Genomic DNA, 57671 nt, shown 5'->3' with positions numbered 1-57671 from the left:
GTGACGATGCGGTCGTCGGGGAAGAGGAGGTAGACCTCGGTGACCTTGGAGCCCTTGTTCTCGATGGCGAGCTCGACGTGCCCGGCCGGGAACTCCTTCGTCGACACCTCGCACTTGCTGTCGGTGGCGGTCACGTTGATCACCCGATCACTGCTCGCGTCGCCGCCCTTCTCGGTGCATCCGGTGAGGGCGGTCAGAGCCGCCACGGTGGCGGTGGCGGTGACGGCGGACAGACGGACGGCTCGCATGCAGGCTCCCGTGGGTGGCTATGGGTGGCCGAAAAATCACGTGACAGCGCTCACACGGATTGGTGAGGCTGCCCTAACTTAACCGAGGCTTACCTGCGTGATACCCGGCCGGGCCGTGATTCACCTCTCATAGGCGCTGTAAGGGCACGAGCCGATCACGGTGACCTAAACCGGACGCCAAGGAATCGTCAAGGGAAGCTCAAAGGGGTCTCACAGATTCCAGGCCGGGGGGAACTGGTCCCCATGAACAGGGGGCACAGAGAACTGCTGGGGCCGGGACGGCTGGTACTGACCACGCACGGTCGCCCCGGCCCGGCCGCGTTGCGCTGGGAACGGGCGGACGGTCGCCGGTTGTTGCTGCGGCAGGGCGAACAGCCTCTGCTGCTGGGGAGGTCGGTGGGTGCGGGCTGCTGTCCGGATTCCACCTCCACCGGCTCGAGGGCTACCGCTCCCCGGTGCCGTCCCTGCGGTCGGCCGACCAGCGCTCGCCGCTCGACTGGACGCATCAGTACACGCGTTGGCTGGAAGAGGCGGACGGAACGCCGTTGCGGGACGGCCGCTGGGAGCTGGCCCTGCGGACCGGGTTCCCGCCCTACGTCTGGACCGCGGACTTCGTACGGGACTGGCCGGGCGGGCGCCTGGAGCTGTACTGCGGGGGCGGCTGGAACGGCGTTCTGCCGCTGCGGCGGCTCTCCGCACCGGACGCCGGGCGGGTGAAGGCGTACCGCAAGCACGCCCGCGAGGGCACCCTCGCGCCCGTCCTGCTGTGGTGGGTGACCTTCCTCGACGGTTTCGTCATCCTCGACGGGCACGACCGGGCCGTGGCGGCGCTCGCGGAGGACCGGACCCCGCAGTCCGTGGTGCTCAGCCAGGTGCCCGACGACAAGGTCTGGCGCGCGGCGGCCGAGCGGTTCACGCACGACCGCGAGCACCGCATGGGCGACCTCGCGACCCGCCCGGCACGGCAACGGGCCGCCCTGGAACGCGGATACGCCGAGACGATCGCCTCGCTCCCGTACGCCGTCGAGCCCACGACCGTACAAGCCCTCCCCGGCGGAGCCGCCACCTGGGAAGCCCTCGCCGCCCGCGCAATGTTTCAATGCCCCCGTGACTGACTACGACGTCCTCCGCGTCTTCTGTGCGCCCAACGGCGGCTACGGCAACGAACTCGGCGTCGTCCGTGAGGGCTCCGTGATGCCCGGCAGGGACGAACGCCAGGCGTTCGCGGGCAAGCTCGGCTTCAGCGAGACCGTGTTCGTCGACGACCCCGAGCGCGGCGTCGTCGACATCTACACCCCCACCCTGCGGCTGCCCTTCGCCGGGCACCCCTGCGTCGGCACGGCCTGGCTGCTGGACGTACCGGAACTGGTCACGCCCGCGGGGCCCGTCGGCGCCCGGCTGGACGGGGAGTTCAGCTGGATCGAGGCGCGGGCGGAGTGGGTGCCGCCGAGGACGCTCCGCCAGTACGCCTCCGCCGCGGAGGTCGACGATCTCCCCGTACCGCCCAAGGGGGAGTGGATCTACGCCTGGGCCTGGGAGGACGAGCCCGCCGGCCGGGTCAGGGCGCGTGCCTTCCCCGGCCGGGACGACGGCATCGACGAGGACGAGGCGACGGGCGCCGCGGCGATCCTGCTCACCGACCTGCTCGGCCGCGCCCTGAACATCACCCAGGGCGCGGGCTCCCAGATCCTCACCGCCCCGCAGCCCTACGGCTGGGTGGAGATCGGCGGCCGGGTGGTGCTGGAGCGCGAGCCGGAGCGGTAGGCGGGTCCAGGGCCGATCTCAGGCGCTCAGCGGGAATTCGTCCCCCAGCGCCCGGAACACCGCCGTGTTCAGCGCGAACGCCCGCTTGCACTCCGCCACGATCCGCTGCTTCTCCAGGTCGTCCGCCCGGACCGCGTCCAGCAGTTCGCGGTAACCCCGCTTGAACGCGGCCGGGTTGGCGATCCCCTCGAACACGTAGAACCGCACGCCGTCGCCCTTGCGCGCGAAGCCCCACGTCCGCTCCGCCTTGTCGCGGATGAGCTGGCCGCCGGACAGGTCGCCGAGGTAGCGCGTGTAGTGGTGGGCGATGTATCCGGCGGGCCAGCGCTCGGCGCACTCGCGCACCCGGTCCGCGTACGCCCGGGTGGCGGGCAGCGCCGACAGTCCCGTACGCCATCCCGGGCCCCGCAGATGCTCCAGGTCCCGCTCCAGCGCGCCCAGCCGGTACAGCTCCGGCTGGATGAAGGACCCGGCCACCGGGTCCGACGCCAGCCGGTCCGCGCCGGACTCCAGTGCCTCGTACACGAACCACAGCTGCTCGGTGTAGCGCGCGTACGCGTCGACGCCCAGCCGGCCGCCGAGCAGGTCGCTCATGAACGACGAGGTCTCCGCCTCGACGTGCTGTTCGTGGGACGCGGTGCGGATGACTGTCGAGAAGGAGTCCATGCGCCATATCCTCAAGGTAAGGCTTACCTAAGTCAATAGGTTTGCCGACAGCCTGTCGGTAAAACCGTACAAGAAAAAACCCGCCCCCAGCAGGGGGACGGGTCCCGGCGGGCTACGGCAGCGTCAGGATCTCGGCGCCGCTCTCCGTCACCACCAGCGTGTGCTCGAACTGCGCCGTCCGCTTGCGGTCCTTCGTGACGACCGTCCAGCCGTCGTCCCACATGTCGTAGTCGTGGGTGCCCAGCGTCAGCATCGGCTCGATCGTGAACGTCATGCCGGGCTGGATGACCGTCGTCGCGTGCGGGCTGTCGTAGTGCGGGATGATCAGGCCGCTGTGGAAGGACGAGTTGATGCCGTGTCCGGTGAAGTCACGGACCACGCCGTAGCCGAAGCGCTTGGCGTACGACTCGATGACCCGGCCGATGATGTTGATCTGGCGGCCCGGCTTGACCGCCTTGATCGCCCGGTCGAGGGACTCGCGGGTGCGCTCCACCAGCAGGCGGCTCTCCTCGTCGACCTCCCCGACCAGGTAGGTGGCGTTGTTGTCACCGTGCACCCCGCCGATGTACGCCGTCACGTCGAGGTTGACGATGTCCCCGTCCTGGAGGACCGTCGAGTCCGGAATGCCGTGGCAGATCACCTCGTTGACGCTCGTGCACAGCGACTTGGGGAAGCCGCGGTAGCCGAGCGTCGAGGGGTAGGCGCCGTGGTCGCACATGTACTCGTGCGCCACCTTGTCCAGTTCGTCGGTCGTGACGCCCGGCGCGATCTTCTTGGCCGCCTCGGCCATCGCCCGGGCCGCGATACGGCCGGCGATCCGCATCGCCTCGATCGTCTCGGGCGTCTGCACCTCCGGACCGGTGTACGGCGTCGGCGCGGGCTTGCCGACGTACTCGGGGCGACGGATGTTTCCGGGCACGGAACGGGTGGGGGACAGTTCCCCTGGGACGAGCAGCGACTGGCCAGACATGCCAGCGAGTCTAACGAGCCGCGGTGGGGGAACATGTCCCTGGCGAGAGGAGCAGGTCATGGCCTTGTTCAAGAAGCGCACGGTCGGCAAGCCGGGCGAGTGGTACTACTGCCTGGAGCACAAGAAGGTCGAGGAGGGGCCGGACTGCCCCGCCAAGGACCGCTTCGGCCCGTACGCCTCCCGGCAGGAGGCCGAACACGCGATGGAGACCGCCCGTGAGCGCAATCTCCAGTGGGAGAACGACCCGAAGTGGCATGACGCCGCGAAGGGCGCGGACGAGGACTGATCAGGTCAGGCCTCGGCCGGGCTCGCCTGCGCCGCCTGGCGCTGGGCCCGTACCCGTGCCGCGTGGTCGTCCGTGCGGGCGTCGTACGTCATCAGCTTCGGCAGGCACAGGGCCAGCAGCCCCACCGCGCCCGCGCACAGCAGCCCGCCCGACCACACCGACGCCCGCACCCCCCACCAGGCGGCGAAACCGCCCGACCTGACCTGGCCGAGGGTCGGGCCGACCGAGTAGGACAGCAGCTCGATCCCGGCGAGCCGGCCCCGCAGCTCGTCCGGGATCGTCTGGTTCCACATCACCCCGCGGAAGATCCCGCTGACCATGTCGCAGCCCCCGGCCACGGTCAGGAACAGCAGCACCAGCCACACGTTCCCCACGACCCCGGCCGCCGCGATCGCCACGCCCCACAGCGCCGCCGACAGCACGACCATCCGGCCGTGCCGGTGGACGCGCGCGGTCCAGCCGCTCGTCACGCTCACCAGCATCGCGCCCAGCGGCACCGTCGCGTACATCAGGCCCAGCGACCACTCGGCGTCCAGCTCGTCCGCGAGGAACGGCAGCACGGCCAGCGGCATCGCCAGCAGCATCGCGACCACGTCGACGGCGTAGGTGCCGAGGAGCTCCTTGCGGCCCCACGCGTACCGGGCGCCTTCGGCGATCGCCTTCAGCGACGGCTTCGCCGCCTCGTGCGCGGCCGGGGAGGCCGCGATCGGGATCATCAGGGCCACCGAGACCACGAAGGTCGCCAGGTCGGCGGCGTAGGCCCAGCCGAGGCCCGCGTACGCGACGACCACACCCGCCAGCGCCGGGCCCGCGACCCCGCCGACCGTCCAGCGGAAGGTGTTGAGGGAGGCCGCGGCCGGCAGCTGGTCGTGCGCCACGATCCGTGGCCACAGCGAGTCGAGCGCGGGCCGCTGCACCGACGTCAGCGCCGAGGAGACGGCGGCCACGACATACAGCGGCCACACGGCCGGCCGCGGCAGCAGCGCGTTGAGCAGCAGCACCGCGCTCAGCAGGCCCTGCCCGGCCTCCGTCCAGATGATCAGGCCGCGCTTGTCGAGCGCGTCGGCGAGGGCACCGCCGTACAGCCCGAACACGATCAGCGGGACGAGTTCCACCGCGCCGATGGCCCCCACGGCCGCCGTCGACCCCGTCAGCTCCTTGATCTGCACCGGCAGCGCGACGAACGTCAGGAAGCTGCCGAAGTACGAGACCAGCCCCGACACCCACAGCCGCCGGAAGTCGGCGGAGGCCCGCCAGGGCGCGAGGTCGGGGAGGACGGAGCGCAGGCGGGAGGGCGCCGGATCGGCGTCGGCGTCGGTGGCGGTCACGAGCCGCCATGCTCCGGCGGGACGCCCACCCCGGCAACCGAATTTCCCGCTACCAGCGCGCCGGCGGCGGTGCCGTCAGCTGTTCCGTCAGCCGGGAGAGCCGGTCCCAAAAGCGGCGCGGGCCGCGCGGCGCGGGCAGGGCGTTCTCCCCGGCCGCCGCGCTCACCAGATGCTGCACGGTGTCCAGATCGAGGTCCGTGCCCTCCGGCACCGCCAGCGACTCGTGCGCCATCGCCGCCAGTCCGCCCTCGCCGGGGCCGAGGGCGAGGACGGTCGCCCCGGCCCGCCGGGCGTCGTGCACCCGCTCCAGCAGCGGGGCGCCCGGCTCCTCCGGCGCCACCACCAGCAGCGTCTCGCCGCGCCGCGCCGCCGCCAACCGGCCGGGGCCGACGGCCAGATGGGCCGGATCGGAGGGCCGCGCGTCATGCCGTACGAGGGTGGGGGCCAGCTCCGGAGTGCCGGACCAGGCCGCCTCGTCCACCAGATGCGCCGCGAGATGCCAGGGCTCGTACTCCGGGGTGCCGACCAGCAGCAGCCCGCCCCCGTGCGAGACCACCGACCCGCGCAGCACCCCCGCGAACCGCCGGGTCGTCCCCAGCCACTCGGTCCCGGCGAGCACTTCGCGCAGCAACGCGACCCGTACGGCGTCCATGCGACCGCATCCTGCCGCAACCTGCCGCCCGTGACCCCGGGTTCCCTTCGAATTCGCCCGTATCGGTCCGGGGGAGCGGGCCCCCGCGCTCACCTGATCGGCCGGGGTGCGGGAGGCGCACGTAAAGTCAGCCCATGACCTCTACCGACAGTGCTGCACAGACCCCCGCGAAGGCGCCCGCCAAGGACCCCTGGGACCTCCCCGACGTCTCCGGCCTCGTCGTCGGCGTGCTCGGCGGGACCGGCCCGCAGGGCAAGGGCCTCGCCTACCGGCTCGCCAAGGCCGGCCAGAAGGTGATCATCGGCTCGCGGGCCGCCGACCGCGCGCAGGCCGCCGCCGCCGAGCTCGGGCACGGGGTCGAGGGCGCCGACAACGCCGAGACCGCGCGGCGCAGCGACATCGTGATCGTCGCCGTGCCGTGGGACGGGCACGGCAAGACGCTGGAGTCGCTGCGCGAGGAACTCACCGGGAAGCTGGTCGTCGACTGCGTCAACCCGCTCGGCTTCGACAAGAAGGGCGCCTACGCCCTCAAGCCGGAGGAGGGCAGCGCCGCCGAGCAGGCCGCCGCCCTGCTGCCCGACTCCCGGGTCGCCGCCGCCTTCCACCACCTGTCGGCCGTCCTGCTCCAGGACCCGGAGATCGACGAGATCGACACCGACGTCATGGTGCTGGGCGAGGAGCGCGCCGACGTCGAGATCGTCCAGGCCCTCGCCGGCCGCATCCCCGGCATGCGCGGCGTCTTCGCGGGCCGGCTGCGCAACGCCCACCAGGTGGAGTCGCTGGTCGCCAACCTGATCTCCGTGAACCGCCGCTACAAGGCACACGCGGGGCTGCGCGTCACGGACGTGTGAGGGGATGGGGGACACTGGATGCCCGTGGCGCAGCAGTGTCGCTGCAGCGCGGCAGTGTCCCCCGACCGGTCTCGACAGGAGAATCGCCCCCATGCCCCGCCTCGCCGTCTACGCCCTGATCGTCTGCCTGCTCGCCGTCGCCGCGGCGGTCGTCTCGTTCGCGCAGGGCAGCTTCCTCGGGATCATCTGGGTGCTGCTCGCGGGGCTGTCCAGCAACATGTGCTGGTACTACGTGAAGCGGCGCAAGGTCACGAGCTGACCGAGCAGAAGTCGCTGGTCTGCCAGAACCGGTACAGGTCCTGGCCGCAGTAGGTCTCGAAGTCGCTGATCCCGAGGCCCGCCAGGATCGAGTCGATCAGGTCGAAGAACGCGTGGTTGACCGACGGCACCCACAGCAGCGCGAAGACGAACAGCAGGCCGAACGGCGCGAACGGCTCCACCTGGCGCTTGATGTTGTACGACAGCCAGGGCTCGATGACGCCGTAGCCGTCCAGGCCCGGGACCGGCAGGAAGTTCAGGATCGCCGCCGTCACCTGGAGCAGGGCGAGGAAGGCGAGCGCGAACCGGAAGTCGGCCGGCACGCCGTCCAGGGCGTCGAGCCAGAACGGGGCGGTGCACACGGCCGCGAACAGCACGTTGGTCAGCGGCCCGGCCGCCGAGATCAGGCTGTGCTTCCACCGCCCCCGGATCCGCCCGCGCTCGATGAACACCGCGCCACCCGGCAGCCCGATCCCGCCCATGATGACGAAGAGCACGGGCAGGACGATGCTGAGCAGGGCGTGGGTGTACTTCAGCGGGTTCAGGGTCAGATAGCCCTTCGAGCCGACCGAGATGTCACCGCTGTGCAGGGCGGTACGCGCGTGTGCGTACTCGTGCAGACACAGGGAGACGATCCACGCGGCCGTCACGAACAGGAACACCGCCACCCCGGGCTGCTCCGCGAACCCGGTCCAGGTCGCCCACCCGGTCACCGCCGTCACGGCGAGGATCCCCGCGAAGACGGGGCTGATCCGCCGGTCGCTGCGGCGGGCGGCAGTGGCTGTCATGGGGTTCCCCCGACTCTCGTACGCGCTGTGGGACTGCCCGACCGTACCGGGCGTACGAGGAAAACGTCTCGCGGGCGGCCATCGGTTCCGTAGAAGGTGGGGGACGAGGTGAGCCGGCCGCGGCGGGCCGCCTTCGTGACCCGGTGACCGGCCCTCGAACTACCAGAGACAATGGACCCCGTGCGCTATCGCATCCTCGGCACCACCCAGGCACTCCGTTCCGACGGCACCCCCCTTCCGGTCGGCGGGACGCGGCTGCGTGCCCTGTTGACCGTGCTGGCGCTGCGGCCCGGCCGCACCGTGACCGTGGGGCTGCTGGTCGCCGAGGTGTGGGGCGGCGACCCGCCCGCCGACGCGCCTGCCGCCCTCCAGGCGCTGGTGGGGCGGCTGCGCAGGGCCCTCGGCGCGGACGCCGTCGCCTCCGTGGACGGCGGCTACCGGCTCGTCGCCGCCCCCGACGAGATCGACCTGCACCGCTTCGACCGGCTCACCGGCGAGGGCGCCCGCGCGCTGGCCGACGGCGACGCGACCAAGGCGGCCGGCGTCCTCGACGACGCCCTGGCCCTGTGGCGCGGCCCGGCCCTCGCCGACCTGCCCGACCGCACCGCCGAGTCGGCCCGTTGGGAGGCCCGGCGCCTGGACGCCCTGCGGGCCCGCCACACCGCCGCGCTCGCCCTCGGCCACGCCGAACAGTCCCTCCCCGAACTGACGGCTCTCTGCGACAGCCACCCCCTCGACGAGCCCCTCCAGTCCCTCCGCCTACGCGCCCTGCGCGACGCGGGCCGCACGGCGGAGGCCCTGGCCGCCTACGAGAACGTGCGCCGACTGCTGGCGGACCGGTTGGGAGCAGACCCCGGGCCGGAACTGCGAGCACTGCACGGGGAGTTGCTGGCCAACGGGTCGGCGGGACGGGGCCCGGCCGCGAGGCGGGGACCGATTGCGGGGCAAGGGTCGCCAGTTGGGCGCGGGGCCGTGGTGGACGCGGGGCCGACGGCGGGTTGGAGCTCGGCGGCGGGTTGGGGCCCGGCGGCCGACCAGGACCCGGCGGCCGACCAGCGCCCGGCGGTAGACCAGGGCTCGGCGGCGGGTTGGGGCCCGGCGGTAGACCACGGGCCGGCGGCGGGTTGGGGCCCGACGGCCGACCAAGGCCCGGCGGCCGACCAGCGCCCGATGGCCGACCAGCGCCCGACGGCCGACCGGCGCCCGATGGCCGACCGCGGGGCGGCCGCAGGCCAGTGGCCCGCGGCACCTCAGGACGCGGTCGCGTCGTCGCCGTCCGTCGCCTCGGCCGACGCGTCCGGGCGCACCGCGGGAGGCCTCCCCACCTCTGGCAACCTCCGCGCCCGTCTCACCTCCTTCGTAGGCCGCGAGGCCGACATCGAGGCCATCCGGGGGGATCTCGTCGCCGCTCGGCTCGTCACCTTGCTCGGGCCTGGCGGCGCCGGGAAGACGCGGTTGTCTCAGGAGGCGGCCGAGACCGTGCGGGGCGCGGCGCCGGACGGGGTGTGGCTGGTCGAGCTCGCTCCCGTCGACGACCCCGACGACGTGCCGCAGGCCGTGCTCACCGCCGTCGGCGCCCGCGACACCGTGCTGTACGGGGCCGGCGCCGAGGCGATGCGGGCCGGGAACGAGCGGCACGACGACCCGGTCGAGCGGCTCGTCGAGCACTGCGGCAGGCGGCGGATGCTGCTGATCCTCGACAACTGCGAGCACGTCGTCGAGGCCGCCGCCCGGCTGACGGAGGCGCTCCTGGAGCGGTGCCCGCAGCTGACGGTGCTGGCCACCAGCCGTGAACCCCTCGGCGTACCGGGGGAGTTGCTGCGGCCGGTCGACCCGCTGCCCGAGCCCGTCGCGCTGCGGCTGCTCGCCGACCGCGGGGCCGCCGCCCGGCCCGGCTTCCGGGTCGAGGCCGACGAGGAGACCGCCGCGGCCTGCGCCGAGATCTGCCGACGCCTCGACGGACTCCCGCTCGGCATCGAGCTCGCGGCCGCCCGGCTAAGGATGTTGACGCCGCGTCAGATCGCCGACCGGCTCGACGACCGGTTCCGGCTGCTCACCTCCGGCAGCCGCACCCTGCTGCCCCGCCAGCAGACCCTGCGCGCCGTCGTCGACTGGTCCTGGGAGCTGCTGGACGAGGCAGAACGGGACGTGCTGCGGCGGCTGTCGGTGTTCGCCGGCGGCTGCGACCTCGCCGCCGCCGAGGCCGTGTGCGGTCCGGCCGCTCTGGACGCGCTCGGCTCGCTCGTCGACAAGTCCCTCGTGGTGGCCGCCCCTTCGGAGCGCGGGGAGATGCGCTACCGGCTCCTGGAGACCGTCGCCGAGTACGCGAGTGAGCGCCTCGACGAGAGCGGCCGGCGGGCCGAGGCCGGGCGCGCGCACCTCACGTACTACCGCGAACTCGCCCGCACCACCGACCAGTTGCTCCGCGGCCCGGGCCAGCTCGCCGCCATCGGCCTGCTGGAGCGCGAGTACGAGAACCTGCGCACCGCCCTGCGGCTCGCCGTCGCCGAACACGACGAGCAGGAAGGGCTCTGCCTGGTCCTGTCGCTGGGCTGGTACTGGCAGATGCGCGATCTGAAGATCGAGGCCCGCAACTGGTCCCGGGAGATCATGGGCCTCGGCCCCGACCCGTTCCCCGAGCCCGTCCGCCCCGCGCAGCCGGTCTGGCAGCGCTGCACGGACACGCCGCCGCCCTGGACCGGAGAGGTGCTCGAGGAGGCCCGGCGCGGTCTGCATCTGACCCATCTCGCCTGCATGGACACCGAGTTGGAGGCCTGGCAGACCGAGGCGGCGCAGGTGAAACTCCGGTCCATCGCCCAGACGTACGAGCCCGGGATGCCGCAGACCTGCCGCATCCCCGGCTCCCTGTGGCTCTTCGCCGTCATGCTCACCGGGGACATGGAGCGGCTGCGGCTGATCCTCGACGAGACCGTGCGCACCTCCCGCGAGACCCCCGGATACGACTGGGAGCTCGCCGCGAGCCTGCAATGGCGGGCCAACCTGTTCGCCCACCGCATCGACTGGGAGGGAGACGCCATCGCGGACGCCGACGAGGCACTGGCGATCTACGAGCGCCTCGGCGACCTGTGGGGCACCGCCGAGGCGCTCGCCGCGCGGGCCGAGTCCCATGAGCGCAAGGGCCGTTGGGGCGAGGCCGCGGCCGACTACGAGGCCGGCATCGACCTCGCCGCCCGGCTCGGCGCCCGCGCCCAGCAGGCCGTGCTCAAGGCCCGGCTCGGCAGCGTCCTGATGGAGTCGGAGCCCGAGCGGGGAGAGCTGCTGCTGCGCGAGGTGCTCGCCTCCAACGACAACGGCCACAATGAGGCGCTGCCCGCCGCCCGGCTCTTCCTCTCCGCCCGGCTCGCCCAGACCGGCCGGGTGGCCGAGGCGCGCGAGCAGGTCCGGCTGCTGCGCGAGGAGTTCGGCATCTCCCACTTCATCATCTTCGACGCCTTCATCCTCGGCGCGGAGTCCCACGTGGAAGCGGCCGCCGGCTCCTTCGAAGCCTGCCTCGACAAGGTCCGCCAGGCGCTGGGCAGGGCCGAGGACCCGCTGTCCCAGGCCATCGCCCCGCACATGCGCGCCCAGTACCTGCACATCGCCGCGCTCGGCCTGGCAGGCGTCGGCCGCGCCGCGGACGGGGCCCGCTGCCTCGCGGCCGGCGACGCGCTGCTGCCGGCCGGCCGCGTCATGCCGGCCTACGAACGGGAGCCCCGCGAGCGGGCCGAGCGGCAACTGCGTGCGCTGCTCGGCGACGCGGCCTACACCACGGCGTACGACGAGGGCGCCGGTCTCTCCCCCGGGGAGGCCGCCGCCCTCGTCTGAACCGCGCCACCGGCCGACGTCAGCTCTTCGTACGGAACTTGTGGATCGCCACCGGCGCCATCACCGCGGTGATCGCCACCGACCAGCCGATCGTCACCCACAGGTCGTGGGCGACGGGACCGCCCACCATCAGTCCGCGCGCGGCGTCCGCCAGCGTGGACAGCGGGTTGTAGTCGGTGAAGGTCTGCAGCCAGCCCGGCATCGAGGTCGTGGGCGCGAAGATCGACGAGCCGAACTGGAGCGGGAACAGCACCAGGAAGCCCATCGCCTGCACGGACTGCGCGCTCTTCATGACCACGCCCAGGGTGAGGAACACCCACATGATCGACGAGGCGAACGCGGTGGCCAGCGCGACGGTCGCGAACAGGCCGGGCCAGTTGGTGATGTCGAAGCCGACGGCGACCGAGACCAGCATCAGCACGGTCGTCGCGAACAGCATCCGCATCAGCTCGACGGAGATCTTCGCGAACAGCACCGAGCCGCGCCCGATCGGCAGCGACCGGAACCGGTCCATGACACCGGAGTTGAAGTCCTGGCTGAACCCGGTGCCGACGCCCTGGGAGAGCGTCATGCTCATCATCGCGATCATGCCGGGGATGACGTACTGGACGTATTGGTCCTGACCGCCGCCCAGCGCCTGCCCGATCGAGCCGCCGAAGACGAACACGAACAGCAGGGTGAAGATGACCGGCATCAGCAGCGCGTCGGCCATCGACTCGGGGTCCTGGCGGATCCACAGCAGGTTGCGGCGGATCAGGGCGCCGGTGTGCCGCAGATGCCCGCGCAGCGGGATACGGACGTCGTCGACGGACTTGGCGGCGCTGTCGGCGGTAAGGGTGGCGGCGCTCATACGGCGACCTCCTCGCGGGTCTCGGTGGGCACGGTGTCCTGCGGGGCACTGGCGCGGTGGCCGGTGAGGGACAGGAACACCTCGTCCAGGCTGGGCAGTTCGGTGGTGATGCTGGAGACCGTGATGCCGCGCGCGGTGACCGCGCCGACCACGGCGGTGAGCTGTTCGTCGCTCAGGATCGGCACCAGCAGGGAGCCGGACCCCGGGTCGACGGTGGTGGTGGCCAGGCCGGTGATGCCGAGCGCGTCGAGGTGCCCGGCGAGCGGGCGCAGCTGCAGCGGATCGGCGGGGCGCACCCGCAGGGTCCGGCCGCCGACCTTCGCCTTCAGCTCCTCGATGCCGCCGCCCGCGATGACCTTGCCGCGGTCCACGACGGTCAGCTCGGAGGCGAGCTGCTCGGCCTCCTCCATGTACTGGGTGGTGAGCAGGACGGTGACCCCGTCGCCGACCATCCGCTTGACCTCGTCCCACACCTCGTTGCGGGTGCGCGGGTCGAGGCCGGTGGTCGGCTCGTCGAGGAAGAGCACCGCCGGGTGCCCGATCATGGAGGCGGCCAGGTCGAGACGGCGGCGCATACCGCCCGAGTAGGTGCTCGCCGGGCGCTTGGCGGCGTCGGTGAGCGAGAACCGCTCCAGCAGCTCGTCGGCCCGCCGGCGGGCCTCCTTGCGGGGCAGGTCCAGCAGCCGGCCGATCATGTAGAGGTTCTCCCAGCCGGGGAGCTTCTCGTCGACCGAGGCGTACTGGCCGGTGAGCCCGATCACCCGGCGCAGCTGCCGCGGCTGCCGGACGACGTCGTACCCGGCGACCGTCGCGAGGCCGGAGTCGGGGGAGAGAAGGGTGGACAGGATCCGTACGAGGGTGGTCTTGCCGGCGCCGTTCGGCCCGAGCACACCCATCACGGTGCCCTCGCGCACGTCCAGGTCGACGCCGTCCAGCGCCTTGGTCTCGCCGTAGTGCTTGACCAGTCCCCGCACGGAGACGGCGATGTCGGCGCCGCTGCGGTTGTTGTCGATTCGCGTCATGCCGAGAACGGTGCCAGGGCCCACCGACAAACGACCGACAGCCCACCGACAGCGCCGACAGACCGCCGACACCACAGATTTTTGTCCCGCCGACGGCCGCAAAACGCGCAGCAGCCCGCCGATGGGGGAAGTCGGCGGGCTGCCTCTGTGCCGCAGTGGCTCTAGTGGACGCTGTGCTCTTCCTGCGGGAACGTCCCGCCGACCACGTCCTCCGCGAACGCCTTCACCGCGTCGCCCATGACCGCGCGGAGGTCGGCGTACTGCTTCACGAACTTCGGCACCCGCCCGCCGGTGAGGCCGAGCATGTCGGTCCACACCAGGACCTGCGCGTCCGTCTCCGCACCCGCGCCGATGCCGACGGTCGGGATGTGCAGCGTGCGCGTGACCTCGGCCGCGAGCTCCGCCGGGACCAGCTCCAGGACGACCGCGAAGGCACCGGCGTCCTGCACGGCCTTGGCGTCGCGCAGCAGCTGCGCCGCCGCCTCCTCGCCGCGGCCCTGGACGCGGTAGCCCATGGCGTTGACGGACTGCGGGGTGAGGCCGATGTGGGCCATCACCGGGATGCCGGACTCGACGAGGAGCCGGATCTGGTCGTACGACCGCTCACCGCCCTCCAGCTTGACCGCGCCGACCCCGGCCTCCTTGACCATCCGGGTCGCCGAGCGCAGCGCCTGCACCGGGCCCTCCTGGTAGGTGCCGAAGGGCAGGTCGCCGACGATGAGCGCGCGGGACGTACCGCGGACGACGGCGGCCGAGAGCATGGTCATCTCGTCGAGGGTGACCGGCACGGTCGACTCGTAGCCGAGGTGGGTGTTGCCCGCGGAGTCCCCGACGAGCAGGACCGGGATGCCGGCCTCGTCGAAGACGGCCGCCGTGGACGAGTCGTAGGCGGTGAGCATGGGCCACTTCTCGCCGCGTTCCTTGGCGAGGGCGATGTCGCGGACGGTGATGCGGCGGGTGCCCTTCCCCCCGTACAGCGCTTTGCTGCCGTCGGAGGGCTTCGTCGGGGCAGCCGAAAGCTGCGTCATGGCAACGGCTCCTTCAGTCATCTCGAGGCGCCCTGACGGCGTCCCCGGATCACCTCCATGGTGGCACCTCGTGTCACGCGCGGCCAGACCGGGTGAGGGGACGTGGGTCACGCGTCGAGCGGGGCACGGCTCGTTCTTAAGGTCTCCGTAAAGAATTCCGATACGAGACGGTGCCGTATCGGAATGGGTCTAGTCTCGACCGTATGACTTCTCCTGCCGACCCCGCCTTGACCGGCTCCCGTATTCCCGAGGCCGTGCACCGGCGCCGCTGGGCGATCCTCGGCGTGCTGATGCTGAGCCTGCTGATCGTGGTGCTCGACAACTCGATCCTGAACGTCGCGATCAAGACGATCTCGACCCCCGCCCCGACCGGCCTGGGCGCCACCCAGAGCGAGCTGGAATGGGCGATCAACGCCTACACCCTCGTCTTCGCTGGCCTGCTGTTCAGCGCCGGGCTCCTCGGGGACCGGCTCGGCCGCAAGCGGGTGCTGCTCGGCGGGCTCGCCGTGTTCGGCATCGGCTCCGCCCTCGCCGCCTCCTCCGGGTCGCCGGAGCAGCTCATCGCCTTCCGCGCGGTGATGGGGCTCGGCGCCGCCTTCGTGATGCCCGCCACGCTCGCCGTCCTCATGAACGTCTTCGAGCGCGAGGAGCAGCCCAAGGCGATCGGCATCTGGGCCGGCGGCGTCGGCCTCGCGATCGCCATCGGGCCGATCACCGGCGGTGTGCTCCTCGACCACTTCTGGTGGGGCTCGGTCTTCCTCATCAACGTACCGATCGTGGTGCTCGCGCTCGGGCTGATGCTGTGGCTGGTTCCGGACTCCCGCGACCCCAACCCGGGGCGCGTCGACCCCGTGGGCGTCGTCCTGTCGGTGGTCGGCCTGGTCCTGCTCGTCTACGGCATCATCAAGGGCGGCCAGCTCGCCGACTTCACGGACCCGAAGGTGCTGTCGACCATCGGCGCCGGTCTCGTCGTGCTCGTCGCGTTCGTGGTGTTCGAGAAGCGCAGCGACCACCCCTCCATCGACGTCACCTACTTCAAGAACAAGGTCTTCTCGGCCGCGATCGGCGCCATCGCGCTGGTCTTCTTCGCGCTGATGGGCGTGACGTTCTTCTCCGTCTTCTACACCCAGAGCGTGCGCGGGTACTCGCCGCTGCAGACCGGTCTGCTGATGCTGCCGCTCGCCGCCGCGCAGATGATCTTCGCGCCGCGGGCCCGGCTGGTGGTCGACCGGTTCGGCAACAGGGCCACCACCACCGCCGGGCTGCTGGTCATCGCCGCGACCCTCGCCGCGTTCGCGGCGTTCGAGGCGGACACCCCGATCTGGCTCCTGGAGGTCGTGTTCTTCCTCATGGGTGCCGGCATGGCGCACATCATGACCCCGGTCAGCGTCGTCATCATGCAGGCGCTGCCGCGCGAGAAGGCCGGTTCCGCGTCCGCGCTGAGCAACACCTTCCGGCAGCTCGGCGGCGCCCTCGGCATCGCCGTCCTCGGCTCGGTCCTCTCCACGGCCTACCGCAACGGCATCGAGGACAAGCTCGGCCTGCTCCCGGCCGGCGCCCGGCACACCGCGGGCGAGTCCATCGAGGCCACCCTCGGCGTCGCCGAGAAGCTCGGCCCCCGGGGCGAGGCGCTCATCGCCCCGGCCCACGACGCCTTCCTGCACGCCATGCACGTCACCGCGCTGTGGGGCGCGGGCGTCGCGGTGCTCGGCGCGGTCGTGTGCGCCGTGTTCCTGCCGGGCCGGCCGCCGGCCGACGAGAAGGACGAGCAGGGGCGGGAGTTGGTGACGGCGACGGAGTAGCCGGGCGCCCGTGTCAGTGGGGGGACAATCACCTCGGACCACAGAAGGGACGCAGCGACGTGACCAGCCTCGCCGAAGCCGGAGGCACCCTCCGCCCCACCGCCCCCGCCCGCGGGCGTCCCCGCAGCGAAGCCGTCGAGCGGGCCATCGTCGAAGGGGTGATGAAGCTGCTGGAGGACGGCGTCCCGCTCGCGGAGCTGTCCATCGAGCGGATCGCCCGTACCGCAGGCGTCGGCAAGGCCGCCATCTACCGGCGGTGGAGCGGCAAGGAGGAGCTCTTCGTCGACGTCGTCCGGACCGCCGAGCCGCCGGACCCGCCGCTGCCCGGCACCTCCATGCGCGACGACATCGTCGTCCTGCTGGAGTCGTTGCGGCAGCGCGGGCTGATCACCCGTACCTCGGCGATCCTGCACAACGTCTACGCCCAGATGAAGCAGAGCCCGAAGATCTGGGCCGCCTATCACGACGCCGTCGTCGCCCCCCGGCGTCGTGTCGGCCTCGACGTCCTGCGCCGCGGCCGGGACAACGGCGAACTCCGCGCCGACATCGACCTGGAACTCGTCAACGACCTGTTCGTCGGCCCGATGCTGGTGCGCGCCATCATGCGCCCGGACGCCGACCTGCCCGAGGGGCTCTCCGAGCAGATCGTCGACGCCGTCCTGGAAGGTCTACGGCCCGTCAGCTCATCGTCCGTCAGTTCGCCGACCCCGTAACCCCGATGTGCGCGTTTCGTCACAGACGGCGCTTTCCACGGCCGTGTCCGGAACTCCGAACGGCGACTTGTACGTCCTCGTGCGGGTACGGCCGTCATGGGACGGCAGGATCGGAACCGATCATCCCCTAGGGTCTTGAGTTACGTCGGGGGACGGACGGATGCACGGCAGGCAGTGAGGCGACGCGGTATGGCGCAGCAGGCGTACATGGAGGAGACGGACAACGGCGGCTCGGGACCCGAGCGCCGGGGCTCCAGGTTCCGACGCCTGCTGGACAGACTGACCGGCCCCTGGCGCGGCGACCCGCGGATCTGGCGGCGCGGTCTCGTCCTCGCCGCCCTGGCCCTGGTCCTCGCGCTGATCATGCTGATGCACTCCCGCATCCCCAACGCCATCGGCAACCTCGGCAGCCTCACGGAGACCTTCCTGCCCTGGCTGGGCCTGTTGGTCCCGGTGCTGCTGGTCCTCGCCTTCGTACGGAAGTCGGCGACCGCCCTGATCGCGGTGATCCTCCCGGCGGCCGTCTGGCTCAACCTCTTCGGCGGGCTGCTCACCGACAAGGCGGGCGCCGGCGGCGAGCTCACGGTGGCCACGCACAACGTGAACGCCGACAATCCCGACCCGTCCGAGACCGCCCGTGGCGTGGCGGCCTCCGGCGCGGACGTCGTCGCCCTGGAGGAGCTGACCTCCGCGGCGGTGCCGACGTACGAGAAGGCACTGGCGGGGACGTACAAGTACCACTCGGTGCAGGGCACCGTCGGGCTGTGGAGCAAGTACCCGCTGAGCGGGGTCAAGCCGGTCGACATCAAGCTGGGCTGGACCCGCGCCATGCGGGCCACGGTGACCACGCCCGAGGGGCAGGTCGCCTTCTACGTCGCCCACCTGCCCTCGGTCCGCGTGAAGATGGAGGCCGGTTTCACCGCCCGGCAGCGCGACAAGAGCGCCGACGCGCTGGGCGAGGCCATCGCCGACGAGCCGCTGGAGCGGGTCGTGCTGCTGGGCGACCTCAACGGCACCATGAACGACCGCGCCCTCAACGCCGTCACCTCCCAGCTGCGCTCCACGCAGGGCGCGGCCGGAAGTGGGTTCGGGTTCAGCTGGCCGGCCTCGTTCCCGATGGCGCGGATCGACCAGATCCTGGTCAAGGGCGTCGAGCCGGAGAGCTCGTGGACGCTGCCGGAGACGGGCAGCGACCACCTCCCCGTGGCCGCCCGCCTGACGGTGGACACGTCGTCGTAACCGTCTGGAATACTGGGCCTGCCAGGCTTTGTTCCGAAGGTGAACATAAGCACCCCGGAACAACCCCGAAAGGCCCTTCATGCCCCTCGCCCTGCTCGCCCTCGCCGTGGGCGCATTCGGCATCGGCACCACCGAGTTCGTCATGATGGGCCTGCTGCCCGAGGTCGCGGACGACCTGCACGTCTCCCTCCCCACCGCCGGCCACCTGGTCTCGGCGTACGCGCTCGGCGTCGTCATCGGCGCCCCGCTGCTCGCCGCGGTCACCGCGCGCATGTCCCGTCGTACGGTCCTCATCGCGCTGATGGCGCTGTTCGTAGCCGGCAACGCGGCCTCCGCCTTCGCGCCGGACCACCACTGGCTGCTGGTTGCCCGCTTCCTCAGCGGCCTGCCGCACGGCGCCTTCTTCGGCGTCGGCGCGGTCGTCGCCACGACCATGGTCGCGCCCGAGCGCAAGGCCCGGTCGGTGTCGCTGATGTTCCTCGGGCTGACCGTCGCCAACATCGCCGGTGTGCCGGTCGCCACGCTCATGGGCCAGCACCTGGGCTGGCGGGCCACGTTCCTCGGGGTGAGCGCCATCGGCCTCGCCGCGATCGCGGCCCTGGCCGCGCTGATCCCGCACGACCGCGTGGCCCCCGCGCACGGCGGCCTGCGCGGCGAGCTCGCGGCCCTGAAGTCCCTCCCGGTCTGGCTCGCCCTCGGCACGACCGTCGCCGGGTTCGGCGCGCTCTTCGCCGCGTACAGCTACATCACGCCGATGCTCACCGACTCCGCCGGGTACGCCGACACCAGCGTCACGCTGCTGCTCGCGCTGTTCGGCGTGGGCGCGACGGTCGGCAACCTGGTCGGCGGCCGGCTGGCCGACCACGCGATGCGGGCGACCCTGTTCGGCGGCCTGGTCTCGCTGGTCGTGGTCCTCGGCGCGTTCCCGCTGCTGATGAGCACGCCGGTGAGCGCGGCCTTGGCGGTGGTCCTGCTCGGCGTCGCCGCCTTCGTCACCGGCTCACCGCTCCAGCTGATGGTCATGGAGAAGGCCGCCTCGGCCCCCTCACTGGCCTCCTCCGCCAACCAGGCCGCCTTCAACCTGGCGAACGCCGGGGGCGCGTGGATCGGCGGCCTGGCGCTGGCCGCGGGCTTCGGGGCCACCTCCCCGGCCCTGGCGGGGGCGGCACTCGCCGTGCTCGGCCTCGGCATGGCGGCTACGGCGGCCCTGGTGGACCGGCGCCGGGCGACGGCACCGGTGTCGGCACGGGAACGCGTCATCGCCTCGCACGTCCCTGACGCGCCGGCCGTGGGCGTCGCTCGCTGAGCCGGGGCCACTCACACTCGCAGCGGCTGAATCCGGCCCGCGTGTGCGGCGGCGCGCGACCGTGCCGGTGTTGCACGGGAACGCGTCATCGCCTCGCACGTCCCTGACGCGCCGGCCGTGGGCGTCACCCGCTGAGCCGGGGCCACTCACACTCGCAGCGGCCGAATCCGGCCCGCGTGTGCGGCGGCCGAATCCGACCCACCCTCGTAGCGGCCGCCCCCGCCCCCCCCCACGCCGCAGCGGCCGTACCGGACCCCGAGTCCGAGCGGCCGCACCGGCCCTAGGACGACACCGGCTCTACGACGAGGCGGCCGCACCGGCCCTAGGACGACACCGGCTCTACGACGAGGCGGCCGCACCGGCCCTAGGACGACACCGGCTCTACGACGAGGCGGCCGCACCGGCCCTACGGCGACACCGGCTCTACGACGAGGCGGCCGTACCCGCCCTACGAAGACGCCGCCGTGCGCAGTTCCTCGAACCGTTCCAGATCGCGCAGCCATGCCCGTGCCGAGCTGTCCGACGGGGCGCGCCAGTCGCCGCGGGGGGACAGGGAGCCGCCTGCCGACACCTTCGGGCCGTTCGGCATGGCCGAGCGCTTGAACTGGGCGAAGCCGAAGTAGCGGCGGCAGAAGACGCCCAGCCACTCGGCGATCTCCGGCAGGTCGTACGCCACCCGCTTGGCCTCCGGGAACCCCGGCGGCCACGCGCCGGCCTCCGCGTCCCGCCAGGCGTGCCAGGCGAGGAAGGCGATCTTCGACGGGCGGAAGCCGTACCGCAGGACGTGGAAGAGCGTGAAGTCGTGCAGCGCGTACGGGCCGATCTTCGACTCCGTCGACTGCATCTCCTCGCCCGGCACCAGCTCCGGGCTGATCTCCGTGTCGAGGATCGCGGTGAGCGTCTTGCCGGTCTCGTCGCCGAACTGGCCGCTGCTGACGACCCACCGGATGAGGTGCTGGATCAGGGTCTTCGGGACGCCGCCGTTGACGTTGTAGTGGCTCATCTGGTCGCCCACGCCGTACGTCGACCAGCCGAGCGCCAGCTCGGAGAGGTCACCGGTGCCGAGCACGATGCCACCGCGCTGGTTGGCCAGCCGGAAGAGGTAGTCGGTGCGCAGGCCCGCCTGGACGTTCTCGAAGGTGACGTCGTACACCGGCTCGCCGGACGCGAACGGGTGCCCCATCTCCGCCAGCATCAGCCGCGCGGTCGGCGTGATGTCCAGCTCCGCCGCGGTGACGCCGAGGGAGCGCATGAGGGCGTGCGCGTTGTCCTTGGTGTGGTCGCTGGTGGCGAAGCCGGGCAGCGTCCAGGCGAGGATGTCGCTGCGCGGACGCCCGGCGCGGTCCATCGCGCGGGCGGCGACGATGAGCGCGTGGGTGGAGTCGAGGCCGCCGGAGACACCGATGACGACCTTCGCCCCGCCGATCGAGGCGAGCCGCTGCTGGAGGCCCTGGACCTGGATGTTGTACGCCTCGAAGCAGTCCTGGGCGAGCCGCTCCGCGTCGGCCGGCACGAACGGGAAGCGCTCCAGACGCCGCCGCAGCCCGAGGTCGGTGAGCGGCGGGTCCAGCTCGAAGCCGACCGTACGGAAGTCGCGCGTGCGGGCCGCGTGCGTACGGCGGTTGTCGTCGAACGTGCCCATCCGCAGCCGCTCCTGCCGCAGCAGGTCGAGGTCGATGTCGGCGACCGCGTACTCGTCACCGAGCGGGAAGCGTTCGGTCTCCGCGAGCAGTACACCGTTCTCGTAGATCATCGTCTGGCCGTCCCAGGACAGGTCCGTGGTCGACTCGCCCAGACCGGCCGCCGCGTAGACGTACGCCGCGAGACAGCGTGAGGACGCCGAACGGCACAGCAGCTTGCGGTCCTCGGCCCGCCCGACCGTGATCGGGCTGCCGGACAGGTTGACCAGCACGGTCGCCCCGGCGAGGGCCGCCTCCGCGCTGGGCGGCACCGGCACCCACATGTCCTCGCAGATCTCGGCGTGCAGGACCAGACCGGGGACGTCGGACGCCTCGAAGAGCAGATCCACGCCGAACGGGACCTCGAAGCCGCCGACCCGGATCGAGCCGCCGCGCTCGTCGGCGCCGTCGCCGATCTGCCGGCGCTCGTAGAACTCGCGGTAGTTCGGCGGGTACGACTTCGGTACGACCCCGAGGACGCGGCCGCGGTGCACGATCACCGCGCAGTTGTAGACCCGGTTGCGATGCCGCAGCGGGGCGCCGACCACCAGGATCGGCAGCAGGTCCGCGGACCCGGCCACCACCGTCGCGAGCGCCGCCTCGACCTCGTCGAGCAGCGCGTCCTGGAGCAGCAGGTCCTCGATCGAGTATCCGCACAGCACCATCTCGGGAAAGACCGCGACCGCGACCCCTTCGTCCGAGCAGCGCCGCGCATGCCGCAGGACCGCTTCGGCGTTGGCGGGCGGGTCGGCGATGACGGTGTGGCCCGTACAGGCGGCGACACGCGCGAAGCCGTGCTGATAGATGGACCAGAAGTTCGGCTGGAGCACGGGGCCAGTGTAATCGTCAGGGCGACGCGATGGGGGGGGGTGGATCGAACCCGCGGTTTCGATGCCCGACCTTTGGCGTGATCATGGCGAAGCGTTATGCTGAATCCTGCGGATTTGCTGGCCAGTCGCAAGCAGGAGGCGCTGTGGAACGCGAGGCCGTCACTGTGCGAAACGATCATGCGTCGGAGTGGGGCTGGTTCCTGGCATGGCTCGCGGTCGGAGGGTGCGTCGCGCTCGGATTGGCCGCATTGCTGTCTGTGGGCCTGGTCTTGATCCCCCTGGGAGCCCTGGCCGCCGTGTTCCTGCTTCGGAAGGGGCACCGGAACGCCGTCGTCGGGGGCCTCGCCGGTCTGTCTCTTCCTCTCTTCTACCTCGCCTACCTCAACCGGGGCGGGCCGGGGAACGTGTGTCACGCGACGGCCGGCGGGGAGACCTGCACCGACGAGTACGCCCCGTTGCCGTTCCTTGTCGCCGGTGCGCTGTTCTTCGCTGCCGGATTCCTGGTTTTTCTGATTCTTGACCGTCGGCACAAGGGAACTCGCTGATTCACGGACATCGTCCGGTTTTCTGGCCGTCGACAGACTTGCCGGAAAACCGGACGAGGAGTGTCCCATCGGCGATGCGACTTCTTCGTGCCCAGTTCTACTTGCTTGGGGAGGGGCTGGCTGCGGCACTCCCCGAGGATGTCGAAGCAGAGCCATTATGTACGGCTTCGTCAAACTTCGGAAAGCATACGTACCATTCTCCGGAGTTCTTGCACACCGCAACCTTGAACGCGGGGTCCGAGCTGTCTTTCCGGTGGTTCTCGACGCATTTCTCGTTCGTGTGCGGTGCGACTGTCGCACCCTTGGGTATGACCGGGGAGCTGCACATCTTCCCGGTCAGAACGACGGTCCCGGAATCGTCTTTCGTGTGCACCGACCCGACTCCGAGGTTCTGGGACCGGACCGAGGAACCGGTCATGCCGGTGAAGAGAACCTTCAGCACCCCGCGCTCTCGCGGTAGAACCAGCGATGACGCCTCGGCGAACCGGCCGGAGAAGAGGTCCGTGGAGTACTGCACGGCCACCGTGCCGGGTTCCGTCGGCCGTGAACCGGCGGCGGAGCCGGGGGTGCCCGGCGTGCCGGTGGCGCCGGTCGAGCATCCCGTGGCTGCCAGCAGTAGAGCTGTCAGGAGCGGGGCTGCGCCCCACGCGCCCGTCCGCAGAGGACGGGGCGCGCGGGACGACTGCCCGGTGAGCCGGATCATGCTCAGGAGGTCCATCCGTAGCCGTTCGAGGTGCGGTGGTGCACCAGGTTCGAGCATCCGCCCGCCTTGCTGTCGCTCCACGTGGACTTGCGAGCCCCGCTGCGGTAGCCGTAGACGTGCACGTTGTGCTTGAAGACGGCGGTGTCCGTGCTGAAGCCGCAGGCGGCCCAGCCGGACGGGCCCAGCAGGAGCAGCACGACGTCCTCGAAGTCGTTGTTCTTGAAGGTCTCGGCGCCGCCGGTGCCCCAGCCACCGCTCACGGAGCTGATCGACGGCCTCGGTGTGCCGGAGGTCGACCAGCCGTCGTACTTGAACTTGTAGGCGTTGTTCCGAGCGGTGAGCGTGCCCCCGGCGCCGTACAGCGGCCAGCGCAGGTTCGTGGTGAGTGACGTGATGGTGATGTTGACCGGGTCGATCCACGCCGTCTTGGTGTGGGCGTTGCTGTACGAGGTGCTGGCGGCAGCCTCGGCCGCTCCGGTGTCGTTGAACGGCGTCGTGGCCGCACCGACGGCTGCACTGGAGTCGCCTGTGGAGGAGGTGCTTTGCGGCACCTCGGCGACGGTGTTGGTGTCCGCCCCGGAGGCCAGGCTGGCTTCCTGGGTGGGAGTGATCGTGCCGGTGAGGATCCGGTCCTGGCAGGTCGTCGGGTTGTATCCGACTTCCTGCTGGTAGGTCGTGGACGACGACGAACCGCTGTCGGAGGAGTCGAACTGGCAGGTGCCGTCGCTCAGGACCGTGCCGTTGACGGTGGTCACGGTGCCGGTGACACCGAACTGTCTCGTGGCGTCGTCCGAGTAGGTGATCCACCCGTCATCCCCGACCGTCACTCCGGGTACGCCGGTGGAGGAGGCGGAGGGGGAGGGCGACGCGGTCGGAGTCGGCGTCGAACCGCCGCAGCCAGGGCTGACGGTGTTCGTCGAGACGGGCCCGTCGGCGAACGCGGACACCGCGTCCGTGCAGCCGGCGGGCGCCGCGTTCGCGATGCTCACCGGTCCCCCCACGGCGAGGAGTGAGGCGGACAGGGCGAGCGTGACCACGGACCGTGGCCGGAATCGAGACATGACGCTCCTTTGGTGCGGAATTGAATTCAGCGCAAAGTCCGTGTGAATGGTTCAGAACGGACAGCGCCCCCCGTTTTTGCAGCGTGACCGCCCTGGGTTGCATTGACCCTACGAGTGAAGAACTGTGAAGATCAAGTGCGGATTCCCCCATTCCTGCAAAGGAACCTTTTCCGATTCATGCTTATTGTTTTGCCGTTTAGGGTTGTTGATTTCGTGGTGAATTTACTTTCTGGTGCGCTCGGCGTCGGGAACGCCGCCGGCAAACGAAAGCGCCCGCCCCTCGGAATGAGGAGCGGGCGCAAAGCGCTCAAATGAGGTCAGTGGCGACGGTACGACCGGACGTAGTCGTACGCCGGCGAACCCACGCCGGTCACGTCGTCATAGCCCTTCACCGCGGAAAGTGAGCTGTCCTTGCCGAGGCTGCGGACCGAGGTCGTGAGACCGTCGGAGGCGTCGAAGGAGTTGACGAAGTCGGTGCGGGCCACCGCCAGGTCGGAGCCTGTCGGCTTGTCCGTGACGTCGTGGAAGACACCCTTCTCGCCGTACTTGCAGTAGATCAGCGGGTTGGCGAAGCCGATCGCCTTTCCGTGGCGCGCCTCCTGGGCCAGGGCCTGGACCGCAGCGATCACCGGGGCGGCGAGGGAGGTGCCGCCGAAGCGGGACTCGCTGTACTGCTGCGTGCCGTCGGGGAAGGTCTGGGTCTGGCCGACCAGGAAGCCGGTGTTCGGGTCGGCGACCGCCGCGATGTCCGGGACGACGCGGTTACCGGTGGCGCTGTTGGCCGTGGCGAGCGCGTTCGGGACGATGTCCTTCTGGTAGAAGGGCTCGGCGACCGTCTTGCTGGTGCCGCCGCCCGCACCCGAGGTGAACGCGCCGGGGAAGTCCTTCCAGCTCTTGCCGTCCGCGGACAGCACGGCCTTCTCGGTACCCCAGCCGGTTTCCCACTGGTACTTGTCGCCCTTGCCGACGGCCAGCGAGGTACCGCCGACCGCGGTCACCCACGCCGAGTTGGCCGGGGAGTCAACCTGCTTCGTATCGGTGTTGGCGACCTCGTCGCCGTTGTCACCGGAGGAGAAGTAGAAGCCGATGCCCTCGACCGCGCCCAGTTGGAAGACCTGGTCGTAGGCGGCCGCGCGGTCTGGCGTCTGGCTTGCCTCAGTGTCGCCCCATGAGTTGGAGACGATGTCGGCCAGGTGGTGGTCCACGACCTTGCTGAGCGAGTCCAGCAGGTCGTCGTCGTGGCAGGAAGCGGCACCCACGTAGGTGACGTCGGCGTTCGGCGCAACGGCGTGCACGGCCTCGACGTCGAGCGTCTCCTCGCCGTACCAGCCCGCCGCCTGGCACTCCTCCGTGTTGGTGTAGTCCTTCGGCAGCACCTGGTGCAGTTGGCCGGCCTTCCAGGCGGCGTCACCGTTCTTACCCGCGTAGACAGCTGCGTCGGAGGCGATGGTGGGCGAGGCGTAGGCGTCCGTGATGGCGATCCGGGAGCCCCTGCCGGTGTAGTGGCCGGCGCCGTAGGCGGAGCGCAACTGCTTGCCCGTGTAGCCCTTGATCGCGTACGGGATCTTGCCGCCGTACGCGTCCGGGAGCGTGGTCGCGATGTTCGAGCCATAATACGAGGAGAATGGCCCGGAGTTCTTGAACACGGCATCCGGCGGGGGCAGTTGGTCGTCGTGCCTCGCCGTGTGCGGGGCGTTGTCCAGGCCGGTGACGGTCAGGACGGCGCCGTTCAGGCTCTCCGGCGCGGAGGCCGCCTTCGACGGGGCGCGGTAAGTCTTCGTGCCCTTGGTGTAGTTGTGCAGCTGGGTGCCGAACGCCTTCTCGGCGGCGGCCACGTCACCGGTGACGGAGACGTAGTGCTGCGTCACACCGGTGACCTTCAGACCGGCCGACGCCAGCCAGGACTTCACGGCGGCGACCTGGGCCTTCGTCGCGCCGAAGCGGGACTGGGCCTGGCCGGCGCTGAGGTACTTGCCGTACGACGCCGAGGACGGGTCGGACACCGACTTCGCGTACTCGGCGAGGCCGACCGCGTCCTTGCCCGCCAGGTAGACACGGGCCGAGACCCGCGAACTGTCGGCGGCGGCGCCCTTGTCGGCCTTCGCGGTGGCCCACGCGGGCTTGGTCCCGGCCAGCGGGTCACGGGCCGGGGAGTCCGAGGCGTGCGCCGCGGGTATGCCGAGCGCCAGCGCGCCGGCGATCATGGGCAGTGTCGCTGCCATGCTCACTCCGGCGCGCGTTCTGGCGCGGTTGGATCTCATGGAACCCCCTGGTTGCGGTTCGTCGCGAGTAGATCACTCGCCGGGCAACTCTTTCGACGAACCGTTCATGCCAGGGGAATGCAAAACCCAAGAAGACCCCAATTAACCTAATGCCAAGGCCATTTGAGGGTGAACGCGCTATGAGGACCGAGGGGAAACCCTCTATGGACCGCAGCGGTTGCCTGGGAACTCCCTACGAACTCCCTAGGAACGCGGTTTCGCGCCCCGCTCCTTGAGCATGTCCGTCATCAGCTCGATCTCGGACTCCTGCGCGTTCACCATGCCCTGCGCGATGTCCTTCTCCACCTTCACCGTGCAGCGCGCCACACAGCCCTCGGCCATGTGGATGCCGCCCTTGTGGTGGTCGGTCATCAGCTGCAGATAGAGGATCTCGGCCTGCTTGCCGCTGAGCTTGCGGAGTCTGTCCAGCTCGGTGTTGGTGGCCATGCCCGGCATCAGCGCGCCGTCCTTGCCGTCGGCCATGCCGCCCATGTCCATCCAGGTCATCGGCGGCTGCGACGACACCTTCGGCAGCCCCCACAGATCGAGCCAGCCCAGCAGCATGCCGCGCTGGTTGGCCTGCGTCTGCGCGATGTCGAAGGCGAGCCGGCGCACGTCCTCGTCCTTGGTGCGGTCGCGCACGATGAACGACATCTCCACCGCCTGCTGGTGGTGCACCGCCATGTCCCGCGCGAAGCCCGCGTCCGCGGAGTCGGCGGTGGGCGTGGCCGCGCTGTCGTCGCCGTCCGCGACCGCGTAGGTGACCGCGCCGGCCGCGACGAGCACTGCCGCCGCGGTCCCCGCGATCCAGCCGACCTGCCTCACTGCGCCTTACCGCCCGTGCACACCGCGCCCTTCTCAGGCGTCTGCTCGCCCTGGACGTACTTCTCGAAGAACTTCGCCACGTTCGGGTCCTTCGCGCCGGTGACCGTCCGCTGGTGGCCCCACGCCGTCAGCATGATCGGGTCCGCCTGGCCCTCGTACGGGCTCATCAGCGTGTACGGCGTCGCCTTCACCTTCGCCGCGAGCGCGTCCACGTCGGACTTCTTGGCCTTGCTGGTGTACGTCACCCAGACCGCGCCGTGCTCCAGCGAGTGCACCGCGTTCATGTCGTCGAGGGCCTTGGTGTAGACGTCGCCGTTGCAGTTCTGCCAGACCGCGTTGTGGTCACCGCCGGCCGGGGGCGTCATCGGGTACTTCACCCTCTTGGTGACGTGGGTCTGGCTGAGCTTGGCCGACCACGTCTTCACGCCGTCCTTGCCGGTGGTCCAGTGGCCCGGGTTCTTCGAGTCGGCGGCGGTGCTGCTGTCGTCGCCCTGCGACTGGACGAGCACGACGGCGCCGACGACGAGGGCGGCCACGACCGCCACGCTCGCACCGATCGTGAGGATCCGGTTGCGGCGCTCGCGAGCCTGCTCGGCACGCCGCATCTCGGCTATGCGCGCCTTCCGCTCAGCGGATTCCTTCTTCTTGGCGGAGCCCATGCGGTTGTGTCCTTCTGGGGAATGGGGGCCGGTCGGGTCCGCTGATCGTAATGGGGAAGGCGTGGTCTCTCGTAGGGCGGGCACAGGAATGGCCGAAGATCGGGTTCCGCCGGCGGCCGGGGGCGTGGCAGCTCACGGCCTGCCCGGCATTACGTATACGGGTCCGAGCAGGCAAGATGGGCGGCAGAACAGTACACCTGTCGGACGTGAGGCGTTCAACCGGGCGTCGGCCTGCCGATCATGGTCCGCAACACGGATGAAATGGTGTTGTGGTGGGATGCTCAGGTGCCCGACCGTCTCTCTCGGGACTGGAGGCAGGCGGCCTGACCAGCAAGGATGGGGAAGCTAGATGGACAAGCAGCAGGAGTTCGTGCTCCGGACGTTGGAGGAGCGCGACATCCGGTTCGTACGCCTGTGGTTCACGGACGTGCTGGGCTTCCTCAAGTCCGTCGCCGTGGCCCCGGCCGAGCTGGAGCAGGCCTTCGACGAGGGCATCGGCTTCGACGGCTCCGCGATCGAGGGCTTCGCCCGGGTCTACGAGTCCGACATGATCGCCAAGCCGGACCCGTCGACGTTCCAGATCCTGCCCTGGCGCGCCGAGGCCCCCGGCACGGCCCGGATGTTCTGCGACATCCTGATGCCGGACGGCTCCCCGTCCTTCGCGGACCCGCGCTACGTCCTCAAGCGCGCCCTGGCCCGCACCTCCGACCTGGGCTTCACGTTCTACACGCACCCCGAGATCGAGTTCTTCCTCCTGAAGGACAAGCCGCTCGACGGCTCGCGCCCCACCCCGGCCGACAACTCCGGCTACTTCGACCACACCCCGCAGAACATCGGCATGGACTTCCGCCGCCAGGCGATCACCATGCTGGAGTCGATGGGCATCTCGGTCGAGTTCTCCCACCACGAGGGCGCCCCGGGCCAGCAGGAGATCGACCTGCGGTACGCCGACGCGCTCTCCACGGCCGACAACATCATGACGTTCCGCCTGGTCATGAAGCAGGTGGCGCTGGAGCAGGGCGTGCAGGCGACGTTCATGCCGAAGCCGTTCTCGGAGCACCCCGGCAGCGGCATGCACACCCACCTCTCCCTCTTCGAGGGCGACCGCAACGCGTTCTACGAGTCGGGCGCCGAGTACCAGCTCTCCAAGGTCGGCCGCTCCTTCATCGCGGGCCTGCTGAAGCACTCGGCCGAGATCTCCGCGGTCACCAACCAGTGGGTGAACTCGTACAAGCGCATCTGGGGCGGCTCCGAGCGCACGGCCGGCGCGGGCGGCGAGGCCCCCTCGTACATCTGCTGGGGCCACAACAACCGCAGCGCCCTGGTCCGCGTCCCGATGTACAAGCCCGGCAAGACCGGCTCGGCCCGTATCGAGGTCCGCTCGATCGACTCCGGCGCCAACCCCTACCTGGCCTACGCCGTCCTGCTGGCGGCCGGCCTCAAGGGCATCGAGGAGGGCTACGAGCTCCCGCCGGGCGCCGAGGACGACGTCTGGGCCCTCTCGGACGCCGAGCGCCGCGCGATGGGCATCGAGCCCCTCCCGCAGAACCTCGGCGAGGCCCTGACCCTGATGGAGCGCAGCGACCTGGTCGCGGAGACGCTCGGCGAGCACGTCTTCGACTTCTTCCTGCGCAACAAGCGCCAGGAGTGGGAGGAGTACCGCTCCGAGGTGACGGCCTTCGAGCTGCGCAAGAACCTCCCGGTTCTCTAGTTCACCTGCCGGTTCTCTGGTTCACGTACGCGGGGGACACAGCCGCGGTGCTGATGCGCCGCGGCTTTCCCGTGCCGTCCGCCGGGACGGTGTACAGGTCCGCCCCGTAGTCGCCCGGCAGCGCGTACACCAGGGTGCGGGAGTCCTTCCACACCGCCTGGTCGTCGACGCTGCGGGACTCGGCCAGCGGTGTCTCGCGCATCGTGCGCAGATCGAGGACGTACAGCCGCCAGGGCGCGTCCTTCGGCAGGCCCGGCACCCGCTTCTTGTACGCGATGCGGGTGCCGTCGGGGGAGAGGGACGGGCACTCGACGTTGGTGTGGAGCGTGGTGAGGGTGTGGGTCCGCAGGCCGCCCCTGACCAGGTAGGTCTTCCCCTTCGTGGCCAGCGTCGCGTAGAACGTGCGGTCGTCCGCCGCGAAGGTCACGCCCCAGAAGTTGACGTCCGCCGCGTGGTAGGCGCGGCCGTCCTTCACGATCCGGAACGCCTCCAGGGACGGGATCAGCTTCCCCGTGCGCACGTCCACGATCGCCGCGCGCGTCGAGAAGTTCGTGCCCGCGTACGAGTCGCCGCCGACGAACGCCGTCCAGGCGGCGAAGTGGCCGGTGGGCGAGACACGGGCGCGGGAGGGGATGCCGGGGACGTCGTAGCGGGCCTTCGTGCGCAGCCGTGCGTCCAGGATCAGGGCCCGGTAGGAGTCCGAGACCGTGCCGTGCACCGCCTGCAGGCACACCCCCGTGCCCGAGGCGGCGTAGAAGCGCAGGCACTTGACGCCCGAGGCGGTGCGCGGGCCCGCCGGGTCCGACGCCGGTACGGTCGTCAGCTCGTCGCGGTGCGGGCCCCACGCCATGTTGCGGAAGACCATGCGGCCGGGGGCGGTGAGGGTGACCGTTCCCGAGGTCACCCGGGGGCCGCCCGGCTGGGTCTGGTTCCTGCGCTCCGCGCGCGCCGACGCGTGCAACACCGACGTCACCGCCACCGCCGCGAGGGCGGCCAGGGCGGCCAGCAGGATCAGGATGCGGTTGCGGACACTCACGCGGCGGCCTCCCGGGCAGCGGGACGCAGGGTCGTCAGGGACACGGTCGCGCACAGGGCCAGCGCCGCCGTCGACGCCAGCAGCGCCGTACGGTCGCCCCACAGCGACCACGCGGCGCCGAAGCCGAGCGAGCAGGCGAACCGGGCCAGCGCCTGGCCCGTCTGCACCACCGCCAGCCCCGACGAGCGCAGCTCCTCCGGCACGCTGTCGGAGGCCGCCGCCATCAGCACGCCGTCGGTGGCCGCGTAGAAGCAGCCGTGCAGAAGCAGCACGGCGTAGGGGAGCGCCGGGCCGTGCCACGAGGTCAGCAGGAGGGCGTACGCCGTCAGCAGCGCCCCGTGGCCGGCCAGGAAGACGCGCCAGCGCCCCACCCGGTCCGCGAGCCTTCCCAGCGGCACCGCCAGCAGCAGGAACGCCGCCGCCGTGCCCAGCGGGAGCAGCGCGAACCAGCGGTCGGGGACGCCCTGGCGACGCTGGAGGAGCAGATAGACGAAGGAGTCGCTGACCGTCGCCAGGCCCAGCAGCAGGGCGCAGACCGTGACGCGCCGCAGATCGCGGCGGGCCAGCAGGGCGAGGGCGGCGCGCAGGGTGGGCCGGACGGTCGTCGCCACCGCCGGCGCCGCGGACGAACCCGGCACGAACAGCACCAGGACCAGCACCCCGGCCACCGCCACGCAGAAGCTCACCGTGAAGACGGCGTCGTAGCCGTCCACCGTCTCCCGCAGGATCCAGAACGCCACCAGCGGGCCGAGCAGCGCGCCCGCCGTGTCCATGGCGCGGTGCACGCCGAAGGCGCGGCCCCGGGTGTCCGGCGTCGACGCCAGGGAGATCAGCGCGTCGCGCGGGGCCGTGCGCAGGCCCTTGCCGGTGCGGTCGGCGGCCAGGACCAGGCCGATCGGCGTGAGCGACTGCGCGAGCAGCAGCAGCGGCTTGCAGGCGGCCGAGATGCCGTACCCGATGCCCGCCACCCACTTGTGGCGGCCGCCGCCGCGGTCGGCGAGATGGCCGCCGGCCAGGCGTACGAGGGCCGAGAAGCCGTTGTAGACACCGTCCAGGAGGCCGAAGCCCAGCGGGGACAGGCCCAGGCCCGTCACCAGGTACAGGGGGAGCACCGCCGTCACCATCTCCGACGACACGTCGGTGATCAGGCTGACCGTGCCGAGCGCGAGGACCGTGGGGGCGACCGCGGTGCGGTACCGCCCGGCGGCGAAGCGCCGGGCGGTACCTTCCGCGGACGCCTGCGCGGCGGGTGTGCCGGCGCGGCTGTCCGCTACGTACATGTCAGGAGGCCCAGATCCCCGTGATGTCGGTCGCGGAGGCCGCGTTGCCCGCGTGGCTCGTCAGGCCCTGCGAGTCCTCCAGGGTGCGCAGCAGGTTGTAGTGGTTGTAGGTGGTGGAGCTGCTGGAGCCCGCCGCCACCGGCTGCCCGTACAGCACCGTCGGGATGCGGTTGCCGGCCAGCCGGTTGTCCTCGTCGAAGGTGACGACGAGCAGGCTGTTGTGGGTCTTGGCCCAGGTGGCGTAGGCGCCGAGGTTGTTCTTCAGCCAGGTGTCGCCGGTCGACACCGAGCAGTCGTGCATGTCGCTGCACAGGTTGGGCACGACGAAGGACACGTCGGGGAGGGTGGAGTAGTCGGTCGGGAACTGCCCGAAGGTCTTGGCGGACGAGGTCGGCACGTTGCTGAAGCCGAACCACGGGTTGTGCTTGCGCGCGTAGTTGCCGCTGCTGCACGTCGTGGAGCCCTGGCTGGGCAGCGTCTCGTTGTAGCTGGCCCAGGTGCGGCCCGCCGCGATCAGCTCGGAGGCCAGGTTGGCGGCCGAGGAGAAGCCGGGGGTGTAGCAGCTGTCGTCGGTGATGCCCTGGGTGGAGCCGGAGAACAGCGCGAAGTAGTTGGGCTGGCTCGGGTGGGTCTCGCCGTACGACTGGCTGAGGTTGGCGCCGCCGGTCTTGAGCGAGTTGATGTACGGGGCGCTGGAGGAGCCGATGACCTGGCTGTAGGCGTGGTTCTCGAAGACCACGACGACCACGTGGTCCGGGGTGGGCACGCCGGACGCGGCGGCCGAGGAGCCGCCGAGGCCGGTCCACAGGCCGACGGCGGCCGCGGTGAAGGCGAGCGCGGACGCCATGGCCGTACGGCCGCGGCGCAACACCGAACTGGCAGAACTGCCGGACACATCAACCTCCGGAGGGGGGAAAGGACGGGGGCGGCGGTGCGGACAGAGCATGCACACGCCAAGATGCCCCCGCCGCACGCCGCCCAACCCGAAGGGTGAAGATCGGATGAACTACTGCCGGGGAGTCGTTGCCGGCTCAACCACTACTGGCGGGCGGCCAGTTCGGCCAGCACCTGGTGCAGCGGCTCGGTCGCCCGGCGGCGGTACTCCTGCACCGCCCAGCCGTTTCCGTCCGGATCCTTGAAGTACATGAACGTGGCCCCGTCCTGCGGAGCGAACTGCACCGGCTCGCTGATCTCCAGACCGCGCGCGGTCAGCTCCTCGTACGCCGCCTTCGCGTCCGTCACGCACAGCTGCATGCCGTGATACGTGCCCGGCTGCGGAGTGCCCGTGGGGACCTGGAGGCCGTCGACGAGCGCGATCGAACAGCCCGAGCCCGGCGGGGTCAGCTGGACGATCCGAACGCCCGGCATCACCTCCCCGTCGAGGTCCACGTGGAAGCCGACCTTGTCCCGGTAGAACTCCTTGGCCCGGTCCACGTCGGAGACCGGCATCAGGATCACTTCGAGGCTCATGTCCATGGCGTGACTCCCTCGTCTACGTCTGTCCACGTCGTCAGAACCGCCATCGGGTCTGGCTGAACGGCTCCCCCTTACCGAAGCCGAAAACGGTGCCCGGCGCCACCGAAAAGACCAGAGCGCTTCCCCCACCGTGGTGGAAGCTGCCGTCGCGCACCTCGAAGTGCCAGAACTCGCCGTACTTCGCCTCCCACGCGGCCGCCAGCGCGCGCAGCCGGGCGTCGTCGCAGACGCGCACCGCCTCGCCCTCCACGACCAGGTCGTACCCCTTGTCCCAGGTGTTCGTCCCGGTCGTCAGCACCACCTGCGGGTTCGCCGCGAGGTTCAGCGCCTTGCGCTCCTCGGGGCCGGTGCAGAAGTGCAGGGCACCCTCCGACCAGACCGTGGGCAGCGGGGTCACATGCGGCCGCCCGTCCGGCCGTACCGTCGAGATCCAGAACAGCTCGGCCGACTCCAGCAGCTCCACGGCCCGCGGCCACGGCACCGCCGTCGCGGTCGGGTCGCTGTAGCGCTCGTCCAGCCGGGTCTCGGGTTCGTCGTGAGTCATACAGGGCAGACCCCGTCCCGGCCCGGAACTCATCGGCGCTTCCCGAAGGCTCTGCGGTTAGGCTCGATCGCGGTAGATCACGTAGATCACGTAGATCACGCAGATCACGCGGGTCGCGTACGACCTTGATCCGACGGGAGGGCCGGGGATGACGGCGCCGGGGCGCAGGAGCAGTACGTTCAGCAGGCTGCTGCGGCACGGGTTCACCGATCCCTCCGCCGCCGAGCGGCTCCTGGACGGGCCGGAGCTGAGCGGCGTACGCAATGACCCGGTGCTCCTGGAGGCCCTCGGGGCCACCGCCGACCCCGATCTCGCGCTGCACGGTCTCGTCCGGCTCCTGGAGGCGCAGACCGACCGCGAGCTCCTCGACACGGTCATAGCGGCCAAGCCGCTGCGCGACCGTCTCCTCGGGGTGCTCGGCGCCTCCGCCGCGCTCGGCGAGCACCTCGCCCGGCACGCCGGGGACTGGCAGGCGCTCGTCATGTACGAGCCGCGCGATCTGCACCCCGGGGTGGAGGAGTTCGAGCGCGGGCTCGCCGGGGCCGACGACCCCGTCTCCCTGCGCGTCGCCTACCGCCGCTGCCTGCTGTCCATCGCCGCCCGTGACGTGTGCGGCACCACCGACGTCGCCGAGACCGCCGCCGAGCTCGCCGACCTCGCCACCGCGACCCTGCGCGCCGCCCTCGCGATCGCCCGCGCCGCCGCCCCCGAGGACGCCGCCCTGTGCCGGCTCGCCGTCATCGCGATGGGCAAGTGCGGTGGCCACGAGCTGAATTACGTCTCCGACGTCGACGTCATCTTCGTGGGCGAGGCGGTCGACGGCGCCGACGAGGGCAAGGCCCTGCGCGCCGCCACCAAGCTCGCCTCGCACATGATGCGGGTCTGCTCCGAGACCACCGTCGAGGGCTCCATCTGGCCCGTCGACGCCAACCTCCGCCCCGAGGGCAGAAACGGTCCGCTGGTCCGCACGCTCTCCTCCCACCTCGCCTACTACCAGCGCTGGGCCAAGACCTGGGAGTTCCAGGCCCTCCTCAAGGCCCGCCCGGTCGCCGGGGACACCGAGCTCGGCGAGGAGTACGTCGCCGCCCTCGAACCCCTCGTCTGGAAGGCCGCCGAGCGCGAGAACTTCGTCGCCGACGTGCAGAAGATGCGCCGCAGGGTCGTCGAGAACATTCCCGTGGCGGAGGTCGAGCGGGAGCTGAAGCTCGGCCCCGGCGGCCTGCGTGACGTCGAATTCGCCGTCCAGCTCCTTCAGTTGGTGCACGGCCGCATCGACCCCGCGCTGCGCAGCGGCACCACCCTCGACGCCCTCCAGGCCCTCGCCGCCGGCGGCTACGTCGGCCGCGACGACGCCGTCCAGCTCGACGACGCCTACCGCTTCCTGCGCTCCATGGAACACCGCATCCAGCTGTTCCGGCTGCGCCGCACCCACCTCGTCCCCGAGGACGAGGCCGACCTGCGCCGCATCGGCCGCTCCCTGGGCCTGCGCACCGACCCGGTCGCCGAGCTGAACCGCGAATGGAAGCGGCACACCAGCGTCGTACGACGCCTCCACGAGAAGCTCTTCTACCGTCCGCTCCTCGACGCCGTCGCCCAACTCGCCCCCGGCGAGACCCGGTTGAGCCCCGAGGCGGCCCGGGAGCGACTGGTGGCGCTGGGGTACGCCGACCCCGCCTCCGCCCTGCGTCACCTGGAGGCCCTCGCCTCCGGCGTCACCCGCAAGGCCGCCATCCAGCGCACCCTCCTGCCCGTGCTGCTGGGTTGGTTCGCCGACTCCGCCGACCCGGACGCCGGACTGCTCAACTTCCGCAAGGTGTCGGACGCGTTGGGCAAGACCCCTTGGTATCTGCGGCTGTTGCGCGACGAGGGCGCCGCCGCCGAGAACCTCGCCCGGGTCCTGTCCGCCGGCCGCCTCGCCCCCGACCTGCTGATGCGCGCCCCCGAGGCGGTCGCGCTCCTCGGCGACGAGGAAGGGCTCGCGCCCCGCGACCGGGCCTCGCTGGAACCGGAGGTCCTCGCCGCCGTCAGCCGCGCGGACAGCGCCGAGCAGGCCGTCGCCGCGGCCCGTGGCGTACGCCGCCGCGAGCTGTTCCGCACCACCGCCGCCGACATCATCGGCTCCTACGGCACCGAGACCCAGTCCGTCGAGGCCGACCAGGGCGCCCTCGTCGACCGCGTCGGCGGCGCCGTCTCCGACCTCACCGCCGCGACCCTCGCGGGCACGCTCCGCGCGGTCGTCCGCGCCACCTGGGGCGACACCCTGCCCACCCGGTTCGCCGTCATCGGCATGGGCCGCTTCGGCGGCCACGAACTCGGCTACGGCTCCGACGCGGACGTCCTCTTCGTCCACGAGCCGCGCAACGGCGTCCCCGAGCAGTCCGCCGCCGAGGCTGCCAACAAGGTCGTCTCCGAGATGCGCCGCCTGCTCCAGCTCCCGAGCGCCGACCCGCCGCTGCTGATCGACGCGGATCTCCGTCCGGAGGGCAAGTCCGGGCCGCTGGTACGGACGTTGAAGTCGTACGAGGCGTACTACCGCCGGTGGTCCCTGGTCTGGGAGTCGCAGGCCCTGCTGCGGGCCGAAGTCGTCGCCGGTGACGAGGACTTGGGGCGGCGCTTCATCGAGCTGATCGATCCGCTGCGGTACCCGGCGGAGGGGCTCGGGGAGGACGCCGTACGGGAGATCCGGCGGCTGAAAGCGCGGATGGAGTCGGAGCGGTTGCCTCGCGGCGCGGACCCGAAGCTGCACACGAAGCTCGGGCCGGGGGGTCTGTCCGACGTCGAATGGACCGTGCAGTTGCTTCAGTTGCAGCACGGGTGGGCCGAGCCGGGGTTGCGGACCACTCGGACGCGGAGTGCCCTGGCGGCGGCCTGTGCGGCTGAGCTCATCTCCGGTGAGGATGCGGAGACCCTCGACGAGGCTTGGGTGCTGGCAACGCGGGTCCGTAATGCCGTGATGCTGGTGCGTGGGCGGGCCGGGGACACGTTTCCTTCAGACCCCCGTGAACTTGCCGCTGTGGGGCGGTACTTGGGGTACGGACCTGGGCATGTCGGGGACATGCTGGACGACTACCGGCGTACGGCGCGCAGGGCGCGGAGTGTTGTGGAGACGTTGTTCTACGGGGCGTAGGCCTTCTTCGTCGGGTGCGGGTTCGTCGTGGTTGCTCGCGCAGTTCCCCGCGCCCCTTTCAGGCGCGTCAGAGCCACGCCCGCCAAAACCACTGCCATACCTGTCAGCACCCTCACCCCTACCTGCTCGTTCAGCAGTACCGCTCCCAGCGCGACCGAGACGACCGGAAGCAAATAGCCCACCGTCGCCGCCGTCGTCGGGCCCTCGTCGGCTATCAGGCGGTAGTTGAGGTAGAAGGTGATACCTGTTCCCAGGACGCCCAGTGCCGTGACCGCGCCCAGTGCCACCAGGTCCGCCTCCACCGGGCCCGCGACCGGTAGCGACAGCGTCGCCCAGCCCGTCGCCATCAGCATCTGCGCCGCCGACATCGCCATCGGCGCCCTCTTGTCGGTCAGCTTGCGGGCCATGTACGCGAAGGCCACCGCGTAACTCGCCGCCGCCCCCAGCAGGGCCAGCGCGGCCCAGCTCAGCAGGCCGGAGCGCTGCCAGGGCGCGAAGATCAGAACCGTACCGGCGAAGCCGAGGAGCAGGCCGGTCAGGCGCAGCGGAGGCAGGTCGCGGTCGGTGCCGAGCAGGATGCCGATCAGGAGTGACCACAGGGGAGTCGTGGCGTTCAGGACGCCCGCGATGCCCGAGTCGAGGTGCTGCTCGCCCACCGCGAACAGGGCGAACGGGATCGCGTTGCAGAACAGCGCGGCGATCACCAGGTGCCCCCAGGTGGCGCGGGAGCGGGGGAGGCGCTGGCCGGCCGAGCGAGCCAGCGCCAGCAGGGTCGCCGTGCCCAGCGCGCAGCGGACGATCGTGATCTGGGCGGGGGAGAGGCCGTGGTCCAGGGCCAGCTTGATCCAGAGGAACCCCGAGCCCCACAGGAGGGCTAGGGCGGCCATGCGGAGCGTGGAGGCGGGAGACATGCCTCTACGGTCGGGGAGCAGACGCGTGAGGACAAGTGAAGAGTTCTGGATGAGTTGTTAAGCTGTGCTACATGCTGGATGTGCGTCGGATGCAGGTGCTGCGGGCCGTGGTGAGCAGCGGGTCGGTGACGGGGGCGGCGGCGGTCCTCGGGTACACGCCGTCCGCCGTGAGTCAGCAGATCGCCGCGCTGGAGAAGGAGGCGCGGACCGAGCTGCTGGAGCGGGTCGGGCGCGGGGTGCGGCCGACGGCCGCCGGGCTGCTGCTGACCGAGTACGCCGACACCATCAGCCGCCAGGTCGCCGAGGCGGAGACGGCGCTGGCGGATCTGCTGGCGGGACGGACGGGACGGCTGGCGGTGCGGTACTTCGCGACCGCCGGTGGCTCACTCGTCGCCCCGGCGGTGGCGCGGCTGCGGGAGGAACACCCCGGTGTGCAGGTCGAGCTGAAGCTGATCGACCCCGAGGACCCGCTGCCGGACGTCCGGGAGGGGCGGGCGGACCTGGCGCTGGTGGTGGGGCCGCGGACGCCCGCCCACGACGGCGTACGGCTGCTGCATCTGCTGGACGATCCGTACCTGGCCGTGCTGCCCGCCGGGCACCGGCTCGCGGACGTCCCCGACCTGGCGCTGTCCGACCTCGCGGACGAGGCCTGGGTCGGCAGCGAATGGCCCGGCCCCTGCCTCGACGCCCAGCTGGCCGCCTGCGAGACCGCCGGCTTCCGGCCGAGGTTCGTCGTCGAGAGCGAGGACTACGTCACCGCGCAGGGGTTCGTCGCGGCGGGGCTGGGGGTGAGCCTGATCCCGAGGCTGGGGCTGGGAGTCGGGGTCCGGCCCGGCGTGGTCGTACGTGAGCTGCGCGGCCCGGAGCCTTCGCGCTCGATCCACGCGGCCGTACGCGAGACCGCGCCACCGCAGCCCGCGCTCCGGGCGTTCATCGCGGCGATGCGGGCTGCGGCGGCGGTTGGGATGCCGGTGGGCCAATAAGGCGGTTGGGGCAAGGCGGTTGGGGCGCGGGGTGACCAGGGAACGGTCGGTGTCAGGCTGACCCGCCGGACCGGGCCTGCGCCGGACCGGCCCGCAGCACCCGGGCGTGGGCGAGATACCCCGCCAGGCCCACCTCGAACGCCCGGTCCGCCCGTCCCTCGCCCACCGCCGCCAGCGCCTCCGCCAGTCGGGGTGTCGGGGCCGCTTCGGTCAGCTCCCACATGGTCTCCGGGGCCGCCAGGTCCAGTGCCGAGCCCAGCACCAGGTTCTCCAGGGCGATGAGCAGCGGCATCACCTCGGCCGGCGCGAAGCCCGCGTCGAGCAGCAGCGTCACCACCCGCTCGTACTGCTCCAGCACGCGCGGCGCCCGTACGGGTGAAGTCATCAGCAGCGGCACCGCCTTCGGATGCGCGGCGAACGCGGCCCGGTACGAGCGCGCCCACGCGTCGAGGGCCGCGTCCCACGGCGTCACGTCCAGCGTCCCCGGATCGATCGCGACCGCGACCCGCTCGCGCAGCAGCTCCACGATGCCGTCCCGGCCGTCCACATGGTGATACACCGAGCCGGTCTGCGCCCCGAGCCGCTTGGCGATCTGCGGCACGCTGAAGTCGCCCTGCTCGTCGACGAGTTGCAGCGCGGTCTCCGTGATGCGCTCACGGTCGAGGAGCGGTGTGCGCGGCCGTCCCATGCGTGTGGTCCCCCTGGAGGTGCGGGATGGGGCTTCCCGGATGCCCATGAGGAGGCTACATTGCCGAAACCGAAAGCCTTTAGATTTACGGGCCCGGGGCGCCGCGCACCTTCACGTGCCCCCGGGAACGCCGGCCTCCCGCACGCCCGGAACCCTCCCCGTCCGCCGCGCTCGAAGGGCTTCGCCCATGTCCGTCACCACCCCCGATGCCTCCGAGGAGAGCACGCCGCCCGCCGCGGCGACCCTCCGCTCCGGCTCCCTCGGCACCGCCGACATCGCCTTCTTCGTGGTGTCCGCCGCCGCCCCGCTCACCGTCATGGCCGGCGTCGCCCCGCTCGCGATCCTGCTCGGCGGCATCGGCGCCCCGGCCGGCTATCTCATCGCCGGCATCACCCTGGCCGTCTTCGCCATCGGCTTCACCACGATGAGCCGGCACATCAAGAGCGGCGGCGCCTTCTACGCGTACATCACCCGCGGACTGGGCCGCCCGGTCGGCATCGGCGCCGCCCTGCTCGCCCTCGTCGGCTACAACGGCATGGAGATCGGCGTCTACGGCCTCCTCGCCTCCGCCGGCAAGGACAGCCTGCACGCCCTGTTCGGCGCCGACGTCCCCTGGCTGCCGATCTCCCTCGCCGGTCTGCTCCTCATCGGCTACGGCGGCTTCCGCTCGATCGACTTCGGCGCGAAGGTGCTGGGCGTCCTGCTCCTCGCCGAGACCGGCATCCTCGTGCTCCTCGCCGGCGGAGTGCTGGTCAAGGGCGGCGCGCACGGACTGTCCGGCGCCTCCTTCGCCCCGGACAACGTCCTGGTCTCCGGTACGGCGGTGGTCCTGGCCTTCGCCTTCGCCGCGTTCACCGGCTTCGAGTCGACCGTCATCTACCGGCGCGAGGCCCGCGACCCCGAGCGCACGGTCCCCCGCGCGACCTACGCCGCCATCGGCTTCCTCGGCCTCTTCTACGCCTTCGTCGTCTGGATCGTCATCCAGGCCTTCGGCAACGAGGAGGTCATCGCGGCGGCCGCCAAGGACCCCGGCGGCCTGTTCTTCTCCGCCATCACGACCTACGTCGGCGGCTGGGCGGCCGACCTGATGCACATCTTCATGGTCACCAGCATCATCGCTTCCCTCCTCGCCTTCCACAACGCGATCAACCGCTACGGCCTCGCGCTCGCCGAGGAAGGCGTGCTGCCCAGGTCGCTCGGCCGCATCCACCCCCGCCACCGCTCCCCGTACGCCGCCGGAATCGCCCAGACCGCTCTCGGCGCGGTCGTCGTGCTCGCCTTCTGGGCGGCCGGAGCCGACCCCTACCAGCAGCTGCTGCTGTGGGTGAACACCCCGGGCATGCTGGGCCTGTTCATCCTCCAACTGCTCGCCGCGATCGCCGTGCCCTGCTACTTCCGCCGGGTGCGCCACCAGGAGGGCACCCTGCGCACGGTCGTCGCACCCATCGCCGCCGCGGTGCTGCTCGCCACGGCGATAGGGCTCGTCATCACCCACATCGACCTGTTCACCGGCGCCTCCACCACCGTCAACACCGTGCTGATCGGCACGGCACCCGTGGTCTTCCTCGTCGGCCTGGCCCTGGCCTGGTGGCTGCGCCGCGAACGACCGGAGGTGTACGCGGAGTTCGCAGCCGAGCCCACCCCATAGCCACCCGACACCCGAACAGAACAAGGGAGTTCACCCCCTCATGCCCACCCCCGATCTGATCCTCACCGGCGCGAAGATCCGCACCCTCGACCCCGCGCGGCCGCACGCCACCGCCGTCGCCGTGCGCGACGGTGTGATCGCGGCGGTCGGCGACGAGGGCGACGTACGCGAATGGCGCGGGCCCGGCACCCAGGTCGTGGCGCTGGAGGGCGCGCACCTGGTGCCCGGGTTCGTGGACGCGCACAGTCACCCCGTGTGGGGGCTGGACATGGCCACGGGAACGGATCTGTCGGAGGTGAAGGACCTGGCGGGGCTGAGGGCGGCCCTGTCCGCGGCCGAGCGCGTCGACGGCTGGGTGCTCGGGTACGGCCTGGACCACAACGTGTTCGAGGGCCGCCCCGTCGACCGCGCGCTGATCGAGGACGTCCTCGCCGGAGCCTCCGCCTTCCTGCGCCTGTACGACGGCCACTCGGCCCTCGCGACCGGCGCGGCGCTCGCCGCGGCGGGCGTGCGCGGGCCGCGGGCCTTCGCGCAGCGCGCGGAGGTGGTCTGCGACAGCGCCGGGCGGCCGACGGGGCATCTCGTCGAGCACGCGGCCATGGACCTGCTGAACGAGGTCGTGCCCCGGCCGTCGTACGCCGCCCGCCGCGCGCGCCTGGTGCGGCTGCTCGCGGAGATGGCGGCGACCGGGCTGACCGGGGCGCACGTCATGGACGCGGGGGACGCGGAGCTGGTCGAGTCCGTGGCCCGCGAGACCGTGCTGCCGGTGCGGCTGCGGTTCGCGCCGTGGTGCATGCCGGGGGTGGACGAGGCGGGCCTTGCCGAGCTGATCGGCCTGCAAGGGCGCGGGGGCCGGCACTGGCTGGTCGGCGGGGTGAAGTTCTTCATGGACGGCACCGTCGAGGGCGGCACGGCGTGGCTGGAGCACGCCGACTGCCACGGCCAGGGCACCGACGCGTTCTGGCCCGACCCCGAGGCGTACGCGGCCGCCGTACGGCGCCTGCACACGGCCGGCGTCCGCACCGCCACCCACGCCATCGGGGACGCGGCGGTGCGGCACGTCCTGGACGTGGTGGCCGGGCTCGGGCCCAGCGGCCGGGACCGGCACCGCGTCGAGCACATCGAGACCGCCCCGGACGAGCTGCTGCCCCGGTTCGCCGAGCTGGGGGTGGCGGCGTCGATGCAGCCCCCGCACACCGCGTACACGCGGGCCGACGGCACGGACGAGTGGTCGCGCCGCCTGGGTGCCGCCCGCGCGGGGCACGCCTGGCGGCTGCGGGATCTGCGCGACGCGGGCGCGACGGTCGCCCTGGGCTCGGACTGGCCCATCGCCCACTACGACGCCCGGGCGGTCCTGGCCACGGCGCGCGCACCGCGGGGCGCGGCCTCGGCACGGGCGGGGCTGACCGGCCTCGAAGCCCTGGAGGGCGTGACGACGCACGCGGCACGGGCGGCGGGGGAGGCCGAGGTGGCGGGCCGGATCGCCGTCGGTCACCGCGCCGACCTCACGGCCTTGGCCCTGGACCCGGTCCAGGCCCCGGCGGACGAGCTGGCTCAGGCGCCGGTGGTGCTGACGGTGACCGGCGGGCACGTGGCGCACCGGGCGGAGTGAGGCGGCGCGGGGCCGGGAGGCTCAGGCCCCCCTTGGCAGCACGGGCCGGGAGGCTCAGGCCCCCCGTGGCGGCACCGTCTGCGGCAGTGCGTACGGCAGCTTGCCGTACCAGAGCCGCGCCACCGTGAAACCGAAGGTCAGGCACAGGACGCCGCCCACCGCGTCCAGCCAGAAGTGGTTGGCGGTGGCGACGATGACGATCAGGGTGGCCGCCGGGTAGAGGAGCCCCAGCACCCGCGCCCAGGGCACCTTGGCCAGCGCGAAGATCGTCAGACCGCACCACAGCGACCAGCCGATGTGCATCGACGGCATCGCGGCGTACTGGTTGGACATGCTCTTCAGGTCGCCGGACGCCATCGAACCCCAGGTCTGGTGGACCACGACGGTGTCGACGAAGTCGCCGCCGTTCATCAGCCGGGGCGGGGCCAGCGGATACAGGTAGTAACCGACGAGGGCGACGGCGGTGGTGGCGAAGAGGACGGTGCGGGCCGCCGCGTAACGCCCGGGGTGGTAGCGGAACAGCCACACCAGCACACCCAGCGTCACCACGAAGTGCAGCGTCGCGTAGTAGTAGTTCATGCCCACGATCAGCCAAGTCACCGAGTTCACGGCGTGGTTGACCGACTGCTCGACCGCGATCCCCAGGTCGTGCTCGACCCGCCAGATCCAGTCGGCGTTGCGCAGTGCCTCGGCCTTCTGCTCCGGGACCGCGTTGCGGATCAGTGAGTACGTCCAGTAACTCACCGCGATCAGCAGGATCTCGAACCAGAGGCGGGGGCGGCGCGGGGTGCGCAGGCGGCGAAGGAGGCTCCTGTCCGCGTCGTCCGAGACAGGGTGCAGAACGGCCTCTTCGCGGCCTTCCACTGTTGTCACGGTCGAATCACCCATGGACACAGAGTCTGCCAGAAAAGCCCTTGCCCCCAGATCATCCCTCGGGCGGGTTCAGGACGCATGTTCTACGGCGGGACGAGGCCCTCGTCTCCTACCAGCGCACGGCCCCGAACCCGGTTCTCTCCGCCTCAGGAACGAGAACGCTCCCCACGGGATGAAACAGGCGCCGAAGCGGTCGAACCGCGCACCACCAGCTCCGGCATGAACACGAACTCACTGTGCGGCGCGGGCGTCCCGCCGATCTCCTCCAGCAACGTCCGCACCGCGGCCTGGCCCATCGCCGGAACCGGCTTGCGGACCGTGGTGAGGGGCGGGTCGGTGAACGCGATCAGGGGGGAGTCGTCGAAGCCCACCACCGAGACGTCGTGCGGCACTTCGAGACCGAGCTGCCGGGCGGCCCGTATCGCGCCCAGCGCCATCATGTCGCTCGCGCACACCACCGCCGTACAGCCCCGGCCGATCAACGCGGTGGCCGCGGCCTGACCGCCCTCCAGGGTGTAGAGGGAGTGCTGCACCAGCTCCGATTCCACGGCCTGAGCGGACAGCCCCAGCTGGTCCTGCATCGCCCGCACGAAGCCCTCGATCTTGCGCTGCACCGGCACGAACCGCTTAGGGCCGAGCGCGAGACCGATCCGGGTGTGACCGAGCGAGGCGAGATGCGTGACCGCCAGCGTCATCGCGGCGCGGTCGTCGGGGGAGATGAACGGCGCCTGCACCTTCGGCGAGAAACCGTCCACCAGCACGAACGGCACGCCCTGGCCGCGCAGCTGCTCGTAGCGCTGCATGTCGGCGGAGGTGTCCGCGTGCAGTCCGGAGACGAAGATGATGCCCGCCACGCCCCGGTCGACGAGCATCTCCGTGAGCTCGTCCTCCGTGGAACCGCCCGGGGTCTGGGTGGCCAGCACCGGGGTGTACCCCTGCCGTGTCAGCGCCTGCCCGATCACCTGGGCCAGCGCCGGGAATATCGGGTTCTCCAGCTCCGGGGTTATCAGGCCCACCAGGCCCTCACTGCGCTGCCGCAGGCGCACCGGACGCTCGTAGCCCAGGACGTCGAGAGCGGCCAGCACGGACTGGCGGGTGGTGGCGGCGACGCCCGGCTTCCCGTTGAGGACGCGGCTGACGGTCGCTTCGCTGACCCCCGCTTGAGCAGCGATGTCGGCAAGCCGTGTGGTCACAGGGTTGGACTGTACCGGCCGACCCTGCCCTTGCACACCAATCGGACGCCGTGGGCGACCTGTTGACCGTCCCGGTCCGAGTTGCTGGGTCATCGCGCTCCCTCGTGAAAGTGATGGCAAGAGCTTGCAGAGTCTTGCACAGGGCGCTCTTTCCCGCTCCACCCCTGGAAACAAGCGTCTCACGGCGGTAGCCAGGAGGTCACGCCCGGATAACTTCGACGACGTCTTGCACTTTTTTGCTGCAAGGTCTTTCGCAACGCTTACATCGCTGTTACGTTCGGCGACGCCCGGCGGCGGCAACGGCGCAGTCGGCAAGACCGCAGGGACGGCAGACGGGGCCGCCCCTGCACACGCAGGGCCGGCGGACGGGACCGCCCCCTGCACCACACGGGCTTTCACCCTCAAGGAGAACTCATGCGGCGTGGCATAGCGGCCACCGCGCTGGTGGCGTCCCTCGCCCTCGCGGCGACGGCCTGCGGCGGAGACGACAGCGGCAGCGACTCGAGCGGGCCGGTCACCATCACCTGGTGGGACACCTCCAACGCCACCAACGAGGCGCCGACGTACAAGGCCCTCATCAAGGAGTTCGAGGCCGCGAACAAGGACGTCAAGGTCAAGTACGTCAACGTCCAGTTCGACCAGGCGCAGAACAAGTTCGACACCGCCGCCGGTTCCAAGGGCGCCCCGGACGTGCTGCGCTCCGAGGTCGGCTGGACCCCCGCCTTCGCCAAGAAGAGCTACCTGCTGCCCCTCGACGGCACCGAGGCCCTCGCCGACCAGGCCAAGTTCAAGCCGAACCTGATCGAGCAGGCCAAGTACGAGGGCAAGACCTACGGCGTCCCGCTGGTCACCGACACCCTCGCCCTCGTCTACAACAAGGCCCTCTTCGAGAAGGCCGGCGTCGAGGCCCCCAAGACCTGGGACGACCTGAAGAAGGCCGCCGCCACCATCAAGGCCAAGACCGGCGTCGACGGCTACTGGGGCTCCACCCAGGCCTACTACGCCCAGTCCTTCCTCTACGGCGAGGGCACCGACACCGTCGACGCCGCCGCCAAGAAGATCACGGTCAACTCCGACCCCGCGAAGAAGGCCTACGGCACCTGGCTGAGCCTCTTCTCCGGCAAAGGCCTGCACAAGGCCGACACCACCGCCGACGCCTACGCCCACATCCAGGACGCGTTCGTCAACGGCAAGGTCGCCGCGATCATCCAGGGCCCGTGGGAGATCACCAACTTCTACAAGGGCTCCGCGTTCAAGGACAAGAACAACCTCGGCATCGCCACCGTCCCGGCCGGCTCCACCGGCAAGGCGGGCGCCCCGACCGGCGGCCACAACCTCTCGGTCTACGCCGGCTCCGACGCCGCCCACCAGAAGGCCGCGCTGAAGTTCGTCAACTTCATGACCTCCGCGAAGTCCCAGGCGACCATCGCGCTGAAGAACTCCACGCTGCCCACCCGCGACGACGCCTACACCGCCGAGGTCAAGGCCGACCCGGGCATCGCCGGTTACCAGGGCGTCCTCGCCGCCGCCCAGCCGCGCCCGGCCCTGCCCGAGTACAGCTCCCTGTGGGGCCCGCTGGACACCGAGCTGCCGAAGATCGCCGGCGGCAAGGAGTCCCTCGACCAGGGACTGAGCAACGCCGAGACCGCCATCGCCAAGCTGGTCCCGGACTTCAGCAAGTAAGCCCCGAGCGGCCGCCGGATCTCCCGAAGCATGGGGGGAGAGATCCGGCGGCCATCGGCCTGTGAGCCGTACACGAGCCGTACACCCCTTGAACTTCCCAGAAGGTCTCGAACCATGACAGTCGCCATCGACCGCGCGACCGGCAAGCGCCGCGGTGACCGCGGGCCCCGGCCCGGGCTGGGCCAGCGCCTGAAGCGCGGATACCAGAAGCACTGGTACGCCTACGCGATGATCGCCCCGGTGGCGATCGTCCTCGGCGTCCTCGTGCTGTACCCGCTGGTGTACGGCCTCTACCTCACGCTCACCGACGCCAACAGCCTCAACACGGCGCGGACGATCGGCGTCAACCACATCGACGCCACCTACAAGTTCATCGGCCTCGACAACTACGCCGACATCCTCTGGGGCGACACCGCCTACGACCGCTTCTGGTCGCACTTCATCTGGACGATCGTGTGGACGGCCGCCTGTGTGGCCCTGCACTACGGCATCGGACTCGGCCTCGCCCTGCTGCTCAACCAGAAGCTGCGCGGCCGCACCTTCTACCGGCTGATCCTCATCCTGCCGTGGGCCGTGCCGACCTTCGTCACCGTCTTCGGCTGGCGGTTCATGCTCGCCGACAGCGGCATCATCAACAACTTCCTGGGCAGCCTCCACCTGCCGCAACCGTCCTGGCTTGAGGACACCTTCTGGCAGCGGTTCGCCGCGATCATGGTCAACACCTGGTGCGGTGTGCCGTTCATGATGGTCTCGCTGCTCGGCGGCCTCCAGTCCATCGACTCCTCGCTCTACGAGGCCGCCGAGATGGACGGGGCCAACGCCTGGCAGCGCTTCCGGTACGTCACCCTGCCGGGCCTCAGGTCCGTCAGCTCCACCGTCGTACTCCTCGGCATCATCTGGACCTTCAACCAGTTCGCCATCATCTTCCTGCTGTTCGGCAACACCGCCCCCGACGCGCAGATCCTCGTCACCTGGGCGTACTACCTCGGCTTCGGACAGCAGCCACGTGACTTCGCCCAGTCGGCGGCCTACGGCATCCTGCTGCTGGCCATCCTGATCGTCTTCACCTCCTTCTACCGCCGCTGGCTGAACCGCAACGACCAGCAGCTCGCGATCTGAGGCAGGAGTCACCATGAGCACCTCAACCCCCTCCGAGATCAAGGCGGACCGCCCGGTGACCCCCCAGGTCCTCGAAGCCTCCCGGCCGCGCAAGGTCCGCGGCCGTGAGGAGCGCGGCCGTGCCGCCTCCCTCGCCTCCCACGGCATCCTCATCGTCGCGAGCCTGATCGCGCTGTTCCCGATCGCCTGGCTGGTCTATCTGTCCCTCGGTCCGGACAAGGACGACTACCTCCACCCCGGCGGCATCTGGGACAAGATGACGCTGGACAACTACTCGTTCGTCCTTCAGCACACGGGCTTCTTCGACTGGCTGAAGAGTTCGCTGATCGTCTCCCTCGGCACCACCGTCATCGGCGTGTTCGTGGCCGCCACCACCGGCTACGCGGTCTCCCGCATGCGGTTCCCCGGCTACAAGAAGTTCATGTGGGTGCTCCTGGTCACCCAGATGTTCCCGATCGCCGTCCTCATCGTGCCGATGTACCAGATCCTCGTCGACCTTCAGCTCGTCGACAGCTACCTCGGCCTCGTCCTGGTCTACTGCGCGACCGCGGTCCCCTACAGCGCCTGGCTGCTCAAGGGGTACTTCGACACGATCCCCTTCGAGATCGACGAGGCCGGCCGCGTCGACGGACTGACCCCCTTCGGCACGTTCTTCCGGCTGATCCTGCCGCTCGCCAAGCCGGGCCTCGCGGTCGCCGCCTTCTACAACTTCATCACCGCCTTCGGCGAGGTCGCCTTCGCCTCGACGTTCATGCTCAGCGACGACAAGTACACCTTCGCCGTCGGCCTGCAGAGCTTCGTCAGCGAACACGACGCCCAGCGCAACCTGATGGCCGCGACCGCGGTGCTCATCGCCATACCGGTGTCCGCGTTCTTCTACCTCGTACAGAAGAACCTCGTGACCGGCCTGACGGCCGGCGGCACGAAGGGCTGACATCCCACCGACCCGAGGCGGTCGCGGTGTCCATCCGACCCCGCTGTCACCGCGGCCGCCTCGCATCACCGTTGTCTGCACACCTGACCCCATGACCCCGTTACGTATCAAGGACGCCATGAGCCAGCAGCACTCCGCCCTCGCCTCGGCCCCGACCCCCGCCCAAGCCAAGCGCGGCGACTGGTGGCGGGACGCGGTGATCTACCAGGTCTATCCGCGCAGCTTCGCCGACAGCAACGGCGACGGCATGGGCGACCTGGAGGGCATCCGCTCCCGACTGCCGTACCTGCGCGACCTGGGCGTGGACGCCGTGTGGCTCAGCCCCTTCTACGCCTCCCCGCAGGCCGACGCCGGCTACGACGTCGCCGACTACCGGGCCGTGGACCCGATGTTCGGCAACCTGCTGGACGCGGACGCGCTGATCCGCGACGCGCACGAACTGAGCCTGCGGATCATCGTCGACCTGGTCCCCAACCACTCCTCCGACCAGCACGAGTGGTTCAAGCGCGCCCTGCGCGAAGGCCCGGGCTCCCCCCTGCGCGACCGCTACCACTTCCGCCCCGGCAAGGGCGCGCACGGTGAACTCCCCCCGAACGACTGGGAGTCCATCTTCGGGGGCCCGGCGTGGACCCGGGTCACCGAGCCCGACGGCACCCCCGGCGAGTGGTACCTCCACCTCTTCGCCCCCGAGCAGCCCGACTTCAACTGGGAACACCCCGCGGTCGGCGACGAGTTCCGCTCCATCCTGCGCTTCTGGCTGGACATGGGCGTGGACGGCTTCCGCATCGACGTGGCCCACGGCATGGTGAAGGCGGAGGGCCTGCCGGACATCGGCGGCGACGGCGACCAGCTCAAGTTGCTGGGCAACGATGTCATGCCGTTCTTCGACCAGGACGGCGTCCACGACATCTACCGCCAGTGGCGGCTCATCCTCGACGAGTACGCGGGCGAACGCATCTTCGTCGCCGAGGCCTGGACCCCGACGGTCGACCGCACCGCGAACTACGTCCGCCCGGACGAGCTCCACCAGGCCTTCAACTTCCAGTACCTGGGCACCCATTGGGACGCCGAGGAGCTCCGCAAGGTGGTGGACCTGACCCTGGAGGCGATGCGCCCGGTCGGCGCCCCGGCCACCTGGGTCCTCTCCAACCACGACGTCACCCGCCACGCGACCCGCTTCGCGAACCCGCCGGGCCTCGGCACCCAGATCCGCACGGCGGGCGACCGCGCGCTCGGCCTGCGGCGCGCTCGCGCGGCCACCCTGCTCATGCTGGCGCTGCCGGGCTCGGCGTACGTCTACCAGGGCGAGGAACTGGGCCTGCCGGACGTCGTCGACCTTCCCGACGAAGTCCGCCAGGACCCCGCCTACTTCCGCGGCGCGGGCCAGGACGGCTTCCGCGACGGCTGCCGCGTCCCGATCCCGTGGACGCGCGAGGGCTCGTCGTACGGCTTCGGCACCGGCGGCAGCTGGCTTCCGCAGCCGGCCGAGTGGGCGGACCTGAGCGTCGAGGCCCAGACGGGCGTCGCGGGCTCCACCCTGGAGCTCTACCGCTCGGCCCTCGCCGTCCGCCGCGCCGAACCCGACCTCGGCGCCGGCGACTCGGTGGAATGGCTCCGTGCGCCGGAGGGCGTACTGGCCTTCCGCCGCGGCGAGTTCGTCTGCGTGGCGAACACCACCGGCGAATCGGTGACGACCCCGGCGTACGGCCGCGTACTGCTCGCGAGCGGCGAGGTCGCCGAGGTCGACGGCGACGCGAAGGTCCCGGCGGACACCACGGTGTGGTGGACGACGGCCTGAGCAGGAAGCCGGACGCCGGGTCCCCGCCGCCTTCGGGTGGCGGGGACCCGGCGTCCTGGTGGAGCTACTTCCAGGTGTCGGTGGCCGTGTAGCCCGACGAACTGCCCGTCGTGTACGAGCGGTTGGTCCCGGACTCCCAGGTCACGTTCCCGGAGGCGTCCTTCTTGATGTACTTGTAGGTGAAGGCCGTGCTCTTCGGCACGATCACCAGCTTGCTCCACGTCGGGTACGACGCCGACGACAGCGGGATCGCCGCGCTCGTGTCCCATGAGCCAAGGGAGGCGAGGGAGCCGACGACGTAGACGTTGGTGCCCCAGTCGGTCGTGGCGGTGACGTTGAAGGTGACGTCGGTGGCGTTGGCGGTGGCCACGTTCCAGGAGCTGTTGACGGACAGGGCCGAAGTCGTCGTGGCCGCCGTTCTGTTGGCGTTGGACTCCCAGGTCACGTTGCCGGAGCTGTCGCGCTTGATGAACTTGAACTCGAAGGACGTGTTGATCGGGACGTGCACCGCGCCCGACCACACCGGATAGCCGGACGACGAGAGCTTCACCGCCTTCGACGTGTCCCAGCCGCCCAGCGCCGCGATCGAGCCGACCACGTACACGTCCTGACCGGACGTCGTCGGCGCGTACTCGTTGAAGGTGGCCGTCACGGTCGACGTCGAGCCGCCATCGCCGTCGCCCTCGCAGGACGTCGTGCACGGCGTGAACTCACCGTCGTAGAAGGCGATCGCGCTCTTCGCCGGGATCGTGAGGGTCGCGCTGCCGCCCGACACCGTCACCGTCGTCGCCCCGTTGTCGATGACGTTCGGGTACGTCCCGTCGGCCATCCCCGTCGCGAAGGTGTAGGTAGCCGCCGACGAACCGTTGTTGATCGCGATGTAGCCGGCGGTGCCGCGGGAGAAGCCGATCACGCTCGACGACTTCGTGGACCAGTGGGACACCGCCTCCGAGCCCACCGCGTTGTGCCACTTCACCATGCCGGTGACGGCGCTGTCCCGGTCGAGGCAGTACCAGCCGTGGGAGCAGTCCGTGTCGGTGACGAACCCCGCGGAGTTCGGCGGGGCCTGGTCGCTCTGGGTGAACTCCCAGCCGGCGTAGACCGTCGGCGTCGACCACTTGTAGGCCAGCTGGAAGAGGTTGGCCAGCTTGTAGGTGTCGCCGTCCTTGTAGGACAGGTGCAGGCCGTTGCGCTCGGTGTCGTGGTTGGTCACGAAGGACACCGAGTCGGCGGGGGCGAGGACGCCCGAGGAGGGCAGCGACTCCAGATCGCTGACATTGCCCTGGAACGCGGACTTCAGCTTGCCCGCGTAGGTGAAGTCGAGGACGTCGCCGGAGGCGTAGTAGTCCGAGGCCGCCGGCGTCGAACCCGGGTACACCTCCTGGAACACGTACGGGTCCGCGCCCGACGTCGTGTCGGTCAGCTTGGCCTCGATCGCCTGGAGGTCGGCGGTCGGGATGTGCTTGGCCGCGTCGACGCGGAACCCGTCGACGCCGAGGGCGAGTTGCTGGTTGAGGAAGGCCGCGATCCCGCTGCGGACGCTGTCGTTCTCGGTCTCCAGGTCGGGCAGGCCGAGCAGTTCGCAGTTCTGGATCTCGGTGAGGTTCGACCAGTCGTCGATGACGAGGTCGGAGTCGGAGCAGTCGTCCGACTGGTGGTAGTCACCCGGGTCCCAGTCGGGGGTGTCGTACTTGTTGGTGATCGTCGTGCCGTGGTAGCCCGTACCGGTCTGCGCGGCGGTGTGGTTGATCACCGCGTCCGTATACACCTTGACGCCGGCGGCGTGGCAGGCGGAGACCATCGCCGCGAACTCGGACGCCGTACCGAAGCGGCTGTTGAGGTTGTAGGAGTACGGCTGGTAGACGTCCCACCAGTAGTACGAGGACTGCTTGAGGGACTCGGCGGGCGGGGCCACCTGGACGGCCCCGTAACCGTTCGGCCCGAGGACGCCGGTGCACTCGGCGGCGACCGAGTCCCAGTTCCACTCCCACAGGTTGGCGATGACATCGCCCGAGGTGGTGGCGTCGGCGTGGGCGGTCGCGGCGGGCAGGGCGGTGACACCGGCGAGCGCCAGGGCGCCGACCGCCAAGGCTCTCGTGGTGCGGCTCAGCGCACCCGGGCGGAAGGTCATGTGCGGCTCCGGGAGGGGGATTCGGGGAGAGGGGAGCTGAAGTCGATCAGAGGTCGGGGATTCAACAACTCGTGAGCGTGGGGCAGTTGAGAAGGGCACGTCAAGAGAACAGGTGAAAGTTCTTGCTGTGAGTTTCAAGCCCCTTGCTGTAAACCTTTCGTCAGGGGTACGTTCACGCCGGCGCCGGGCAAAGACGCCCGGCCGTCACGCAAGGAGCCCCCACGTGATATCGAGATGGTCAGCCAGCGCGGCCCTCACCGTGCTCGCCGCAGCCGCGGCCCTCGTCGCCCCCGCCACTCCCGCCGCCGCCTCCCCGCCCGGCACCAAGGACGTGACCGCCGTCCTGTTCGAGTGGAAGTTCGCCTCGGTCGCCAAGGAGTGCACCAACACCCTCGGCCCCGCCGGATACGGCTACGTCCAGGTCTCCCCGCCCGCCGAGCACATCCAGGGCGCGCAGTGGTGGACGTCGTACCAGCCCGTCAGCTACAAGATCGCCGGTCGCCTCGGTGACGCCACCGCCTTCAAGAGCATGGTGGACACGTGTCACGCGGCCGGCGTGAAGGTCGTCGTCGACACCGTCATCAACCACATGTCGGCGGGCAGCGGCACCGGCACCGGCGGGTCGTCGTACAGCAAGTACAACTACCCGGGCCTGTACTCCTCCTACGACATGGACGACTGCACGGCCACGATCAGCGACTACACCAACCGCGCCAACGTCCAGAACTGCGAACTAGTCGGCCTCGCCGACCTGGACACCGGCGAGACGTACGTCCGCTCCACCATCGCCGGGTACATGAACACCCTGCTCGGCTACGGCGTCGACGGCTTCCGCATCGACGCGGCCAAGCACATCCCGGCGGCCGACCTCGCCAACATCAAGTCGCGCCTGTCCAACCCCTCCGTCTACTGGAAGCAGGAGGTCATCTACGGCAGCGGCGAGGCCGTCCAGCCCACCGAGTACACGGGCAACGGGGATGTGCAGGAGTTCCGGTACGCCTACGACCTCAAGCGGGTCTTCAACAACGAGAACCTCGCCTATCTGAAGAACTACGGCGAGGGCTGGGGCTACATGAGCAGCTCGGTGGCCGGTGTCTTCGTCGACAACCACGACACCGAGCGCAACGGCAGCACGCTCAACTACAAGGACGGCGCGAACTACACCCTGGCCAACGTCTTCATGCTCGCCTACCCGTACGGCGCCCCGGACATCAACTCCGGCTACGAGTGGTCGGACACCGACGCCGGACCGCCCAACGGCGGTACCGTGAACGCCTGTTGGCAGGACGGCTGGAAGTGCCAGCACGCCTGGCCGGAGATCATCCGCATGGTCGCCTTCCGCAACGCCGTGCGCGGCACGGCCGTCACCGACTGGTGGGACAACGGCGGCGACGCGATCGCGTTCGGGCGCGGCAGCAAGGGGTTCGTGGCGATCAACCACGAGTCCGGCAGCCTGAGCCGTACCTACCAGACCTCGCTGGCCGCGGGCACGTACTGCAACGTCCAGAACAACACGACGGTGACCGTGAACTCCAGCGGGCAGTTCACCGCCACCCTGGGCGCCAACACCGCGCTCGCGATCTACAGCGGCAAGTCGAGCTGCTGAACCTCCCCCTGGGGAGCTGAAAGGCCTTTCCGTTACTTTCAAGACTCTTGCTGTAAGCCTTACGGCGGCGATACGGTCGCGCGGGGTCGGACCCAGCCAGAGCCGTAATCGCAAGGAGCCCATCTGTGATACCGAGATGGCCGACGCCGTCGAGGCGCCGTACCGCCCATGCCGGACGGGTCGCCGCGGTCACCGTCACCGCGCTGGCCGCAGCGCTCGTCCAACCCCTCGCGGCGCGGGCGGACACACCGCCCCCGCCCCCGTCCGACGCCAAGCTCGCCGCCGAGCCCGCCCGGCACGATTCCACGCGCGAGCAGTTCTACTTCGTCCTGCCGGACCGCTTCGCCAACGGCGACACCGGCAACGACAAGGGCGGCCTGACGGGCACCCGCCTCAGCACCGGCTACGACCCCACCGACAAGGGCTTCTACCAGGGCGGCGACCTCAAGGGCCTGACCAAGAAGCTCGACTACATCAAGGGGCTCGGCACCACCGCCATCTGGATGGCGCCGATCTTCAAGAACCAGCCCGTGCAGGGCACCGGGGCCAACGCCTCGGCCGGCTACCACGGTTACTGGATCACCGACTTCACCCAGGTCGACCCGCACTTCGGGACCAACAAAGACCTGGAGAACCTCATCTCCAAGGCGCACGCCAAGGGCATCAAGGTCTTCTTCGACGTCATCACCAACCACACCGCCGACGTCGTCGACTATGAGGAGAAGTCCTACGACTACCTCTCCAAGGGCGCGTTCCCGTACCTGACCAAGGACGGCGAGCCGTTCGACGACGCGGACTACGCGGACGGCTCCAAGAGCTTCCCGGCGGTCGACGCCGACTCCTTCCCGCGCACCCCGAAGGTCACCCAGAACAACAAGGTCCCGTCGTGGCTCAACGACCCGACGATGTACCACAACCGGGGTGACTCGACCTACGCGGGCGAATCCACCACCTACGGCGACTTCTCCGGCCTCGACGACCTGTGGACCGAGCGTCCCGAGGTCGTCAGCGGCATGGAGAAGATCTACCAGCGGTGGGTCAGGGACTTCGACATCGACGGCTTCCGGATCGACACCGTGAAGCACGTCGACATGGAGTTCTGGACCCAGTGGGCCACCGCGCTCGACTCCTACGCCGCCCGGCACGGCCGCGACGACTTCTTCATGTTCGGCGAGGTCTACTCCGCCGACACGTCGATCACCTCGCCGTACGTCACCCAGGGCCGCCTCGACGCCACGCTCGACTTCCCCTTCCAGGAGGCGGCACGGCAGTACGCCTCCCAGGGCGGCAGCGCGCAGAAGCTGGCCTCCGTCTTCGGCGACGACTACAAGTACACGACGGACAAGGCCAACGCGTACGAGCAGGTCACCTTCCTCGGCAACCACGACATGGGCCGCATCGGGTACTTCCTGAACCAGGACAACCCGAAGGCCACCGACGCCGAGCTGCTCGCCAAGGACAGGCTCGCCAACGAGCTGATGTTCCTCAGCCGCGGCAACCCGGTCGTCTACTACGGCGACGAGCAGGGCTTCACCGGCTCCGGCGGCGACAAGGACGCCCGCCAGACGATGTTCGCCTCGAAGACCGCCGACTACCTCGACGACGACGAGATCGGCACCGACCGCACCCACGCGAGCGACGCCTACGACACGACCGCTCCCCTCTACCGGCAGATCAGCGCGCTCGCCAAGCTCCGCAAGGCCAACCCGGCCCTCACCGACGGCATCCAGACCGAGCGCTACGCGGCCGACGGCGCGGGCGTGTACGCGTTCTCCCGCACCGACGCGAAGACCGGCCAGGAGTACGTGGTCGCCTTCAACAACGCGGGCGAGGCCAAGTCGGCGACGTTCGGGGTCGGTTCCGCCGCCATGGCGTACCAGGGCGTCTACGGCGGCGACGCTTCCGTGAGGTCCGACGCCGACAAGAAGCTCACCGTCAGCGTCCCGGCCGGCTCCGCGCTCGTCCTCAAGGCGGCCGCCAGGCCCGCCAAGTCGGCCACCGCGCCGACGATCACCCTCAAGGCCCCGGCCGCCGGCGCCACCGGCACGGTCACGCTCTCCGCCGACGTCGACGGCGGCCAGCTCAACCGTGTCGTCTTCGCCGCCCAGGCCGGCAACGGCACGTGGCGGACGCTCGGCTCCGCCGACCACGCCCCGTACAGGGTCACGCAGGTGATCGGCAAGGACGTACCGGCCGGAACCGCCCTGCGCTACAAGGCGGTTGTCGTCGACTCCCAGGGCCGCACCGCGAGTGCCCTCGCCGCGTCCACCACCGGCACCCCGCCCGCCGAGGAGGTCCCCACCGCCTCCTCCCGCAACTACGCGATCGTCCACTACAAGCGCGAGGACGGCGACTACGCCGACTGGGGCCTGTACGCCTGGGGCGACCTCGCGGACGGCGAGGCCACCAACTGGCCCGCCAGCCACCCGTTCACGGGCCGGGACGCCTACGGCGCCTTCGCCTACGTCAAGCTGAAGCCCGGCGCCTCGAACGTCGGCTTCCTCGTCATCGACAAGGACGGCAACAAGGACGTCTCCGCCGACCGCACGATCGACGTCACCAAGACCGGCGAGGTCTGGATCGAGCAGGGCAAGACGGACGTCCTGACCGAGAAGCCGGACTACCCGGCGCAGGACAAGACCAAGGCCGTACTGCACTACCACCGCGCCGACGGGAACTACGACGGCTGGGGGCTGCACGTCTGGACGGGCGCCGCGAACCCCACCGACTGGTCGAACCCGCTCAAGCCGGTGAAGACTGACGCCTATGGCGCTGTTTTCGAGGTACCGCTCACCGAGGGTGCCACCAGCCTCAGTTACATCATCCACAAGGGCGACGACAAGGACCTGCCGTCCGACCAGTCGCTCGACCTCACGGCCGACGGGCACGAGGTGTGGCTGTTGAACGGCCAGGAGAAGTACCTGCTCCCGCAGCCCGCGGGCGCCGCGGCCGCCCTCGACCTGTCCACCTCCAAGGCGGTCTGGATCGACCGGAACACGGTCGCCTGGAACGGCTCCGACGCCGCCGCCTCCACCCAGCTCCTCTACAGCCGCGACGGCTCGATCGCGGTCAAGGACGGCGCGCTGACCAGCGACGACGAGCGCTGGCTGCGGCTGACGAAGACCAGCCTCACCGACGCCCAGAAGCAGAAGTTCCCGC

47 protein-coding genes (2 of these 47 running past the window's edge) are annotated in these 57671 nt (G+C 70.7%); 22 read left to right on the top strand and 25 right to left on the bottom strand.

What is annotated here, in order from left to right; genetic code table 11:
- Positions 1 to 248, bottom strand: partial view of an iron uptake system protein EfeO gene (gene efeO / locus CRP56_RS12430; protein ID WP_097263268.1) — the 5' portion only. It extends 907 nt beyond the left edge of the window; only the first 248 of its 1155 coding nucleotides appear in the window; the start codon lies at positions 246 to 248; the stop codon falls past the left edge of the window.
- Between the two features lie 455 nt (positions 249 to 703).
- Between efeO and CRP56_RS12425 the strand changes: the two genes are divergently transcribed.
- A complete protein-coding gene (locus tag CRP56_RS12425; RefSeq protein WP_257040741.1) occupies positions 704 to 1363 on the top strand; it encodes a hypothetical protein in 660 nt (219 codons plus the stop codon).
- On the top strand, positions 1356 to 2012 hold the full coding sequence (locus tag CRP56_RS12420; protein ID WP_097263266.1) for a PhzF family phenazine biosynthesis protein: 657 nt from the start codon (positions 1356 to 1358) through the stop codon (positions 2010 to 2012). Before CRP56_RS12425 ends, CRP56_RS12420 begins: the two co-directional genes overlap by 8 nt.
- Positions 2013 to 2030: 18 nt before the next feature.
- On the opposite strand, the gene CRP56_RS12415 is transcribed toward CRP56_RS12420, so the two are convergent.
- Positions 2031 to 2678, bottom strand: a complete 648-nt coding sequence (locus tag CRP56_RS12415; RefSeq protein WP_097263264.1) for a biliverdin-producing heme oxygenase — start codon at positions 2676 to 2678, stop codon at positions 2031 to 2033.
- A 112-nt stretch (positions 2679 to 2790) separates the two neighbouring features.
- On the bottom strand, positions 2791 to 3648 hold the full coding sequence (map, locus tag CRP56_RS12410) for a type I methionyl aminopeptidase (RefSeq protein ID WP_097263262.1): 858 nt from the start codon (positions 3646 to 3648) through the stop codon (positions 2791 to 2793).
- A 58-nt stretch (positions 3649 to 3706) separates the two neighbouring features.
- Between map and CRP56_RS12405 the strand changes: the two genes are divergently transcribed.
- A complete protein-coding gene (locus CRP56_RS12405; protein ID WP_079306454.1) occupies positions 3707 to 3934 on the top strand; it encodes a hypothetical protein in 228 nt (75 codons plus the stop codon).
- Positions 3935 to 3939: 5 nt separating this feature from the next.
- Here the strand turns inward: CRP56_RS12405 and CRP56_RS12400 are convergent, their stop codons facing one another.
- Complete coding sequence (locus CRP56_RS12400) at positions 3940 to 5262, bottom strand: MFS transporter (protein ID WP_257040736.1); 1323 nt, start codon at positions 5260 to 5262, stop codon at positions 3940 to 3942.
- 49 nt (positions 5263 to 5311) lie between these two features.
- On the bottom strand, positions 5312 to 5914 hold the full coding sequence (locus CRP56_RS12395; protein WP_097263260.1) for a hypothetical protein: 603 nt from the start codon (positions 5912 to 5914) through the stop codon (positions 5312 to 5314).
- 134 nt (positions 5915 to 6048) lie between these two features.
- Here CRP56_RS12395 and npdG point away from each other — a divergent pair, with 134 nt between their 5' ends.
- The gene (gene npdG, locus CRP56_RS12390; protein WP_097263257.1) at positions 6049 to 6765 is read left to right on the top strand and encodes an NADPH-dependent F420 reductase; all 717 of its coding nucleotides are present in this window, start codon (positions 6049 to 6051) and stop codon (positions 6763 to 6765) included.
- A gap of 4 nt (positions 6766 to 6769) precedes the next feature.
- Positions 6770 to 7024, top strand: a complete 255-nt coding sequence (locus tag CRP56_RS47525) for a hypothetical protein (RefSeq protein ID WP_257040733.1) — start codon at positions 6770 to 6772, stop codon at positions 7022 to 7024.
- On the opposite strand, the gene CRP56_RS12385 is transcribed toward CRP56_RS47525, so the two are convergent.
- Complete coding sequence (locus CRP56_RS12385) at positions 7014 to 7811, bottom strand: site-2 protease family protein (RefSeq protein ID WP_097263255.1); 798 nt, start codon at positions 7809 to 7811, stop codon at positions 7014 to 7016. The two genes, CRP56_RS47525 and CRP56_RS12385, sit on opposite strands and share 11 nt — an antisense overlap.
- A gap of 171 nt (positions 7812 to 7982) precedes the next feature.
- On the opposite strand from CRP56_RS12385, the gene CRP56_RS12380 reads away from it, so the two are divergent.
- Positions 7983 to 11636 (top strand): AfsR/SARP family transcriptional regulator, encoded by a 3654-nt coding sequence (locus CRP56_RS12380; protein WP_097263253.1) that lies wholly within the window; start codon positions 7983 to 7985, stop codon positions 11634 to 11636.
- Between the two features lie 19 nt (positions 11637 to 11655).
- Here CRP56_RS12380 and CRP56_RS12375 read toward each other — a convergent pair whose 3' ends face one another.
- From CRP56_RS12375 to panB, 3 genes are all read right to left on the bottom strand, one after another.
- Entirely contained in the window at positions 11656 to 12486 is an 831-nt protein-coding gene (locus CRP56_RS12375) for an ABC transporter permease (RefSeq protein ID WP_097263251.1), read from the bottom strand.
- Positions 12483 to 13508, bottom strand: coding sequence for an ATP-binding cassette domain-containing protein (locus tag CRP56_RS12370; protein WP_179850995.1), 1026 nt, complete (start codon positions 13506 to 13508; stop codon positions 12483 to 12485). Before CRP56_RS12370 ends, CRP56_RS12375 begins: the two co-directional genes overlap by 4 nt.
- A gap of 161 nt (positions 13509 to 13669) precedes the next feature.
- Positions 13670 to 14536 (bottom strand): 3-methyl-2-oxobutanoate hydroxymethyltransferase, encoded by an 867-nt coding sequence (gene panB / locus CRP56_RS12365; RefSeq protein WP_097263247.1) that lies wholly within the window; start codon positions 14534 to 14536, stop codon positions 13670 to 13672.
- A 203-nt stretch (positions 14537 to 14739) separates the two neighbouring features.
- Between panB and CRP56_RS12360 the strand changes: the two genes are divergently transcribed.
- The 4 genes from CRP56_RS12360 (at position 14740) to CRP56_RS12345 (ending at position 19596) form a co-directional block, all read left to right on the top strand.
- The gene (locus CRP56_RS12360) at positions 14740 to 16338 is read left to right on the top strand and encodes an MFS transporter (RefSeq protein ID WP_097263245.1); all 1599 of its coding nucleotides are present in this window, start codon (positions 14740 to 14742) and stop codon (positions 16336 to 16338) included.
- 59 nt (positions 16339 to 16397) lie between these two features.
- Positions 16398 to 17051: a TetR/AcrR family transcriptional regulator gene (locus CRP56_RS12355; protein ID WP_257040728.1), complete on the top strand. Its 654-nt coding sequence runs from the start codon at positions 16398 to 16400 to the stop codon at positions 17049 to 17051.
- A gap of 189 nt (positions 17052 to 17240) precedes the next feature.
- Positions 17241 to 18290, top strand: a complete 1050-nt coding sequence (locus CRP56_RS12350) for an endonuclease/exonuclease/phosphatase family protein (RefSeq protein WP_097263244.1) — start codon at positions 17241 to 17243, stop codon at positions 18288 to 18290.
- Positions 18291 to 18369: 79 nt separating this feature from the next.
- On the top strand, positions 18370 to 19596 hold the full coding sequence (locus tag CRP56_RS12345) for an MFS transporter (RefSeq protein WP_097263242.1): 1227 nt from the start codon (positions 18370 to 18372) through the stop codon (positions 19594 to 19596).
- 448 nt (positions 19597 to 20044) lie between these two features.
- Here the strand turns inward: CRP56_RS12345 and CRP56_RS12340 are convergent, their stop codons facing one another.
- Positions 20045 to 22105 (bottom strand): NAD(+) synthase, encoded by a 2061-nt coding sequence (locus CRP56_RS12340; RefSeq protein WP_097263240.1) that lies wholly within the window; start codon positions 22103 to 22105, stop codon positions 20045 to 20047.
- Positions 22106 to 22248: 143 nt separating this feature from the next.
- On the opposite strand from CRP56_RS12340, the gene CRP56_RS12335 reads away from it, so the two are divergent.
- Positions 22249 to 22650, top strand: coding sequence for a hypothetical protein (locus CRP56_RS12335; RefSeq protein WP_179850994.1), 402 nt, complete (start codon positions 22249 to 22251; stop codon positions 22648 to 22650).
- Between the two features lie 97 nt (positions 22651 to 22747).
- Here CRP56_RS12335 and CRP56_RS47125 read toward each other — a convergent pair whose 3' ends face one another.
- From CRP56_RS47125 to CRP56_RS12315, 5 genes are all read right to left on the bottom strand, one after another.
- Positions 22748 to 23173: a hypothetical protein gene (locus CRP56_RS47125; RefSeq protein ID WP_143664898.1), complete on the bottom strand. Its 426-nt coding sequence runs from the start codon at positions 23171 to 23173 to the stop codon at positions 22748 to 22750.
- 182 nt (positions 23174 to 23355) lie between these two features.
- Entirely contained in the window at positions 23356 to 24414 is a 1059-nt protein-coding gene (locus CRP56_RS12330) for a hypothetical protein (RefSeq protein ID WP_143664897.1), read from the bottom strand.
- A gap of 317 nt (positions 24415 to 24731) precedes the next feature.
- Entirely contained in the window at positions 24732 to 26675 is a 1944-nt protein-coding gene (locus CRP56_RS12325) for a S53 family peptidase (RefSeq protein ID WP_097263236.1), read from the bottom strand.
- Positions 26676 to 26879: 204 nt separating this feature from the next.
- Entirely contained in the window at positions 26880 to 27500 is a 621-nt protein-coding gene (locus tag CRP56_RS12320; protein ID WP_097263234.1) for a DUF305 domain-containing protein, read from the bottom strand.
- Positions 27497 to 28159: a DUF3105 domain-containing protein gene (locus CRP56_RS12315; RefSeq protein WP_097263233.1), complete on the bottom strand. Its 663-nt coding sequence runs from the start codon at positions 28157 to 28159 to the stop codon at positions 27497 to 27499. The genes CRP56_RS12320 and CRP56_RS12315 overlap by 4 nt, the downstream gene beginning before the upstream one ends.
- A gap of 349 nt (positions 28160 to 28508) precedes the next feature.
- Here CRP56_RS12315 and CRP56_RS12310 point away from each other — a divergent pair, with 349 nt between their 5' ends.
- On the top strand, positions 28509 to 29870 hold the full coding sequence (locus CRP56_RS12310; protein WP_079306476.1) for a glutamine synthetase family protein: 1362 nt from the start codon (positions 28509 to 28511) through the stop codon (positions 29868 to 29870).
- 1 nt (position 29871) lies between these two features.
- Here the strand turns inward: CRP56_RS12310 and CRP56_RS12305 are convergent, their stop codons facing one another.
- The 5 genes from CRP56_RS12305 to CRP56_RS12285 all read right to left on the bottom strand — a co-directional run bounded on the left by CRP56_RS12305 (position 29872) and on the right by CRP56_RS12285 (position 34206).
- Positions 29872 to 30906 (bottom strand): TolB family protein, encoded by a 1035-nt coding sequence (locus CRP56_RS12305; RefSeq protein WP_097263230.1) that lies wholly within the window; start codon positions 30904 to 30906, stop codon positions 29872 to 29874.
- A complete protein-coding gene (locus CRP56_RS12300; protein ID WP_097263228.1) occupies positions 30903 to 32186 on the bottom strand; it encodes an MFS transporter in 1284 nt (427 codons plus the stop codon). Before CRP56_RS12300 ends, CRP56_RS12305 begins: the two co-directional genes overlap by 4 nt.
- Before the next feature lies 1 nt (position 32187).
- Entirely contained in the window at positions 32188 to 33033 is an 846-nt protein-coding gene (locus tag CRP56_RS12295) for an alkaline phosphatase family protein (RefSeq protein WP_097263226.1), read from the bottom strand.
- A gap of 191 nt (positions 33034 to 33224) precedes the next feature.
- A complete protein-coding gene (locus CRP56_RS12290; RefSeq protein ID WP_097263224.1) occupies positions 33225 to 33662 on the bottom strand; it encodes a VOC family protein in 438 nt (145 codons plus the stop codon).
- Between the two features lie 34 nt (positions 33663 to 33696).
- Positions 33697 to 34206, bottom strand: coding sequence for a pyridoxamine 5'-phosphate oxidase family protein (locus CRP56_RS12285; protein WP_097263222.1), 510 nt, complete (start codon positions 34204 to 34206; stop codon positions 33697 to 33699).
- A 148-nt stretch (positions 34207 to 34354) separates the two neighbouring features.
- On the opposite strand from CRP56_RS12285, the gene CRP56_RS12280 reads away from it, so the two are divergent.
- On the top strand, positions 34355 to 37333 hold the full coding sequence (locus CRP56_RS12280) for a bifunctional [glutamine synthetase] adenylyltransferase/[glutamine synthetase]-adenylyl-L-tyrosine phosphorylase (RefSeq protein WP_097263219.1): 2979 nt from the start codon (positions 34355 to 34357) through the stop codon (positions 37331 to 37333).
- Here the strand turns inward: CRP56_RS12280 and CRP56_RS12275 are convergent.
- Positions 37321 to 38244, bottom strand: a complete 924-nt coding sequence (locus CRP56_RS12275; RefSeq protein WP_097263217.1) for a DMT family transporter — start codon at positions 38242 to 38244, stop codon at positions 37321 to 37323. The genes CRP56_RS12280 and CRP56_RS12275 overlap by 13 nt on opposite strands.
- Before the next feature lie 71 nt (positions 38245 to 38315).
- Here CRP56_RS12275 and CRP56_RS12270 point away from each other — a divergent pair, with 71 nt between their 5' ends.
- Positions 38316 to 39227, top strand: coding sequence for a LysR family transcriptional regulator (locus CRP56_RS12270; RefSeq protein ID WP_097263215.1), 912 nt, complete (start codon positions 38316 to 38318; stop codon positions 39225 to 39227).
- Positions 39228 to 39279: 52 nt separating this feature from the next.
- Here CRP56_RS12270 and CRP56_RS12265 read toward each other — a convergent pair whose 3' ends face one another.
- Positions 39280 to 39915, bottom strand: a complete 636-nt coding sequence (locus CRP56_RS12265) for a TetR/AcrR family transcriptional regulator (RefSeq protein WP_097263213.1) — start codon at positions 39913 to 39915, stop codon at positions 39280 to 39282.
- 187 nt (positions 39916 to 40102) lie between these two features.
- Between CRP56_RS12265 and CRP56_RS12260 the strand changes: the two genes are divergently transcribed.
- Both CRP56_RS12260 and CRP56_RS12255 read left to right on the top strand, forming a co-directional pair.
- Positions 40103 to 41563 (top strand): APC family permease, encoded by a 1461-nt coding sequence (locus tag CRP56_RS12260; RefSeq protein WP_097263211.1) that lies wholly within the window; start codon positions 40103 to 40105, stop codon positions 41561 to 41563.
- A gap of 40 nt (positions 41564 to 41603) precedes the next feature.
- Positions 41604 to 43175: an amidohydrolase gene (locus CRP56_RS12255; RefSeq protein ID WP_097263209.1), complete on the top strand. Its 1572-nt coding sequence runs from the start codon at positions 41604 to 41606 to the stop codon at positions 43173 to 43175.
- A 54-nt stretch (positions 43176 to 43229) separates the two neighbouring features.
- On the opposite strand, the gene CRP56_RS12250 is transcribed toward CRP56_RS12255, so the two are convergent.
- Positions 43230 to 44063 carry a phosphatase PAP2 family protein gene (locus tag CRP56_RS12250; RefSeq protein ID WP_097273964.1) on the bottom strand — a complete coding sequence of 278 codons (834 nt, stop codon included), beginning with the start codon at positions 44061 to 44063 and terminating at the stop codon, positions 43230 to 43232.
- A 131-nt stretch (positions 44064 to 44194) separates the two neighbouring features.
- A complete protein-coding gene (locus tag CRP56_RS12245) occupies positions 44195 to 45241 on the bottom strand; it encodes a LacI family DNA-binding transcriptional regulator (protein ID WP_306459442.1) in 1047 nt (348 codons plus the stop codon).
- 414 nt (positions 45242 to 45655) lie between these two features.
- Between CRP56_RS12245 and CRP56_RS12240 the strand changes: the two genes are divergently transcribed.
- The 4 genes from CRP56_RS12240 (at position 45656) to CRP56_RS12225 (ending at position 50775) form a co-directional block, all read left to right on the top strand.
- Positions 45656 to 46924, top strand: a complete 1269-nt coding sequence (locus CRP56_RS12240; RefSeq protein ID WP_097263206.1) for an extracellular solute-binding protein — start codon at positions 45656 to 45658, stop codon at positions 46922 to 46924.
- A 114-nt stretch (positions 46925 to 47038) separates the two neighbouring features.
- On the top strand, positions 47039 to 48043 hold the full coding sequence (locus tag CRP56_RS12235; RefSeq protein ID WP_097263205.1) for a carbohydrate ABC transporter permease: 1005 nt from the start codon (positions 47039 to 47041) through the stop codon (positions 48041 to 48043).
- 13 nt (positions 48044 to 48056) lie between these two features.
- On the top strand, positions 48057 to 48977 hold the full coding sequence (locus CRP56_RS12230) for a sugar ABC transporter permease (RefSeq protein WP_097263204.1): 921 nt from the start codon (positions 48057 to 48059) through the stop codon (positions 48975 to 48977).
- 118 nt (positions 48978 to 49095) lie between these two features.
- Positions 49096 to 50775, top strand: a complete 1680-nt coding sequence (locus CRP56_RS12225) for a glycoside hydrolase family 13 protein (RefSeq protein ID WP_097263202.1) — start codon at positions 49096 to 49098, stop codon at positions 50773 to 50775.
- 64 nt (positions 50776 to 50839) lie between these two features.
- On the opposite strand, the gene CRP56_RS12220 is transcribed toward CRP56_RS12225, so the two are convergent.
- A complete protein-coding gene (locus CRP56_RS12220; protein ID WP_097263200.1) occupies positions 50840 to 52906 on the bottom strand; it encodes a carbohydrate-binding module family 20 domain-containing protein in 2067 nt (688 codons plus the stop codon).
- A gap of 223 nt (positions 52907 to 53129) precedes the next feature.
- Between CRP56_RS12220 and CRP56_RS12215 the strand changes: the two genes are divergently transcribed.
- Together CRP56_RS12215 and pulA are read left to right on the top strand one after the other, a co-directional pair.
- Positions 53130 to 54512: an alpha-amylase gene (locus tag CRP56_RS12215; RefSeq protein WP_097263198.1), complete on the top strand. Its 1383-nt coding sequence runs from the start codon at positions 53130 to 53132 to the stop codon at positions 54510 to 54512.
- Between the two features lie 125 nt (positions 54513 to 54637).
- Positions 54638 to 57671 carry the 5' portion of a pullulanase-type alpha-1,6-glucosidase gene (pulA, locus tag CRP56_RS12210; RefSeq protein ID WP_097263196.1) on the top strand. 2372 nt of this gene lie beyond the right edge of the window, so the window shows 3034 of its 5406 coding nt (coding positions 1-3034); the start codon lies at positions 54638 to 54640; the stop codon falls past the right edge of the window.

This window comes from Streptomyces sp. TLI_55, assembly GCF_900206255.1.
Taxonomy (GTDB): Bacteria; Actinomycetota; Actinomycetes; order Streptomycetales; family Streptomycetaceae; genus Streptomyces; species Streptomyces aquilus.
The sequence above is the reverse complement of the archived record's forward strand: the minus strand, read 5'-3'. Positions and strand labels throughout refer to the sequence as shown.

Bases quoted from the DNA above. Each gene is read 5' to 3' on its own strand.
- CRP56_RS12345 (WP_097263242.1), top strand. From the start codon at position 18,370: ATGCCCCTCGCCCTGCTCGCCCTCGCCGTGGGCGCATTCGGCATCGGC.
- CRP56_RS12310 (WP_079306476.1), top strand. From the start codon at position 28,509: ATGGACAAGCAGCAGGAGTTCGTGCTCCGGACGTTGGAGGAGCGCGAC.
- CRP56_RS12240 (WP_097263206.1), top strand. From the start codon at position 45,656: ATGCGGCGTGGCATAGCGGCCACCGCGCTGGTGGCGTCCCTCGCCCTC.
- CRP56_RS12275 (WP_097263217.1), bottom strand. From the start codon at position 38,244: ATGTCTCCCGCCTCCACGCTCCGCATGGCCGCCCTAGCCCTCCTGTGG.
- CRP56_RS12265 (WP_097263213.1), bottom strand. From the start codon at position 39,915: ATGGGACGGCCGCGCACACCGCTCCTCGACCGTGAGCGCATCACGGAG.
- CRP56_RS12300 (WP_097263228.1), bottom strand. From the start codon at position 32,186: ATGTACGTAGCGGACAGCCGCGCCGGCACACCCGCCGCGCAGGCGTCC.
- CRP56_RS12395 (WP_097263260.1), bottom strand. From the start codon at position 5,914: ATGGACGCCGTACGGGTCGCGTTGCTGCGCGAAGTGCTCGCCGGGACC.
- CRP56_RS12330 (WP_143664897.1), bottom strand. From the start codon at position 24,414: ATGTCTCGATTCCGGCCACGGTCCGTGGTCACGCTCGCCCTGTCCGCC.
- npdG (WP_097263257.1), top strand. From the start codon at position 6,049: ATGACCTCTACCGACAGTGCTGCACAGACCCCCGCGAAGGCGCCCGCC.
- panB (WP_097263247.1), bottom strand. From the start codon at position 14,536: ATGACGCAGCTTTCGGCTGCCCCGACGAAGCCCTCCGACGGCAGCAAA.
- CRP56_RS12250 (WP_097273964.1), bottom strand. From the start codon at position 44,063: ATGGGTGATTCGACCGTGACAACAGTGGAAGGCCGCGAAGAGGCCGTT.
- CRP56_RS12225 (WP_097263202.1), top strand. From the start codon at position 49,096: ATGAGCCAGCAGCACTCCGCCCTCGCCTCGGCCCCGACCCCCGCCCAA.
- CRP56_RS12290 (WP_097263224.1), bottom strand. From the start codon at position 33,662: ATGGACATGAGCCTCGAAGTGATCCTGATGCCGGTCTCCGACGTGGAC.
- CRP56_RS12385 (WP_097263255.1), bottom strand. From the start codon at position 7,811: ATGACAGCCACTGCCGCCCGCCGCAGCGACCGGCGGATCAGCCCCGTC.
- CRP56_RS12380 (WP_097263253.1), top strand. From the start codon at position 7,983: ATGGACCCCGTGCGCTATCGCATCCTCGGCACCACCCAGGCACTCCGT.
- CRP56_RS12230 (WP_097263204.1), top strand. From the start codon at position 48,057: ATGAGCACCTCAACCCCCTCCGAGATCAAGGCGGACCGCCCGGTGACC.
- CRP56_RS12360 (WP_097263245.1), top strand. From the start codon at position 14,740: ATGACTTCTCCTGCCGACCCCGCCTTGACCGGCTCCCGTATTCCCGAG.
- CRP56_RS12405 (WP_079306454.1), top strand. From the start codon at position 3,707: ATGGCCTTGTTCAAGAAGCGCACGGTCGGCAAGCCGGGCGAGTGGTAC.
- CRP56_RS12350 (WP_097263244.1), top strand. From the start codon at position 17,241: ATGGCGCAGCAGGCGTACATGGAGGAGACGGACAACGGCGGCTCGGGA.
- CRP56_RS12280 (WP_097263219.1), top strand. From the start codon at position 34,355: ATGACGGCGCCGGGGCGCAGGAGCAGTACGTTCAGCAGGCTGCTGCGG.
- CRP56_RS12325 (WP_097263236.1), bottom strand. From the start codon at position 26,675: ATGAGATCCAACCGCGCCAGAACGCGCGCCGGAGTGAGCATGGCAGCG.
- CRP56_RS12235 (WP_097263205.1), top strand. From the start codon at position 47,039: ATGACAGTCGCCATCGACCGCGCGACCGGCAAGCGCCGCGGTGACCGC.
- CRP56_RS12370 (WP_179850995.1), bottom strand. From the start codon at position 13,508: ATGACGCGAATCGACAACAACCGCAGCGGCGCCGACATCGCCGTCTCC.
- CRP56_RS12255 (WP_097263209.1), top strand. From the start codon at position 41,604: ATGCCCACCCCCGATCTGATCCTCACCGGCGCGAAGATCCGCACCCTC.
- CRP56_RS12285 (WP_097263222.1), bottom strand. From the start codon at position 34,206: ATGACTCACGACGAACCCGAGACCCGGCTGGACGAGCGCTACAGCGAC.
- CRP56_RS12270 (WP_097263215.1), top strand. From the start codon at position 38,316: ATGCTGGATGTGCGTCGGATGCAGGTGCTGCGGGCCGTGGTGAGCAGC.
- map (WP_097263262.1), bottom strand. From the start codon at position 3,648: ATGTCTGGCCAGTCGCTGCTCGTCCCAGGGGAACTGTCCCCCACCCGT.
- CRP56_RS12375 (WP_097263251.1), bottom strand. From the start codon at position 12,486: ATGAGCGCCGCCACCCTTACCGCCGACAGCGCCGCCAAGTCCGTCGAC.
- CRP56_RS12295 (WP_097263226.1), bottom strand. From the start codon at position 33,033: ATGGCGTCCGCGCTCGCCTTCACCGCGGCCGCCGTCGGCCTGTGGACC.
- CRP56_RS12260 (WP_097263211.1), top strand. From the start codon at position 40,103: ATGTCCGTCACCACCCCCGATGCCTCCGAGGAGAGCACGCCGCCCGCC.
- CRP56_RS12415 (WP_097263264.1), bottom strand. From the start codon at position 2,678: ATGGACTCCTTCTCGACAGTCATCCGCACCGCGTCCCACGAACAGCAC.
- CRP56_RS12315 (WP_097263233.1), bottom strand. From the start codon at position 28,159: ATGGGCTCCGCCAAGAAGAAGGAATCCGCTGAGCGGAAGGCGCGCATA.
- CRP56_RS12220 (WP_097263200.1), bottom strand. From the start codon at position 52,906: ATGACCTTCCGCCCGGGTGCGCTGAGCCGCACCACGAGAGCCTTGGCG.
- CRP56_RS47525 (WP_257040733.1), top strand. From the start codon at position 6,770: ATGGGGGACACTGGATGCCCGTGGCGCAGCAGTGTCGCTGCAGCGCGG.